Source organism: Janthinobacterium sp. GW821-FHT03C08 (assembly GCF_059420905.1).
Genome location: NZ_JBWKUP010000020.1, coordinates 56,468 through 114,138, shown reverse-complemented (window position 1 = coordinate 114,138; position 57,671 = coordinate 56,468). Strand labels below are relative to the sequence as shown.

39 protein-coding genes (2 of these 39 running past the window's edge) are annotated in these 57,671 nt (G+C 64.4%); 28 read left to right on the top strand and 11 right to left on the bottom strand.

Annotated features, from left to right (window positions below; all coding sequences use genetic code 11):
- From AC07VL_RS24420 to AC07VL_RS24410, 3 genes are all read left to right on the top strand, one after another.
- Positions 1–1,513 carry the 3' portion of a TonB-dependent receptor gene (locus AC07VL_RS24420; protein ID WP_494808129.1) on the top strand. It extends 1,241 nt beyond the left edge of the window, so 1,513 of the gene's 2,754 nt are visible here — the last part of the coding sequence; the start codon falls outside the window, past its left edge; the stop codon is at positions 1,511–1,513.
- An 88-nt stretch (positions 1,514–1,601) separates the two neighbouring features.
- The gene (locus AC07VL_RS24415) at positions 1,602–2,681 is read left to right on the top strand and encodes a S66 peptidase family protein (protein ID WP_494808128.1); all 1,080 of its coding nucleotides are present in this window, start codon (positions 1,602–1,604) and stop codon (positions 2,679–2,681) included.
- 68 nt (positions 2,682–2,749) lie between these two features.
- Complete coding sequence (locus AC07VL_RS24410) at positions 2,750–3,670, top strand: YihY/virulence factor BrkB family protein (RefSeq protein WP_494808127.1); 921 nt, start codon at positions 2,750–2,752, stop codon at positions 3,668–3,670.
- 399 nt (positions 3,671–4,069) lie between these two features.
- Here AC07VL_RS24410 and AC07VL_RS24405 read toward each other — a convergent pair whose 3' ends face one another.
- The 6 genes from AC07VL_RS24405 to AC07VL_RS24380 form a co-directional block, all read right to left on the bottom strand.
- Entirely contained in the window at positions 4,070–5,197 is a 1,128-nt protein-coding gene (locus tag AC07VL_RS24405; protein WP_494808126.1) for an acyl-CoA dehydrogenase family protein, read from the bottom strand.
- A 39-nt stretch (positions 5,198–5,236) separates the two neighbouring features.
- Complete coding sequence (locus tag AC07VL_RS24400; RefSeq protein WP_494808125.1) at positions 5,237–5,905, bottom strand: SDR family oxidoreductase; 669 nt, start codon at positions 5,903–5,905, stop codon at positions 5,237–5,239.
- Positions 5,906–5,984: 79 nt separating this feature from the next.
- Positions 5,985–7,181 (bottom strand): acetyl-CoA C-acyltransferase, encoded by a 1,197-nt coding sequence (locus AC07VL_RS24395; RefSeq protein ID WP_494808124.1) that lies wholly within the window; start codon positions 7,179–7,181, stop codon positions 5,985–5,987.
- Positions 7,174–8,997 carry a bifunctional isocitrate dehydrogenase kinase/phosphatase gene (gene aceK / locus AC07VL_RS24390; protein WP_494808123.1) on the bottom strand — a complete coding sequence of 608 codons (1,824 nt, stop codon included), beginning with the start codon at positions 8,995–8,997 and terminating at the stop codon, positions 7,174–7,176. Before aceK ends, AC07VL_RS24395 begins: the two co-directional genes overlap by 8 nt.
- Positions 8,998–9,055: 58 nt before the next feature.
- Positions 9,056–10,240 (bottom strand): isovaleryl-CoA dehydrogenase, encoded by a 1,185-nt coding sequence (locus AC07VL_RS24385; RefSeq protein WP_475416723.1) that lies wholly within the window; start codon positions 10,238–10,240, stop codon positions 9,056–9,058.
- A gap of 124 nt (positions 10,241–10,364) precedes the next feature.
- On the bottom strand, positions 10,365–10,769 hold the full coding sequence (locus AC07VL_RS24380; RefSeq protein ID WP_494808122.1) for a MerR family transcriptional regulator: 405 nt from the start codon (positions 10,767–10,769) through the stop codon (positions 10,365–10,367).
- Between the two features lie 716 nt (positions 10,770–11,485).
- On the opposite strand from AC07VL_RS24380, the gene AC07VL_RS24375 reads away from it, so the two are divergent.
- Together AC07VL_RS24375 and AC07VL_RS24370 are read left to right on the top strand one after the other, a co-directional pair.
- The gene (locus tag AC07VL_RS24375; protein ID WP_034753756.1) at positions 11,486–11,893 is read left to right on the top strand and encodes a hypothetical protein; all 408 of its coding nucleotides are present in this window, start codon (positions 11,486–11,488) and stop codon (positions 11,891–11,893) included.
- 89 nt (positions 11,894–11,982) lie between these two features.
- Complete coding sequence (locus AC07VL_RS24370) at positions 11,983–12,309, top strand: hypothetical protein (RefSeq protein ID WP_494808134.1); 327 nt, start codon at positions 11,983–11,985, stop codon at positions 12,307–12,309.
- Between the two features lie 167 nt (positions 12,310–12,476).
- Here AC07VL_RS24370 and AC07VL_RS24365 read toward each other — a convergent pair whose 3' ends face one another.
- The 5 genes from AC07VL_RS24365 to AC07VL_RS24345 form a co-directional block, all read right to left on the bottom strand.
- The gene (locus tag AC07VL_RS24365) at positions 12,477–13,088 is read right to left on the bottom strand and encodes a UbiX family flavin prenyltransferase (RefSeq protein ID WP_494808121.1); all 612 of its coding nucleotides are present in this window, start codon (positions 13,086–13,088) and stop codon (positions 12,477–12,479) included.
- Positions 13,081–13,392, bottom strand: a complete 312-nt coding sequence (grxD, locus tag AC07VL_RS24360) for a Grx4 family monothiol glutaredoxin (RefSeq protein ID WP_034753766.1) — start codon at positions 13,390–13,392, stop codon at positions 13,081–13,083. The genes AC07VL_RS24365 and grxD overlap by 8 nt, the downstream gene beginning before the upstream one ends.
- Positions 13,393–13,497: 105 nt before the next feature.
- A complete protein-coding gene (locus tag AC07VL_RS24355) occupies positions 13,498–13,971 on the bottom strand; it encodes a GNAT family N-acetyltransferase (RefSeq protein ID WP_494808120.1) in 474 nt (157 codons plus the stop codon).
- Between the two features lie 4 nt (positions 13,972–13,975).
- Positions 13,976–16,324 carry a Tex family protein gene (locus tag AC07VL_RS24350; protein WP_494808119.1) on the bottom strand — a complete coding sequence of 783 codons (2,349 nt, stop codon included), beginning with the start codon at positions 16,322–16,324 and terminating at the stop codon, positions 13,976–13,978.
- A 94-nt stretch (positions 16,325–16,418) separates the two neighbouring features.
- Positions 16,419–16,784, bottom strand: a complete 366-nt coding sequence (locus AC07VL_RS24345) for a hypothetical protein (RefSeq protein WP_494808118.1) — start codon at positions 16,782–16,784, stop codon at positions 16,419–16,421.
- Between the two features lie 192 nt (positions 16,785–16,976).
- Here AC07VL_RS24345 and AC07VL_RS24340 point away from each other — a divergent pair, with 192 nt between their 5' ends.
- From AC07VL_RS24340 to AC07VL_RS24230, 23 genes are all read left to right on the top strand, one after another.
- Positions 16,977–17,693 (top strand): secretin and TonB N-terminal domain-containing protein, encoded by a 717-nt coding sequence (locus tag AC07VL_RS24340; RefSeq protein ID WP_494808117.1) that lies wholly within the window; start codon positions 16,977–16,979, stop codon positions 17,691–17,693.
- A 2-nt stretch (positions 17,694–17,695) separates the two neighbouring features.
- Entirely contained in the window at positions 17,696–18,253 is a 558-nt protein-coding gene (locus AC07VL_RS24335) for an RNA polymerase sigma factor (RefSeq protein WP_494808116.1), read from the top strand.
- Positions 18,246–19,193, top strand: a complete 948-nt coding sequence (locus tag AC07VL_RS24330) for a FecR family protein (RefSeq protein WP_494808115.1) — start codon at positions 18,246–18,248, stop codon at positions 19,191–19,193. Before AC07VL_RS24335 ends, AC07VL_RS24330 begins: the two co-directional genes overlap by 8 nt.
- Positions 19,194–19,374: 181 nt before the next feature.
- Entirely contained in the window at positions 19,375–33,015 is a 13,641-nt protein-coding gene (locus tag AC07VL_RS24325) for a filamentous hemagglutinin family protein (protein ID WP_494808114.1), read from the top strand.
- A 142-nt stretch (positions 33,016–33,157) separates the two neighbouring features.
- Positions 33,158–34,786: a ShlB/FhaC/HecB family hemolysin secretion/activation protein gene (locus AC07VL_RS24320; protein ID WP_494808113.1), complete on the top strand. Its 1,629-nt coding sequence runs from the start codon at positions 33,158–33,160 to the stop codon at positions 34,784–34,786.
- A 56-nt stretch (positions 34,787–34,842) separates the two neighbouring features.
- The gene (locus AC07VL_RS24315; protein ID WP_494808112.1) at positions 34,843–36,612 is read left to right on the top strand and encodes a DUF2341 domain-containing protein; all 1,770 of its coding nucleotides are present in this window, start codon (positions 34,843–34,845) and stop codon (positions 36,610–36,612) included.
- 13 nt (positions 36,613–36,625) lie between these two features.
- Positions 36,626–37,036: an ExbD/TolR family protein gene (locus AC07VL_RS24310; protein ID WP_034753784.1), complete on the top strand. Its 411-nt coding sequence runs from the start codon at positions 36,626–36,628 to the stop codon at positions 37,034–37,036.
- 10 nt (positions 37,037–37,046) lie between these two features.
- On the top strand, positions 37,047–37,763 hold the full coding sequence (locus AC07VL_RS24305) for an energy transducer TonB family protein (protein WP_494808111.1): 717 nt from the start codon (positions 37,047–37,049) through the stop codon (positions 37,761–37,763).
- Between the two features lie 37 nt (positions 37,764–37,800).
- Positions 37,801–39,540, top strand: a complete 1,740-nt coding sequence (locus tag AC07VL_RS24300; RefSeq protein ID WP_494808110.1) for a putative porin — start codon at positions 37,801–37,803, stop codon at positions 39,538–39,540.
- A gap of 6 nt (positions 39,541–39,546) precedes the next feature.
- A complete protein-coding gene (locus AC07VL_RS24295; protein ID WP_494808109.1) occupies positions 39,547–40,245 on the top strand; it encodes a hypothetical protein in 699 nt (232 codons plus the stop codon).
- 25 nt (positions 40,246–40,270) lie between these two features.
- Positions 40,271–40,759: a YbjN domain-containing protein gene (locus tag AC07VL_RS24290; RefSeq protein WP_494808108.1), complete on the top strand. Its 489-nt coding sequence runs from the start codon at positions 40,271–40,273 to the stop codon at positions 40,757–40,759.
- A 209-nt stretch (positions 40,760–40,968) separates the two neighbouring features.
- Positions 40,969–44,073: a DEAD/DEAH box helicase gene (locus AC07VL_RS24285; RefSeq protein WP_494808107.1), complete on the top strand. Its 3,105-nt coding sequence runs from the start codon at positions 40,969–40,971 to the stop codon at positions 44,071–44,073.
- A 49-nt stretch (positions 44,074–44,122) separates the two neighbouring features.
- On the top strand, positions 44,123–45,259 hold the full coding sequence (locus AC07VL_RS24280; protein WP_494808106.1) for a PAS domain-containing sensor histidine kinase: 1,137 nt from the start codon (positions 44,123–44,125) through the stop codon (positions 45,257–45,259).
- 137 nt (positions 45,260–45,396) lie between these two features.
- Positions 45,397–46,077 (top strand): response regulator transcription factor, encoded by a 681-nt coding sequence (locus AC07VL_RS24275; protein ID WP_034753797.1) that lies wholly within the window; start codon positions 45,397–45,399, stop codon positions 46,075–46,077.
- Positions 46,078–46,230: 153 nt separating this feature from the next.
- Positions 46,231–46,938: a transposase gene (locus tag AC07VL_RS24270; RefSeq protein WP_494808105.1), complete on the top strand. Its 708-nt coding sequence runs from the start codon at positions 46,231–46,233 to the stop codon at positions 46,936–46,938.
- Positions 46,939–47,132: 194 nt separating this feature from the next.
- A complete protein-coding gene (locus AC07VL_RS24265; protein ID WP_494808104.1) occupies positions 47,133–51,833 on the top strand; it encodes a glutamate synthase-related protein in 4,701 nt (1,566 codons plus the stop codon).
- 67 nt (positions 51,834–51,900) lie between these two features.
- Positions 51,901–53,364 (top strand): glutamate synthase subunit beta, encoded by a 1,464-nt coding sequence (locus AC07VL_RS24260; protein ID WP_494808103.1) that lies wholly within the window; start codon positions 51,901–51,903, stop codon positions 53,362–53,364.
- 242 nt (positions 53,365–53,606) lie between these two features.
- Positions 53,607–54,416, top strand: coding sequence for an ABC transporter ATP-binding protein (locus AC07VL_RS24255; protein ID WP_290605719.1), 810 nt, complete (start codon positions 53,607–53,609; stop codon positions 54,414–54,416).
- Positions 54,413–55,195: a lipid asymmetry maintenance ABC transporter permease subunit MlaE gene (gene mlaE / locus AC07VL_RS24250; protein WP_290605717.1), complete on the top strand. Its 783-nt coding sequence runs from the start codon at positions 54,413–54,415 to the stop codon at positions 55,193–55,195. The genes AC07VL_RS24255 and mlaE overlap by 4 nt, the downstream gene beginning before the upstream one ends.
- 81 nt (positions 55,196–55,276) lie before the next feature.
- Entirely contained in the window at positions 55,277–55,747 is a 471-nt protein-coding gene (gene mlaD / locus AC07VL_RS24245) for an outer membrane lipid asymmetry maintenance protein MlaD (protein ID WP_290605715.1), read from the top strand.
- A complete protein-coding gene (locus tag AC07VL_RS24240) occupies positions 55,744–56,634 on the top strand; it encodes an MlaA family lipoprotein (RefSeq protein ID WP_494808102.1) in 891 nt (296 codons plus the stop codon). The genes mlaD and AC07VL_RS24240 overlap by 4 nt, the downstream gene beginning before the upstream one ends.
- 72 nt (positions 56,635–56,706) lie before the next feature.
- Positions 56,707–57,342 carry an MlaC/ttg2D family ABC transporter substrate-binding protein gene (locus AC07VL_RS24235; RefSeq protein ID WP_494808101.1) on the top strand — a complete coding sequence of 212 codons (636 nt, stop codon included), beginning with the start codon at positions 56,707–56,709 and terminating at the stop codon, positions 57,340–57,342.
- Between the two features lie 52 nt (positions 57,343–57,394).
- Positions 57,395–57,671, top strand: partial view of an STAS domain-containing protein gene (locus AC07VL_RS24230; RefSeq protein WP_494808100.1) — the 5' portion only. The gene runs 71 nt beyond the window's last position; the window shows 277 of its 348 coding nt (coding positions 1–277); the start codon lies at positions 57,395–57,397; its stop codon lies beyond the right edge, outside the window.

The following is a 57,671-nucleotide window of genomic DNA, read 5'->3' as shown; positions in this document are numbered from 1 at the left end:
AAATACCACCGACAATGCGCGCGTGCTGGTGGGCTTCGAAGGCAATTTCGGCAAGTGGGATTACAAGGCCGGCATTTCGCGCGCGGAAAGCAGCACCAAGACCAAGCTGACGGATGGCTATTCCTACACGGACAAGCTGTATGCGGCGCTGGCCACGGGCATCATCAATCCATGGGTGGGCGCCGGCCAGAGCCAGACGGAAGCGGCCAAGCAATTGATCGAATCGACCAAGTTCCGCGGCGCCTTCCAGCACGGCAAGACGACCCTGACGCAGATCGACGGCTCTGTCTCCGGCGAGCTGTTCCAGCTGCCGGCCGGCGCGCTGGCCATGGCGGCCGGTTTTGATTTCCGCCGCGAAGGCTATAACTTTGCGCAAGACGTCGATGCCACGCAGATTCTGCTGGCGCCAGGCAATGCCGCACTGAGCGACGCCAGCCGCACGGTCAAGGCCGTGTATGCCGAATTGCTGGTGCCGGTCATGAAAGACCTGGAAATGCAGCTGGCCATCCGCCGCGACGATTACAGCCTGGTGGGCGCGACGACGAATCCGAAAGTGGCCTTCCGCTACCAGCCTGCCGACTTCCTGCTGTTCCGCGGTTCGGCCAGCAAGGGTTTCCTCGCGCCCAGCTTCCAGCAACTGTATTCCGGTTCGCTGAGCCAGGAATTGCCGAACGGCGTGATCGACCAGGAAGGCTGTGCCCAGCATCCGGGCGTGCCCGAGTATTGCGCCATCGACCGCCTCGACTACAAGACGGGCGGCAACAAGAACCTGAAGCCGGAAACGTCGAAGCAGGGCAGCGTGGGCATCGTCATCGAACCGTTCAAGGGATACTCGGCCTCGTTCGACTACTGGGCCATCAACACCAAGGATCGCATCCTGAACCGCACGCCGCAAATCGTGCTGGCCAACTACCAGGCGCTGAACCAGTACATCATCCGCAAGCCGGACGGCACCATCGACTACGTGCAGGCGGGCTGGATCAATGCGGCAGGCAGCCGCGTGCGCGGCCTCGACGTGGGCTTGCGCGGCGAAGGCAAGATCCGGGACGCGAAATGGACGGCGACCCTGGACGGCACTTACATGGACAGCTTCAAGTTTGCGGAATATCAAGGCCAGGAATACCAGGAACTGGTCGGCAAGTTCTATACGCGCGACCTGTACCTGCGCTGGAAACACAATGCCAGCTTCGGCGTGTCGCGCGGCGACTGGAGCGGCTTGCTGATCCAGAGTTTTTCGTCCGGCTACAAGGACCAGGTGCCGAACGGTGGCAAGGGTACGCCGCCGCTGGGCTTCAATCCCGACGTCTCCAGCTACACGACGTATAACCTGTCGGGTACCTACACGGGCTTTAAAAATACCACCATCACCGTGGGTATCCAGAACCTGTTCGACCGCGATCCACCGTTCACCGCGCACAACGTGGATGAAGTGGTGGGTGCCGGCTGGGACCCGCGCGTGGCCGACCCGCGTGGCCGCTCGCTGTCGTTCCAGCTGAAGTACAAGTTCATGTAAGGCAACCATGCCGGCGGTGATCCCGTCGGCATGCTAACCTCGTGCGGCGGCGCCTGGCGCCGCCGTTTTTATTCCAGGAAAGGGCCGCATGTCCAGTCAGACCAATCTCAGCCGGCGCCGCTTCGGCGGCTTGCTGGCCGCTACCCTGGGGGCGGCGGGCACACCGGCGTGGGCAGCGGCCGCGCAAGGGAAGGGCAAACGCATGCAACAGCAACATTCTTTGATCAAACCGGCGCGCCTGCGCCAGGGCGACTTCGTCGCCATCATCGCACCGGGCGGTTTTACGGACGACGACGCCATCGCCAAGGCCGTGCGCAATGTCGAATCGCTGGGGCTGCGCGCCAGCCTGGGGGCCAACATCCGCGCCGTGCACGGCAACTATGCGGGCACGGTGCAGCAGCGCCTCGACGATCTGCACGGGGCCTTCGCCGACCCCGAGGTCAAGGCCATCTGGGCCATCCGCGGCGGCTCCGGCTGCATCTCGCTGCTGGCGCTGCTCGACTATGCCTTGATCCAGCGCAATCCGAAAGTGCTGATCGGCTATTCCGACATCACGGCCCTGCACCTGGCCATCGTCCGCCAGACGGGCCTGGTCACCTTCCACGGCCCCGTCGCTTCGTCGACGTTTTCCGAGTACACGGTGACGCAGCTGCAAAACGTGCTGATGACGCCGCAAGAAAGCTACACGATCCCGATGGCGCTGGATAACCACCGCCGCGCGCAGACGGACGCTAATTTCGCCATCCGCACCGTACACGGCGGCCAGGCCACGGGACGCTTGACGGGCGGCAACCTGTGCATGGTCAGCGCCCTGGCCGGCACGCCATACGCGGCCGATTTCCGCGACCGTATTTTGTTCCTGGAAGAAATCAATGAAGTGCCGTACCGTATCGACAGGATGCTGTGCCAGCTCGACCTGACCATCGGTTTCAAGCACGCGGCGGCAGTGATGCTGGGCATTTTCGAGCATTGCGAGGCGGCCGAGGGCGACACCTCGCTGACCTTGAACGAGACGCTGGACCAGCACCTGCAGCCCCTGGCCGTGCCGGCCGTCAGCGGCTATTCCTTCGGCCACATCCGCCACCAGTTCACGATACCGATGGGCATATTGGCCACCCTGGATGCGGAGCGGCAAACCTTGACCCTGCTGGAAGCGGCCGTTTCCTAGTCTGTTCGTTCGCGCACGGCACGGCACGCGGATTATCAGTATGCTAGGGGCTGGACATGGCATGCGCCATGCCAGTACCCGGGATGGCCTATTTCATGATCAACCGCCGCGCCAGCGCCTACATTTTGAGTCACCCGCTGGCCTTCGCGCTGCAGGTGCTGAAGGGCTTTCGCGCCAACCAGGGCTTGCTGCTGGCCGGCGCCGTCGCGTATTACTCGCTGCTGTCCATCGTACCCCTGCTGATGCTGGTGGTGGTAGCCCTGTCGCACGTGATTGCGCAGGATGAATTGCTGCAGACAATCGGCCATTACCTGGAATGGCTGGTGCCGGGCCAGTCGAAGGCCATCGTGGCGGAAGTGGCGCATTTCCTCGACAACCGGGGCGTGATCGGCTGGCTGCTGCTGCTGACCATGCTGTTTTTCAGCTCTCTGGCGTTTACCGTGCTGGAAAACGCCATGAGCGTCATTTTTGTGCACCGCGTGGCCATCCGCCGCCGCCACTTCCTCATTTCCGCCGTCTTGCCCTACTGCTACATCCTCTGCCTGGGCGTGGGCATCCTGCTCATCACCGTGGTGGCGGGCGGCCTGCAGGTGATGGGCGAGGAAAGCGTGCGCTTCCTGCGCCACGACTGGGGCCTGGAGGGCGTGTCCGGCGTGCTGCTGTACTTGCTGGGGTTGGCGGGAGAGATCCTCGTGCTCAGTTCGATTTACCTGGTCATGCCCGTGGGGCGACTGTCGCTCACGCATGCGCTGATCGGCGGCGTAACGGCGGCCCTGCTGTGGGAAATCGCCCGCCACGTGCTGGTCTGGTATTTTTCGACCTTGTCGCAGGTCAATGTCGTGTATGGCTCGATGACGACGGCCATCGTCGTCATGTTCAGCCTGGAAATCGGCGCCACCTTGCTGCTGCTGGGTGCGCAGGTGATTTCCGAATATGAAAGAGTGGCCCGCGGCGGTGAAGAAGACAAGCCGCTGGCGCTAAGGACTTGATTTAAGGTATGGCTTCAATTCATTATTGCACTGCACAAAAAGCTGTGCTATACTCCGTTCAGTGATTGAGATTTGCTTGCAAATAGTCTCACTATCCAGTTTCAGCACGGCGACCGACAGGTGTAATGTCGATGGCGTGACAGTGCGAAGAAATGGATTTTGTAATTCCGGATACGATGGTCGATTTACACCTTGGAGTCACCATGCAGATAGCATGGGAGTCCGAAAATCAGGAGGCACTTTGCAGATAGCACTGGCGTCCATGACACGATTAAAGCATTGGTAATACATTGGAACGAAGCCTACCCTGAGTAGGCTTTTTTTTCGTCCATTGAAAACCCAAGGGCGTAACCCCGGGGTCGTACCCTGCAGGGTACGACCCCAGCATCTGCGTCGGGTCTACAAGGCCCTGGCGATCAGGATTTTCTGGATATCGCTGGTCCCCTCGTAAATCTGGCACACGCGCACGTCGCGGTAGATGCGTTCGACAGGGAAGTCGGACACATAACCGTAGCCGCCGTGCACCTGGATGGCGTCCGAGCACACTTTTTCCGCCATTTCCGACGCGAACAGCTTGGCCATGGCCGCTTCTTTTAAACACGGTAAGCCCGCATCCTTCATGGCCGCCGCGTGGCGTATGAGTTGGCGCGCCGCTTCGATCTGCGTCGCCATGTCGGCCAGGCGGAATTGCACGGCCTGGTGTTCATAGATGGGCTTGCCGAAACTTTCCCGTTCGCGCGCGTAAGTCAACGCTGCCTCGTAGGCGGCGCGCGCCATGCCCACAGCTTGCGAGGCGATGCCGATGCGTCCCCCTTCCAGGCCGGACAGGGCGATCTTGTAGCCTTGTCCCTCTTCGCCGATCAGGTTTTCTGCCGGGATGCGGCAATTCTCGAACAGGATCTGCGCCGTGTCCGACGAGTGCTGGCCCATCTTCTGTTCCAGTCCCGCCACGATGTAGCCTGGCGTGTTCGTCGGCACCCAGAAGGCGCTGATGCCGCGCTTGCCGGCCGCCTTGTCGGTGACGGCCATGACGATGGCCACGTCCGCATACTTGCCGCTGGTAATGAACTGCTTCGTGCCGTTGATAACATATTCATTGCCGTCGCGCGTGGCCATCGTGCGCAGGGCGGAGGCATCGCTGCCCGTGTGCGGTTCCGTCAGGCAAAACGCGCCCAGCATGGTCCCTTGCGCCAGCGGCCGCAGCCACTGTTCCTTTTGCGCATCGTTGGCGTACATCATGGCGATGCTGCACACGGGGCAATTGTTGACGGAGATGATGGTCGACGTGCCGCCATCGCCGGCGGCGATTTCTTCCAGCACCAGGGCCAGGGACACGTAGTCGAGGCCGGCACCACCCAGTGCTTCCGGCACGGCCACGCCAAAGGCGCCCAGCGCGGCCAGCTCCTGCAATTCTTCTTTCGGGAAATGATGTTCCTTGTCCCAGCGGGCCGCGTTGGGCGCCAGGCGCTCACGCGAAAAACTGCGCAGCGCTTCCTGGATCATCGTTTGTTCTTCATTGAGTATCATGGGACGTCGTCTCGTTTGTTTTTATGATGTCTGGTGGAATTACCAGCCGATGGGCTTGCCATCGTAGTTGCGGAACACGGCCTTGTCCGTGGCCGGCAGGCTGGCCAGGGTGGCGCGGATGCCGGCAGCGCTTTCTTCCGGGGAAATATCGGCGCCGGCACCGCCCATGTCCGTGCGCACCCAGCCCGGGTGGAAGGCCACGCAGCTGACGCCTTGCGGGCCATGCATGAGGGACGTGTCGATCAGCACGGAATTCAGGGCCGCCTTGCTGGCGCGGTACAGCGAACCGCTGGGGTTGCCCCGCTCGCTCAGGGAGCCCATGTGCGAGGACAGCACGGCCAGTTTTCCCTTGGCATTGGCCACCAGCGGCGCCAATATCGGCAGCAGCCGCATGGCCGCCAGCACGTTGGTGTGCATGACGAGGTCGAAATCGGCCTGTGCGGGAAAACCGTCGTGACGGGGACCGTACACGCCTGCGTTGAGGATGGCCACGTCGAGCTTTTCATCGTCGAGCTTCCAGCCCAGGCCGGCACAGCCTTCCACGTCCGTCACGTCCAGCTGGTGCGCCTCGGCGCCCAGTTGCTTGAGGGCCTCGCACGCGTCCGGCGTGCGGGCCGTGGCGACGACGCGCCAGCCAGCGTGGCGGTATTGACGGACGAGTTCGTGGCCGATGCCGCGCGAGGCGCCGATGATCAATGCGGTAGGCATATGTGTTCTCCCTGAAAATAAAATGAAAGGCGCGCACCCGTGCACTGCATTGCGGTGCGCGCCCGTGCTCAGGGAGAGCTTATACCAGTTCGATCGCCATCGCCGTCGCTTCGCCGCCGCCGATGCACAGGGCCGCCACGCCGCGCTTGCCGCCGGTTTTCTTCAGGGCACCCAGCAGGGTGACGATGATGCGCGCGCCCGAGGCGCCGATCGGGTGGCCCAGCGCGCACGCGCCGCCATGGATGTTGATCTTGCTGTGTGGAATGTCGAGGTCGTGCATGGCGGCCATGGGCACGGCGGCAAACGCTTCATTGATCTCGAACAAGTCCACATTGCTGCTGCTCCAGCCCGTCTTGGCGTAGAGTTTTTTCACGGCGCCGATGGGGGCGGTGGTGAACTCGTTCGGCGCCTGCGCGTGGGTGGCGTGGCCGTGGATTTTCGCGAGGATGGTGCATCCCAGCTTTTTCGCCGTCGATTCGCGCATCAGCACGAGGGCTGCCGCGCCATCGTTGATGGACGAGGACGAGGCGGCCGTGATGGTGCCGTCTTTCTTGAATGCCGCCTTCAGGGTCGGGATTTTTTCCAGGCGGGCCTTTTGCGGGCCTTCGTCGATGCTGACGACGGTGTCGCCGCCGCGGCCGGAGACGGTCACGGGCACGATTTCCCATTCGAAACTGCCATCCTTGGTGGCGGCCTGCGCGCGTTTCACGGATTCGATGGCAAACGCGTCCTGCGCTTCGCGGGTGAAGGCGTACTGGCTGGCGCACTCTTCGGCAAACGTGCCCATCGAGCGGGCATTGCCCTTTTCATCGCGGCTGTAGGCGTCTTCCAGGCCATCCATCATCATGTGGTCATAGATCATGCCGTGGCCGATGCGGTAGCCGCCGCGCGCCTTCGGCACCAGGTAGGGGGCGTTGGTCATCGATTCCATGCCGCCCGCCACCACCACGTCGGCGCTGCCGGCGAGCAAGGTGTCGTGCGCGAACATGGTCGTCTGCATGGCCGAGCCGCACATTTTCGACAAGGTCACGGCGCCCGTGGAGTCCGGCAAGCCGGCCTTGCGCAAGGCCTGGCGGGCGGGTGCCTGGCCCTGGCCGGCCATCAGGCAATTGCCGAAATACACGTGCTCGACGGCATCGGGCGCGATGCCGGCGCGCTCGACGGCGGCGCGGATGGCGACGGCGCCCAGGTCGCTGGCGGTGACGTTGGCAAAATCGCCCTGGAAGGCGCCCATGGGGGTGCGCGCGGCACCGACGATTACGACTGGATCATTCATGGTGGATCTCCGGTATCAATGGCGTTTGTGGCGCCGGGGGAAGGTAGTGCGTCTGCTTACAAAAACGGATGTGCTGCGGGTAGGGAAAGACGTCCTCGATATGGCCGTCGAGGATGCGCTGCTTGCGCGCCTGCCAGTAGGCGGCCGTCAGCAGGTCGGCATGGTGCTGCATGAAGTATTTGCGGATGCGGGGATTGCCCAGCAGGAAGCTGCCGAATTGTTCGGGAAACACATCGTGCTTGCCGATGGGATACCACGGTTCGGCCGACATTTCTTCCTCCTCCGTGCGCGCTTGCGGGATGACGCGGAACTGGCAATCGGTGATGTACTCGATTTCATCGTAATCGTAAAAAACGACACGCTGATGACGCGTCACGCCAAAGTTCTTGTACAGCATGTCGCCGGGGAAGATATTGGCCGCCACCAGTTCCTTGATGGCGTTGCCGTACTCGACGATGGCGTGTTCGACGAGGTCATCGCGGCCGTCCTTGTCGGCATTGCTCAGCCACATGTTCAGCGGCACCATGCGCCGCTCGATGTACAGGTGGCGGATGATGATCTGCTCCTTGTCCTCTTCGACCAGGGACGGGGCGAAATGCTTGAGCTCGGCCAGCAGTTCCTCGGCAAAGCGGGCGCGGGGAAAGGCCACGTTGGAATACTCGAGCGTGTCGGCCATGCGGCCCACGCGGTCGTGGTATTTCACGAGCAAGTACTTTTCCTTGATCTGCGCGCGCGTGGTTTCCTTCGGCGGCGGATAGAAATCCTTGATCACCTTGAAGACGTAGGGAAACGACGGCAGGGCGAACACCAGCATCACCAGGCCGCGGATGCCGGGGGCGATTTCAAAGTGGTCCGAGGAATGTTTTAAATGCTGCAGGTAGTCGCGGTAAAACAGCGTCTTGCCCTGTTTTTGCAGGCCCAGTATCGTATAAATCTCACTGCGGGGCTTGCGCGGCAGCAAACTTCGGAGAAATTGGACGTAGGCCGACGGCACCTCCATGTCGACCAGGAAATAGGCGCGGGTAAACGAGAACAGCATGGCGATCTGCTGGTGCTCGAACAGCACCGTGTCGAGCACCAGCCTGCCCTGGCGGTTGTGCAGGATGGGCACGACGAACGGGTATTCGCGGTTGCCGTTGATGCCCTTGCCCACCAGGTAGGCGCCCTTGTTGCGGTAGAACAAACTCGTCAGGACCTGGATCTGGTGGTTCGGTTCCAGCGGCTCGCCGCCGAACAGCTGCCGCAGCCGCGTCTCGACCTGGGCCACGTCGCGCGCCAGGTCGGCAAAGCCGCAGTCCAGCTGGAAGTCCGTCACCATGCGCTGCAGGGTGATCCGCAAGCCATCCTGACCCGGGTAATACACGCGGTAGGTGGGAACGAGCTCTTCCGTTTCGATGTATTCCGTGGAAACGACGGGGCGCACGAAGATGTAATCGTTGTGGAAATACGTGCGGTGCAGGATGTTGCAGCAGACAGAATTGAAGAAAGTTTCCGCCAGTTCCGGCTGCTTGTGGCCGCTCAGCATGCCGATGTAGTGCAGCTTGAGTTCGCGCCACACTTCGTCGCTCAACTCCGACTCTTCGTACTCATCTTCGAGCATCTGCACGCATTCCTGCACGCGCTGGTCATAAAAGCCGATGCGCTCGCGGGCCGCCGTCTGCGCCGCCGCCCACGCGCCCTGCTCGAAGTAGCGCCTGGCCTGCTGGCTGGTGGCGCGGAACAGCCGGTAATGCTTGTCGAAGCCTTCGCGGATGGTGCGCGCGATATCGAATGCGATCTGGGAAGACAGCAATTTAGGGAAGGCAATTTGCGTCATACGGTTGCTCGCATAGCTAGCTCATCACCCAGTCGATATCCGCGCGCCCGGCCCGTGTTTATTTCGTTTCGGCAAACAATTCACGGCCGATCAGCATGCGGCGGATTTCGCTGGTCCCGGCGCCGATTTCGTACAGCTTGGCGTCGCGCCACAGGCGGCCGGCCGGATACTCGTTGATGTAGCCGTTGCCGCCCAGCGCCTGGATCGCCTCGCCGGCCATCCACGTCGCCTTTTCCGCACTATACAGAATGGCGCCGGCCGCGTCCTTGCGCAGCTGGCGCACGGCTTCCGGCGTGGTGGCACGGTCGCAGGCCTGGCCCACGGCATACACATACGCCTTGCACGCCATCATGGTCGAATACATGTCGGCCAGTTTGCCCTGCATCAACTGGAATTCGCCGATGGGCTGGCCGAACTGCTTGCGGTCATGCACGTAGGGCACGACGAGGTCCATGCAGGCCTGCATGATGCCCAGCGGGCCGCCGGACAGCACGGTACGCTCGAAGTCCAGGCCCGACATCAGCACGTTGACGCCCTTGCCCAGGCCGCCGAGCACGTTTTCGGCCGGTACTTCGCAATCCTGGAACACCAGTTCGCCCGTGTGCGAGCCGCGCATGCCCAGCTTATCGAGTTTTTGCGCGATGGAAAAACCCTTGAAATTCTTTTCGATCAGGAAGGCCGTCATGCCGCGCGGGCCCGCTTCCAGGTCGTTCTTCGCGTACACCACCAGCACGTCCGCGTCGGGGCCGTTGGTTATCCACATCTTGGTGCCGTTCAAGACCCAGCGGTCGCCCTTGAAGTCGGCGCGCAGCTTCATGCTGACGACGTCGGAACCGGCGTTCGGCTCCGACATGGCCAGCGCACCGATGTGTTCGCCCGTGATCAGTTTCGGCAGGTATTTTGCCTTTTGCTCGGCCGTGCCGTTGCGCTTGATCTGGTTGACGCACAGGTTCGAGTGGGCGCCGTAGGACAGGCCGACGGACGCCGAGGCGCGCGAAATTTCTTCCATGGCGACGATGTGCGCCAGGTAGCCCATGCCGGCGCCACCGTATTCTTCGCTGACGGTGATGCCGAGCAAGCCCATGTCGCCCATCTTGCGCCACAGGTCCATGGGGAACTGGTCGGTGCGGTCGATCTCGGCCGCGCGCGGCGCGATTTCGGCGGCGGCAAATTGTTGGATCGCTTCGCGCAGGGAGGCGATGTCGTCGCCGTGGTCAAAGGTCAAGCCTGGGAGATGGAGCATGTCGTCCTCGTCGTTATAAGTGTGGCGGTCATGGGTGCCGGGTCAGTGAAGCTATGATACTCAGTTGTGACGTTTACGTAAACGTAAAGTGAAGCGCGCGCGGCCGGTGCCGCCGCGCGGATCGCTAGTTTGTTTGCGCCTTGTCAATGTTCACATCCGCCAGCATGCGCGCGCACGCTTCTTCGTGCGAACTGATTTCCGCCAGGGCCATTTCGATATCGATGCGCTGCTGTTCCAGGGTCTGGCGGTGCTGCGCCAGCACGCCGAGGAAGCGGTCCATCTGCGCGCGCGTGTCCTTCGGCGATTCGTACATGTCGACGAGGCTCTTGATTTCCGACAACGCCAGGCCCAGGCGCTTGCCGCGCAGGGTCAGTTTCAGGCGGGTGCGGTCGCGCGGCGTGTAGACGCGGTTGCGTCCGCCAGCGCCTTCGCGTTTCGGGCTGAGCAAGCCCTGGTCTTCATAGAAACGGATGGCGCGCGCCGTGATGTCGAACTCCCGCGCCAGTTCGGTAATGGTATAGGTCGTCATGGATGCGGGCGGTGATGGTTGCATGGGGTGGTCGGTAGAAAGAATCGGGCGCTGCAAGGCAGGCAGGGCGGCAAAGTGCCGTTTACGTCAACGTCAACTCTATTGTAGCGTGCCTTGCCCGTACCGCAATACAGAAAAATGGGGCCGAAAAGACGGGATTTGGCGATATCGGCAACAGTTACTGAAAATAAATTGATTCATCTGGCACAAACCCGCTTAAGATCGAGAGTTGGTGGCCAAGATGACACCAAAAAGAGCTTTCTTGGCGGAATGGCGACATTTCTTTCGCTGTGATGGCAGTAAAATTTTGAGAGCCGAATTCTTGCCATTCGGCACGATCAAAAAACAACGATGCACTATGAGAACGGCGGCACGATTGTTTCCATATTGAAAACAAAATGGCCCTTCTGAAAACTTTGTCTATAAGAAATTGTATGACATGAGCATTGCGCTAATCGGTGGAGGAGGGCATTATCCGATACCGTACGTTGTAGTGCCAAACCGAGGCTTTGAATCGTGCTGCAGTGCGAAAATCAAGGCTAGCCGCGAATTTGACCCGAAGCCACGCAGGATAACAAGAGAAAATTCGGCCCAGGTTTTCACCCGAAAAGCCCCGCCGGAGTGTTAATTGTTAATTAATGCATTTTTCAAATGTAACAATCTGTATGGTCATTCAAGAAACTGACTTTCATGTTACAACATGAAATAGTACACCTATGAATTCTTCTAACGAACGCGAAAGCTTCAGCCAGCGACTTCAGTTGGCTCTCAAAAACGCCCATTATTCTCCAGACAGCCCGACCAGACTGGCGCGGGAATTCAATATCCGTTTCGACGGGCGTCCGATTACCGTGCATGCTGCTAGGAAATGGTTAGTAGGTGAAGCAATTCCCACGCAAGAGAAATTGCGCATGATTGCCCAGTGGTTGGGCGTGCCTGCGGAATGGTTGCGTTTTGGCGGTCCGGAAAGTGCCACGCCGAATGGCGAAGCGGGCAGCGCTCTGTCGCGTTTTGAGTCCGCCGATGTGAAATTGATTGCCGATTTGCAAAGATTAGATGAACATCATCGTCAAATCGCGCGTGAATTTATTCGCATGCTGGTACGCGTCAACTACCAAAAGTAGTCATTCTGGCCTCTTCAGGCCGGCGCCGCCCGCGTTTTGCTGGCGGCGCATCTTCTGATCTTTTATTTGCGCAAGGTCATACTGGAGACATGATTTTGCCGCACAATAAGACCTCGCATGTTGCGCTGCAGCGGAATTATTTGACAATAATCCCGCACGCAGCGGCGCAGCGGCCAATACCAGCGCATAATCACAGCAGAAACAGCCAGTTCATCCACTACGGAGCCGAGCATTTGAGCCGTCTTATGAAAAGTAACTACAGCAATACCGCGCAGCTGAAGGACTTGATGACCGTGCCCCCCATGACTGCCGCGCAGCATGCGGAAGTGATGCGCAAACGGATCGCCCACCGCAGGATGGTGGAAGAAGCCAGGGACTTGAAGCAGGCCAGTGCCGTTCAGTTTGAGAAGCGTTGATTGGTGGATGCCTGAGCTAAGCTGCTGCGCGTCGGCATAGGTAGTCTGCGATGCTCACCGGCTCGGCGCCCCCGTACCACAGTACGGTTGCTCTTCTCGACCACCTCTTCCTTCCGCTCGCTACGCTTTTGTCAGGCATCGTGACGCTAACTAAATCGTGACGCCAACTAGAGGATAGGGGTGTCGCCAGTGGACTTAAGACCATTCCACCGCGGCGCCAGGGCGTGCTCGATGCCGAGCAGGTCGATGACCCTCGCCACCGTATGGTCGACCATCTCCGCTATGCTGTGGGGATGGTGATAAAAGCTGGGTAAGGGCGGGAAGATGATGCCGCCCATTTCCGTCACGGCCGTCATGTTGCGCAGGTGCGCCAGGTTGAACGGCGTTTCGCGCACCATCAAAATCAGGCGGCGGCGCTCCTTGAGCACCACGTCGGCGGCCCGCGTGATCAAGTTATCCGACAAGCCGTGCGCGACGGCCGCCAGGGTCTTCATCGAGCATGGCGCCACGACCATGCCGTCGGACTGGAACGAGCCGCTGGCAATGCTCGCGCCGATGTCGCGCAGCTTGTGCACCACGTGCGCCTGCGCTTCGATGTCCTTGCGCCCCACGCCCGTTTCCTGGTGCAGGGTCAGTACGGCCGCATCGGACAGGACCAGATGCGTCTCGACGCCGGGGATGGCGCCGAGCAATTGCAGCAGCCGCAAGCCATACACGGCGCCCGTGGCGCCCGTGATGGCCACGACGATACGGCGCGGCCGCTGCTGCTGATTAGGCATCCAGCAGGGACTTCAGTTCGCCCGATTCAAACATTTCATTCATGATATCGGAACCACCGATGAACTCGCCTTTGACATACAGCTGGGGAATGGTGGGCCAGTTCGAGTAATCCTTGATACCTTGACGCACTTCCGGGTCATCCAGCACGTTGACGGTGGCGATGTTTTCCACGCCGCATGCTTTCAGGATCTGGATGGCGCGGCCGGAAAAGCCGCATTGCGGGAACTGGGCCGTGCCCTTCATGAACAGCACGACGGGCGTGTTCGTCACGGTTTCTTTGATCCAGGTTTGTACGTCGCTCATAGCTGCCTCTGATGGGTAAATAAATAGATGCCGTCATTTTATAAGAAAACGACGGCGCGGGTATGCGCCCAGGTCATAAATCGGGCAAGTGAGCCACGCTGCCGTTTATAAGGGCTTGCCCAGGCAGGCCGATTGCGCCGCGCCCACGTATTTTCCCCAGGCAATGACGGGTGCATAGCCGTGTTTGGCATAAAACGCCATGGCGCGGCCATTCGCCACGCGGGTGGACAGGTGCAGCCGCGCATAGCCGAAGAGGCGCGCCTGCGCTTCCACATGGGCCAGCAGGGCCGCGCCCACGCCGACGGAACCGGGGCGCGCATACATGCGCTTGAGTTCGCCCACGGGACTGTCCGCCACGCCGTCCAGCGGGCGCAGGGCGGCACAGCCCAGCAGTTCACCGGCACCGTCGCGGGCAATATAAAAACCGCCGCGCGGCGTGGCCGCCTCCACGTCGAACGAGGAACGGCCGCTGTCGCCATTGATGCGCAACAAGGCTGCCGATAATGCATCGAGCAGCAACTGCGCATCCGGGCCGGCGGCGTCCGCCGCCAGGATGGTGATGTCCTGCCCGGCAGCCATGGACTTAGCCGCGCAGCTTGGCGAACGCGGCGGCCATGCTGCCGGCCGGCTCGGGCGCATTGCGCGACTGCGACTGGTGCTGCGCCATGCTGCGGCGGTCGTTGCGGTCGCCACGCTGCTCGGGCTTGCTGCCCGCCTGCGGCGCGCTGTCTGTCAGGCGCATGGTCAGCGCGATGCGCTTGCGCTTTTCATCGACTTCCAGCACTTTCACGCGCACCACTTGCCCGGCTTTCACCACCGTGTGCGGATCCTTGACGAAGGTGTTCGACAGGGCCGAGATGTGCACGAGGCCATCCTGGTGCACGCCGATGTCGACGAAGGCGCCAAAGGCGGCCACGTTGGTGACCACGCCCTCGAGAATCATGTCCGGGCGCAAGTCGCGGATTTCTTCCACGCCTTCCTTGAAGGTGGCCGTCGTGAATTCAGGACGCGGGTCGCGGCCCGGCTTTTCCAGCTCCTTCAAGATGTCGGAAATGGTCGGCACGCCGAAGGTGTCATCCGCATATTTTGCCGGGCTGAGGGTTTTCAGCAGCGCCGTTTCGCCGATGACGGCCTTGATATCCTTCTTGATGTCGGCCAAAATCTTTTCCACCAGCGGGTACGATTCCGGGTGGACGGCCGAGGCGTCCAGCGGGTTCTCTCCACCCATCACGCGCAGGAAGCCCGCCGCCTGTTCGTAAGTCTTGTCGCCCAGGCGCGGCACGGCCTTCAAGGCCGCGCGCGACGTGAATGCACCCTTCATGTCGCGGTAGGTGACGATGCTTTGCGCCACGCTGGCCGACAGGCCCGACACGCGTGCCAGCAGGGGCGCCGACGCCGTGTTGACGTCCACGCCCACGGCATTCACGCAATCTTCCACCACGGCATCGAGCGAGCGTGCCAGCTGGCTTTGACTCACGTCATGCTGGTACTGGCCCACGCCGATGGATTTCGGGTCGATCTTGACCAGTTCGGCCAGCGGGTCTTGCAGGCGGCGGGCGATGGAGACGGCGCCGCGCAGGGATACGTCCATGTCCGGCAATTCCTTCGAGGCGAACTCGGACGCCGAATACACCGACGCGCCCGCTTCCGAGACGACGATCTTCGTCATCTTCGCTTCCGGATGCTGCTTGATCAAGTCCTGCGCCAGTTTATCGGTCTCGCGCGAGGCGGTGCCGTTGCCAATCGAAATCAGCGACACATTGTGCTTGGCGGCAAGACGGCCCAGTGTATGCAGCGAGCCGTCCCAGTCGTTCTTCGGCTGGTGCGGGTAGATCACGGCCGTATCGACCACTTTGCCCGTGGCATCGACCACGGCGACCTTGACGCCCGTGCGCAGGCCGGGATCCAGGCCCATGGTGGCACGCTGGCCGGCCGGCGCGGCCAGCAGCAGCGCTTTCAGATTGGTGGCGAAGACGTTGATCGCGTCCAGTTCCGAGCGTTCGCGCAGCGCGCCCATCAGTTCAGTTTCCAGGTGCATGAAGCTTTTCACGCGCCAGGTCCAGCGCGCCGTGTCCGCCAGCCATTTGTCGGCCGGGCGGCCTTGTTGCTTGATGCCGAAGCGGGCGGCGATGCGGCCTTCGCACGGGTTGTGCGGCGCATCCCATTTCGGTTTTTCCGCTTCCGTGTCCAGGCGCAGGGTGACGTCGAGGATGCCTTCGCGGCGGCCGCGCAGCAGGGCCAGCGCGCGGTGCGATGGCACGGTGGAAATGGTTTCCGAGTAATCGAAATAATCGGCGAATTTTTCGCCTTCGTCCTGCTTGCCTTCCACCACTTTCGATTCGACGATGCCGTGTTCCTGCACGTATTCGCGCAAGGTCTGCAGCAGGGTCGCGTCTTCGGCGAAGCGCTCCATCAAAATCTGGCGCGCGCCGTCGAGGGCCGCCTTGGTGTCCGCCACGCCAGGATTATTCCCGTCGGCACTCGTAAACGCGTCGCGCAGGAACTTGCCCGCTTCCATTTCCGGCGTCAGTTCCGGGTTCTCCAGCAAGCCGTCGGCCAGCGGCATCAGGCCCGCTTCGATGGCGATCTGCGCCTTCGTGCGGCGCTTCTGTTTGTACGGCAGGTACAAGTCTTCCAGGCGCGTCTTGTCTTCCGCGTGCATGACGGCGTCCAGCAGTTCGGGCGTCATCTTGTTCTGTTCCGTGATCGAGGCGACGATGGCGGCGCGCCGCTCTTCCAGTTCGCGCAGGTAGCGCAAACGCTCTTCGAGCAGGCGCAGCTGGATATCGTCGAGGCCGCCGGTCGCTTCCTTGCGGTAACGGGCGATGAAGGGCACGGTGGCGCCTTCGTCGAGCAGTTCGATGGCGGCGGCAACCTGCACCGGTTTGGCGGCAAGTTCAAGGGCAAGGCGTTGTTCGATAGTGGGCAGCATGGTTGTTTCCAGAGCGATCAAGCCTGGAATGATACGCAATCGGCGCGATTGCGCAATCTTGACAGCGCAAATGGACTGTGCGTTGACAACAGCGTCAGCGGGGCGGCAGCAGCGGGCTGGCGGGCGGCGCCGGCGGCGGGCGCTGCGGCGTGACGGATTTGCCAAACGCATTGCCCATGCGGTGTTCCAGCGCGGCGCGGTTGTACAGGCCCAGCTGGTTCGACGGCCGCTGCAGATTTGTTTCCGCCGTCGACAGGGCGGGCGGCTGCCGGGCGGCGGCATCGTGCGCCGGCAGCAATTTTTCATTCAGGCAAGACATCGATTGCACGCGCCGGCCTGCGCCATCGGTGGACATGCAATGGCCGTCCGTTTTCTCCGGCGTGACGACGACGACCTTGTCGGCCGCCTGCGCGCACAGGGAGGCACAGGCCAGCAGGACGGTCAGGAACTGGCGCGCCATGCTGGCTCCCGTAGCGGTTGGAAAAGCCGTCAGCATAGCAAGGCCATGTGTCGCCGTGATGACAGGAAGCCGTCCGGGCCTGGGCCGCATGTCATGCAGTTGTCATTTTGTGAAGCTATGATCTTGCCATTCTGCCGGCAACATTGCAGTTAAGACACTTCATATGCAGGTTCTCGTTGATTTCCCTGGAAAATGGCTCGACCCCACCGCCGCACCGCAACGGGCAATGCCCTGGCCCTGTCCGCCTGCCTGCTGATGACATGGATGGCCTTCGTGTGTCCGGCCGCGTCCGGCATGGATGCCGCGCCGGCGGCGAGCCGGTATTTCGACTTGCCCGCCCAGCCGCTGGACGCGGCCCTGGTGGCGTTTGGCGAAGCGACCGGCTATTCCGTGCTGGTCAGCAGCGAGCTGGCGGCGGGGCGCATGGCCGCACCCGTGCGCGGCGACTACACCCCGGCCGAAGCGCTGCAGCGCCTGCTGGCGGGCACGCAGCTGGGCGTGCGTTTCAGCGGCCGCAACGCGTTTACCCTGCTGGCGCTGGCCGACGATCTTGCGGCGGCACCGGCCGCGCCCGCGCCCCTTCCCGCCGCACCGGGGCTGCCGGCGTATGCGGCCGTGCTGCAGCGCTCGCTCACGCGCGCCCTGTGCCGTTTGCATCCGGACGCCTTCGGCCGCTACCGCCTGGCCTTCCAGCTGTGGCTCGATGAACGGGGCAAGGTGCGCGACGTGCACGTGCTGGAAGGGAGCGGGGTGGCGCAGCGCGACCGCGCCGTGCTGCAGCGCCTGCGCAGCCTGCTGATGGATGGCGCGCCGCCGGCGGGCTTGCCGCAGCCGCTGACGATTTTACTGACGCCGCGGCCGGACCCGGCTGCCGATTGCGCGCCCTACCTGCCGGCCGGAGCGTCCTGACGATGTCGGATCTGCTGAAAGCCACCCTGCGCAAGCTGTTCCTGGAGCGCTACGGCCAGTTTCGCCGCCACCTGCAGCGCCGCCTGGGCTCGGAAGACCTGGCCAATGACGCGCTGCATGAAACATATTTAAGAGTGGAAAAGATGAACGCGCCCGAGGCGATCAGCTACCCGTCCGCGTATCTGATGCGTATCGCCATCAACATTGCGGAAGATCAACGCCGCGACAATGCGCGCCTGCTCAGCCTGCCAGACATCGACGAGCTGTACGAGATGGCCGACGAGCTGGCCGACCCGGCCCGCACCTTCAGCGCGCGCGCCGAACTCGAAGAACTGGAGCGGGCCTTGCAGGAGTTGCCGAAACGCCGGCGCGCCATCGTCATCGCTGCCCGCGTCGACCAGCTGCCGCACCGCGACATCGCCGAGCGCTTTGGCATTTCCGCCCGCACGGTGGAGAAGGAATTGCGCGCCGGCCTGGAACATTGCTGCGAACGCATGGGACGCGATTTCATCCAGCGCTTCGGTCCCGGGGCGGGAAAAACGTCTAACCATCATGATTGAACAAGCGGAAGACGACATGGGTGTCATCCAGAAGGAAGCGCAGGCGTGGGTCGTGCGCCTGGCCTCGGGCCAGGTCAGCGAACGCGATGCGCAAGTATTTCGCCACTGGTGCGCGCGCAGCCGCAGGCATGCGACGGCGTTTGCCGAGGCGCGCGCCGTGTGGAGTGCGATGGCACCGGCCGCGCATGCCGTCAAGCGGGCGCAGGCGCCCGTGAACATGGCGCGGCGCGCCTGGCTGGGTGGCGCCGTGGCCGCCTCGCTGGGCTTGCTGGTGCTGCGCCCGCCCACTGACCTGTGGCCGGCCGTGGCCGGTCTTGCCGCCGACTATGCCACGGGCACGGGAGAGCAGCGCGAAGTGGCGCTCGATGGCGGCGTGCTGGTGCAGATGAATACGCAGACGCGCCTGGACGCGGCGCCCGTGCAGGACGGCGCCGCGTCGCTGGTGCTGCTGGCCGGCGAGGCGGAATTCCAGGCCGGCTTGCGCGGCCCGGCGCGGGTGCGCGTGCAGGCGGGCGACGGCAGCGTCTCGGCTGCCAGCGCGCGCTTCAATATCCGCCTGTTCGGCCAGGAAGTGTGCGTGACGTGCCTGGCGGGACGCCTGCGCGTGGCGCAGGCCGGCAACGATGCGGAACTGGCGGCTGGCCAGCAACTGCGCTATCGGCCCGCGCATTTCGGCATCGCCCGCGCCGTGGCAAAAAGCGACGTCAGCGCGTGGCGCCAGCGCCTGCTGGTCTTCAAGCAAAGCACCCTCGCCGAGGTGGTGGAGGAAGTGAACCGCTACCGTCCCGGCAAGCTGATCCTCAATGGCGATGCCTTGAAACACACGCGCGTGCAGGCCAGCTTTTCGCTCGACCGCCTCGACGACGTGATCGCCCTGATCCAGGATGCGTATGGCGCGCGCGTGACGCGGCTGCCGGGCGGCATCGTGCTGTTCGGTTAGCGCGGCACGCCGATGGCATGCCGCCAATTATGACATTTTCATGACCTTTTGCAGTCCCGAACCTTGTTCCCTGTCAATGCTGCTGGAAGCCGCGAATCAGTGCCTGCCGCCCGCCCCCGTGCGTGCCGCGCGCCGCCTCGCGATATCGGTCAGCAACGGAACATGAAAAGGGAATGTCGCCATGCAGCGAAGCAAGTCGGTCACGAAACACGCATCCTCCTCCGCCATGGCGGGCAGCCAGACGGGTCGCCCGGTGCGATTGAAACCGCTGGCGCTGGCCATCGCCATGCTGCTGCAGGCGGGCGGCGCGCAGGCGCAGCAGCCGTTCAGCGGTGCCTGGTTCGCGGGCAAGGGCGCCAACCAGGGCACGGCTGCGGCCACGGGACGCTTGCCGAATGGCCAGCCGGCCACAGCGCTGAACAATCCCCTGCTGCAGCAGCAAAAGGCCGAAGGCAAGCTGCAGCAATCGCTGAATAACCTGTTGCTGGCCGCGCGCGGCATCGCCGCCGAGCAGGCGGTGCAGGCGGCCGCGCGCCAGGCGGCGCTGGCGGCGGGCGGCGCCCCCGATGGCCTGGCCAAGGGCGGCTTGCAGGTCGACACGAACAGCCTGACGGCCGGCTGGCTCAATGCCCAGGGACCCGTGCAGACCCAGGCCGACGGCAAGACCGTCGTGAAGGTCGTGCAGACGGATGACAAGGCGATACTGAACTGGGAAAGTTTTAACGTCGGCAAGAACACCACCTTGCAATTCGAGCAGAAATCGAACTGGTCCGTATTGAACCGCGTCAATGATCCGCTGGCGCGCCCCAGCCAGATCCAGGGCCAGATCAAGGCCGACGGCACGGTGATGATCGTCAACCGCAACGGCATCGTGTTTACGGGCAGCAGCCAGGTCGATACGCGCAATCTGGCGGCGGCCGCCATGGGCATGAGCGACAGCCAGTTCAAGAGCGGCCTGTACGGCAAGGCGCAGGGCACGGGCGCCGTGCCGACCTTCGCGAATGACTTGCTGCTGGGCCAGAATACCTACACGCATGGCGCGGCCGAGGCGGACGTCGTCGTCGCCGCCGGCGCGCGCATCGACACGCGCAAGCCGCAAACGGTGACGGAAGGCGGCGGCTACGTGCTGCTGGCCGGCCGCAGCGTCGACAACGCGGGCGCCATCACCACGCCGAATGGCCAGACCACCCTGGCCGCCGGCGACGCCATCGTCGTGCGCCCGGGCCAGGGCACGGACAAGAACCAGTATTCGAGCACGCGCGGCAATGAAGTCGAGATGCTGCGCGTGGCGGACAGCAAGGCGGGCAGCGTCGTCAACAACGGGCTGATCCAGGCGGCCGGCGGCGACATCACGCTCAGCGGCAACACGCTGCGCCAGGATGGCGTGCTGCTGTCGAGCACCAGCGTCAACGGACGCGGCAGCATCCACCTGGCGGCGGCGGGCGAGAATGCCGGCGTCACCCTGGCGCGCGGCAGCGTCAGCGCCATCGTCATCGACGACAACGGCGCCACGGCGCTCGACGTGCAGCGCGATACCTTGCTGAAGGACACGGGCAAGGGCACGGACACGCCGCAGGACCGGCGCGACCAGTCGCTGGTGCGCATCGTTTCGGCCGGCAACGTCGAGTTCGAAGGCGATTCGCTGACCCTGGCCACGGGCGGCCAGGTGCTGGTCGATGCGGCCCGCCGCAGCCACGTGGCGCGCGACGCCGCCATCGACGTCTCGGGCGCCGTCGGTGTGAAGGTCGACATGAGCAGCAACAATGTGCTGATCAATGTGCAAGGCAACGAACAGCGTGACGCACCGGGCAGCCGCGACGCGAAATACCTGAACAACAGCGACGTGTGGGTTGACCGCCGCGACCTGGTGCTGGTGCCGGCCGGCACGAATGGCTACGCCACGGACCGCTGGTACACGGCCGGCGGCTTGCTGGAAGTGAGCGGCTACCTGAACACCAGCGGCCACGGCATCGGCGAATGGGCGGCCCAGGGCGGCACCGTCGGCTTTGGCGGCGGCGAAGTGGTGACGCAGGCCGGTTCGCGCATCAACATCGCCGGCGGCTCGCTCGACGTGCAGACGGGCATGGTCAAGCAGACGTGGCTGAAGGGCGCCGATGGCGCCATGTACAAGCTGAGCACGGCGCCGGGCGACAATCTGTACACGGGCCTGTACCGCGGCTATGAAAGCACGCATGCGCGCTGGGGCGCGAACACGACGGAAACCCATGCGAATGCCCTGATCGGCCCGCGCGAGCGCCTGGAAAACGGCTACACGGTGGGCCGCGACGCGGGCCGCCTGATCGTTTCCACGGGCGCGGCCGTGCTGGAAGGCGACATCGATACGTCCGTGTTCCAGGGCGAGCGCCAGCAGCGCAAGCGCGATGAGGGCATGGATAGCTACAAGCAGGCGCAGACGTCGGCGGCGCGCGCCGGTCAACTGATCGTGGGCAAAATGACGCCCGTCTTCGATACGCGCACGGGCCAGCTGCGCGACAGCCCGCAAGCCGTGCTGGACAAGGTGCAAATCGGCAAGGTAGCGGGCATCGCCGATGGCCAGCTGCTGGCCGACGCCTTGCCGGCCGCGCGCAGCAAGACCCTGCAGCTCGACGCCGACTGGCTCAACGGGCTGGAGCTGGGCGCCCTGAAACTGTATGCCTACGACAGCGTGAGCGTCGACGCCGACCTGCGCGTGGCCGATGGCGGCGACATCGCCCTGCACGCCACCGACGTGGCGATCAAGGCCAACGTGAGCGCGCGCGGCGGCAGCATCGCCGCCGGCGACATCGTTTCGCGCTACCTGGCGGATGCGGGCGCGGTCTGGGCCGATGGCAAGCTGGTGCCGGCCAACCGTCCCGCGGGAACGGCCGGCGTGCGCGTGGCGCCCGGCGTGCGTCTCGATGCGCGCGGCCTGTGGAACAACCTGGAACTCGATCCGGGCGCCGTCGCCGGTTTGCCGTATATCAATGGCGGCAAGGTCGTACTGAAAAGCTCGGGCGGCATCGACCTGGCCGGCGGCAGCGTCATCGACGTCTCGTCCGGCGCCACCCTGATGGGCAATGGCAGCCTGCAGGGCGGGCGCGGCGGCGACATCACCCTGGCGGTCGACCTGCCGACGGAGAAAGCGCCGACGGGCGCCATGCTCAAGCTCGACGGCGAATTGCGCGGCCATGGCGTGAAGGGCGGCGGACGCCTGGTCATCGACAGCGGCGCGGCCGTCAGCATCGGCGGCAAGCTGCTCGAAGGCGACGTGTTGCCAGCCGGCAGCAGTTCACCGCTGGCCCTGCGCCTGGCCGATGAATTCCCGATCGCCAAGGGCGAGAAGATCCCCCTGGATTTCGCGTTGACCACCAGCCTGATCAAGCCGGGCCAGGCCTTGAGCAAACCCGTGACGGTGGATGTGTCGGTGCAGAAACCGCTGGTCCTGGGTGCCGACCTGCTGTTGCCGCCAGGCGCGCACGTCGTCATCGACAACAAGACGTATGTCTGGGCTGGTTCCACCGTTCCAGCCGGCAGCGTGCTGACGGTCATCAATGGCTTGAATCCCGGTTTCGTGGTGTCGGCGGCGGTCTTTCCGAACGGCTTGCCGATCCAGCCGGTGACGACGCAGTATGCGGCCGGCAGCATCGCCACCGACGACCTGCGCGCGCCGCGCGGCCTGCTGCTGCCGGCCGGCATCGCGCTGGGACGCGATGTCGCCGTCCAGCCCATGCTGGCGCTGGACGCCAGCCTGTTCCAGAGCGGTTTTGCCGACTACGCCGTCACGGGCCGCGATGGCGTCGTGGTGGTCAAGGATGCGCATATCGACGTCGCCATGCCCGTGCTGCGTTTCAATCCCGCCACGGGCCATGCGGTGGCGGGCGGCACCGATCCTGGCGCCGCGCTGGAACTGTGGACGCCGCAGCTGTACCAGGAAGATGCGCGCAAGGCCAGCCTGACGCAGCGCGCCGGCGCGAATTTGTCGCTGACGGCCGGCAGCCCGCACGTCAGGGGCGGCATGGTGGTGCAGGAGGGCGCCGCCATCCAGGTCGATCCGGGCCGCCAGATCAGCCTGACGGGCAATGACCAGATCACCATCGACGGCAAGCTCGCAGCCTGGGGCGGCAAGATCGCCGTCCTGCCAGGCACGTTTGGCACGGGCAATGAGGTGGACGTACCGAACGGCAAGGGACAAGCCACGTCGATCTGGATCGGCGATAAGGCCGTGCTCGATGTCGCGGGCCGCGCCACGGTCGCCACCGACATGCGGGGCGGGCGCTATGGCCGCGCCGACCAGGGCGGCAGCATCGAAATCGGTGCCCGCTACAAGGCTGACGCCGCCAGCGTCGACGCGGCCGATGCCTTTGTCGTCGTGCGTCCGGGCGCGCTGCTCGACGCCAGCGGCGCGCACGCCACGCTGGACTTGCCGAACCAGGGCAGCGTCAACGTGGCCGGCAACGGCGGTTTGATCTCGCTCAGTTCGTATAACGGCATCTTTGCCGACGGCACCCTGCGCGCCGCTGCCGGTGGCGCCGGTGCGGCCGGCGGCACCCTGGCGCTGGCGCTGGACACGCCCAATTATGGCAAGGTCAACCGCTACAACTTGCAAGGCGACAACGTGGACAATGCGGTGCGCGTGCCGCGTGAAATGCAGCTGGCGCAGGTGCAGGGCGAGAGCGTCTTGCCCGACGACTTGCGCGCCGGCCAGCAGGATGCGGCGCTGCGCTACGGCAGCGCGCGCCTGGGCGCCGACCGCGTGCAGGCGGGCGGCTTCGACAACCTGGCCCTGCACGTGAATGGCATGCTCAGTTTTGACGGCGACGTCAATCTGTCGCTGGGCCAGAGCCTGCGCCTGAGCGCCAGTTCGCTGGGGCTGGCGCAGCAGCCTTTGCCCGATGGCCAGGACAAGGCGGCCAGCCTTGCCAGCCAGGTGCACCTGGCGGCGCCGTATGTGCGCCTGGGAACGGCATCGCGCGCGCAGAAGGACGACTACATCGTGCCCAATGCCGTGAAAGGCTCGAAGAACCTGGGCAAGGGACGCGGCATGCTGGGCGTGCCGCTGGTGGCCGAGGATTCCCTGCTGCAGATCGATGCGGGCATGCTCGATATCGCGGGCGAGGTCAACATGGGCACGCGCGGCACCATTGCGCAGAGCAGCGGCGCCGACCTGGTGGTCGAGCGCGATGCCTTCGAACAGCTGACCCTGAACAGCCGCGGCGACATGCGCCTGTCGAACAGCGCCGCCCTGTACCAGCCGGGCAATGCCACCCTGGTCGCCGCGCAGATCTACCCGGCCACGGGCGACAGCGGCATGGTCACGGTGGGCCAGAAGAGCGGCATCGACGAATACGGCAATATCCGCGTCTCGCTCGACCCGTTGCGCACGCTCAATATCGGGCGCAGCGGCGACGGCGCCACGCCGAACCAGCCGTTCTCCGTGTTCGGCACCCTGAGCCTGGTTGCGCCCACCATCAACCAGCATGGCGTGCTGCGCGCGCCGCTGGGCCAGATCAACCTGGGCGCCGATGGCTATGAAGCCTACACGGGCCGCGTCAACCTGTTGCCTGGCAGCCTGACGTCCGTCAGCGCAAAAGGCTTGACGATGCCGTACGGCGGCACGCTCGATGGCTTGAGCTACCTGTATGACGGCAATGATGTCGTCTTCAAGGGCGTGGGCAACGGCCCGGAGATCGCCTTGACGGGCGCCGCCATCGACGTGCAACAAGGCGCCGTGCTCGACATGTCGGGCGGCGGCACCTTGACGGGCGCGGCCTTCCTGGCCGGACGCGGCGGCTCCACCGACGCGCGCCTCAATCCGCTGGTGCAGATGAAGCCGAACGGCGGTTTTACCCTGCCCGGCCTGAACACCAACCCCGTGTACGCCATCATTCCCGGCGTGCAGCCGGACGTGGCGCCTTTGACGGCCGAGCAGGGCGCGGGCAAGCCCGCCGTGGGACGCCAGATTACCATAGCCGCGGGCGTGCCCGGCCTGGCGGCCGGCACCTACACCCTGCTGCCATCGAATTTCGCCCTGCTGCCCGGTGCTTTCCGCGTGGAACTGAATGGCCTGGCCGGCGCCGTCGAGACGGGCGGCACGATCGCCATGCGCAATGGCTCGTTTGCCACCGCGGCGCAGACGGGCATCGCCGGCACGGCGATCCGCGACGCGGTGGCGCAGCAAGCCATCCTGACGCCGGCCGACATGCTGCGTACCTACTCGCAATACAATGAAACGGGCTATGCCGCCTTCGCCGTGGCGCAGGCCACGCGCGACGGCGTGCCGCGCGCCGCGCTGGAGCGCGATGCCAAGGGCGTGCGCGTGCAGCTGATCGCCCCGTCCGTGCACAGCGTCATGGACAACCATACGCCGTTGATGATGGATGGCAGCGCCCTGTACGCGCCGGCCGAGGGCGGCTTCGGCGGCTCATTGCTGCTGGGCACGGGCAACCATGCGTCGACCCGCTACGAAGTGCTGGCCGACGGCACGGCGCCGCTGGCCGATTTCAATGGCGTCTCCGTGCATGCGTCGCAGATCAATGCCTTCGGCGCCCAGCGCGTGGGCATCGGCGGCTTGCCGCGCGTGACCTACAGCGAATTTGGCACGGGCAGCAACCAGCGCGCCAATATCGCCGCCATCAAGGAATCGGCGGGCGGCATCGTGCTGCGCGACGGCGCCGTGCTGAAGGCGGCCGAAGTGTTTCTGGTGACGGCGAGAAAAGACGACGGCATCGTCCTCGAGCAGGGTTCCGGCATCAATACGCTGGGCCGCGGCAAGGCCGCCTGGGATTCCCGCGACGGCTATGTGTACGAACCCATGGGCAGCGTGCTGGCCGTCTCGAACGGCTGGCTGGACATGTTGCCGGCCGCGCCGCCGTCGTCCGAATCGTATGGCCCCGGCATCATCGATATCGGCGCCTGCGCGAAGACGGGCGGCGCCTGCAGCGGCAGCACCTCGCTGTATTCCGAGGGCACCATCGCCGCCGTGACGGAGCGCGCGTTTACCCTGCGCGACAACGTGCGCTACGGCACGCGCAACCTGGTGCTGGCGATGGGGTCGATCAATGTGGGCAGCGAGGCGTCCCTGGCGGACGCCAGCGCCCGCGGCGCCTTGCCGGACGGCCTGGCGCTGAACCAGGGCGTGCTCGACCGCCTGCTGCGCGGCGACACCAGCACGGGCGCACCGGCGCTGGAAAACCTGGGTTTGACGGCGCGCAATTCCTTCAACTTCTATGATTCGTCGCAGCTGTCGACCATCGATGCGGCCACGGGCAAGTCGTCGCTGTCGCGCCTGGTGCTCAATACGCCGGCCATCTACGGCTATGGCGGCACGGACGCGCTGGCGCGCATCCATACGGACACCCTCGTGTGGCAGGGCGCGACGAATGCGCCCGGCGCCGTCGTCGCCAATGGCCCCGGCACGGGCAGCGGCCGTCTGCAGGTCGATGCCAAGCGCATCGAGTTCGGCTTCACGCCGGACAGCCGTCCCGACACCATCCACAAGCTGGACCGCCTGGTGCTGGGCTTCGGCCAGGTGGCGCTCAATGCCAGCGAACAGCTGACGGCCAACAACAAGGGCAGCCTGTCCGTCTACCAGTCGCAAAGCGCGTGGGATACGGCCACCAATGGCTATCACTACAGCGGCGGCGATTTGCTGATCAACACGCCGCTGTTGACGGGCGCGGCCGGTTCCGTCAACCGCCTCACGGCGGGCGGCGACCTCAAGGTGAGCGCACCGGCCGGTGCCGCCGCCGCCACGCCGACGAATGCGGCGCTGGCCGGCGCCCTGGGCGCCGAAGTGGCCCTGACCGGCAACAGCGTCAGCGTGGATACGGCGGTGGTCTTGCCGAGCGGGAAATTGACCCTGTCGGCCGAGCGCGATGTATTGCTGGGTGATAAGGCCAAGCTGGACCTGGCGGGCCGCAAGATCGATTTCTACGACACGAGCAAGTACAGCTGGGGCGGCGACGTAATCCTCGACAGCCGCGAGGGCGACGTGCGCCAGGCGGCCGCTTCCGTGATCGACGTGTCGGCCGTGAACAACCGCGCCGGCAAGCTCAGCGTGATCGCCACGGGCGAGGCGGCCGGCACGGCCGACTTGCGCGGCAGCCTGCTGGGCGGCGCCAGCGGCAGCTATGACGCGGGCGGCACCCAGGTAGCCTACGCGGCCGGCGGCGCGGAAATCCGCGCCCAGCGGATCGGCGACTTCGCTGGCCTGAACCAGCGCCTGAACACGGGCAAGGTATTCGGCAGCCGCAGCTTCCAGCTCAAACAGGGCAATCTGGCCATCGGCGACGAGCTCAAGGCGCGCGAAGTGAGCGTCTCCGTCGACGGCGGCAGCCTGACGGTGAACGGCCGCATCGACGCCAGCGGCGAACAGGTGGGCAGCATCCGCCTGGCCGGCCGCGACGGCGTCACCATCCAATCCGGCGCCGTGCTCGATGCGCACGGCACGCTGCTGCGCACGGACAGCTATGGCCAGGTGATCGAGGCGCCGAACCGCGCCGTGATCGAACTGGCGTCGCCGGGCGGCCGCCTGACCCTGGAAACCGGCGCGCGTTTCGACCTGCGCAGCGGAGACAAGGGCGGCAACTACGGCAGCATCGACCTGAACGCGCGTCGCCTGGGCGGCGCCACGGGCGACGACATCGACATCGACGCGGCCGGCGCGCTGAACATCGCCGGCGCGCGCACGATCAACGTCAATGCCTTCTGGCAATACAAGGATGCGCCCGCCGGCACGGGCAAGGATGCGGACGGCCGCAGCTACCAGAGCATCAACCAGGCTTACCTGGACGAGAAGCACGGGGACAGCCAGGTCTTCATGGCCAATGCGCTGGCGAACGGCAACTTGATGAACAACAAGCTGCGCGGCTTGCGCGGCGACGCCAATGCTTTCCATTTGCGCCCCGGCGTCGAGATCGTCAGCGCCACGCCGGGCGGCGACCTGCATATCGATGGCGACATCGACCTGTCCGGCCACCGCTACGACGGCGTCAATCCGCTGGCGCGCCTGAGCGGCGTGTACGGTTCGGGCGAGGCCGGCGCGCTGGTGCTGCGCGCCGGCGGCAAGCTCAGCGTCTTTGGCAGCATCACGGATGGATTCGATACCAGCGCCCTGCCCGTCACGATGGATGACAAGGGCTGGCAGCTGGTGAAAGGCCGGCTGCCGTGGGGCGGCGAGGTCGTCGTGCCGCAAGCGGGCCTGGTGACCCTGGCTGAAGACACGTATTTCAAATCGGGCACGAGCGTCAATTTCGCCGTGCCGATGAAAGCCATGGAGTTGCGCAGCGGCACCTTGCTGGCGGCGCGCGCCACCTTGACGGCGGAGTTGGACTTGCCTGCAGGCAGCGTTCTGGGCGGTGCCGTGCGCAATGCCGACGGCAGCGTGCTGTACGCGGCCGGCACGGTCTTGCCCAAGGCGCTGACCTTATCGAGCGGCATGCAGCTCGATGCCGGCCTGCGCCTGCCCGGCGCGGCCCGGGTGGCGGCCATGGTGTGGCCGGCCAACGTGGCCCTGCCTTTCCCGGAAGGCCGGCCGTGGGACGTGGCCGATAGCACGAATGCCGTCAATGGCGTGGTGCTGGCCTCGGCGCTGGCGCTGGACAAGGGCAGCGTGCTGCCCGCCGGCACCGTGGTCAGGCTGCCGGGCGACGTCACCATGGTGTCGCTGCGCAGCGAGGATGGCAGCGGCAACCAGGGCCGCAACTTGGCGCTGGCGCCCATGCTGGCCCAGGGTTCGCAAGCGTGGTCGCTGCGCCTGGTGGGCGGCGCCGATACGGCGGCGGCCGACACGCGCGCGTTGAAACCGCATGCGAAGGATGCGCATCTGATGCTGGCCGATGCGCATTACGGCCTGGGCGCGGTGACTTCCATCGTGCCGGGCACGGGTTCGCCAAACAAATATATCTTCAGCGAGGCGGCGATTGCCGAAGGATGGCCGGAAGGCGAGGTTGACATCAGCTGGTTTGGCGACGAGGCAAACATGCTGGAAAGCTATGGTTATCTGGTGGTCAAGGTGGCCGACGGCACGCCGCCCGACTACGTGACGACCGTGGAGCCGGCGCGCCAGCCCCTGTTCAGCGTGCTGCGCACGGGCACGGGCGACCTCGATTTGCTGGCCGCGGGCGACTTCGACATGCGGTCGCTGTATGGCGTCTACACGGCGGGCACGCAGTCGGCCTCGCCGCTGGTGGACGGCAAGGATCTGTTCAACCTGCCGCGCGGCCTGAACGCCAAGGGCCAGCTGCTGGGGGCCCTGGGCCAGGACTTTACGCCGTTCGTCGATGGCGGCAGCCAGAGCCTGTACCGCGCCTGGTATCCCGAGCATGGCGGCAACCTGCTGCTGCGCGCCCAGGGCGACGTCAAGGGCGATACGCTGGCTAGCTTCACCCAGCGCCGCGAGGATGCGATCGGCTGGCTGCGCGCGCAGCAGGATACCAGCGACATCGGCACCTGGCTGTGGCGCCAGGGCAGCGGCAACACGGGCGCGGGGGTGCCGACGGCATGGTGGATCAATTTCGGCACCTATGTCGCGCGTCCCGAAGGCGTCGACCTGTTCTCGGGCTTGCCGGGGCTGTCGGGCTTTACGGGCATCGGCACCCTGGGCGGCGGCAATCTGCTGCTGCAGGCGGGTGGCGACGCCGGCATGCTGGCCTCGCGCGCCGATCCGGGCGGCGAGTTCGCGCCGCGCAGCCAGGGCCTGAACGTGGCCGTGGGCAGCACGGGCAGGGTGACGCCGGACGGCAAGCTGCTGCTGACGGGCGGCGGCGACCTCGATATCCGCATCGGCGGCGGGCTGAACCCCGTGGCCGAGGTGCGCAGCTTCGACGGCAATAGCGACCGTCCTAACCCGAACACGCGTTTCGAACGCCAGGTGCCTGGCCTGAACAGCACGCTCACCAACCTGCGCGGCGCGCTGCGCCTGGAAGCGGGCGCCGTGGGCGGTATCGAATTGCGCTTCGACCGCGCCGATCCGACGGAATCGCGGCCGTACGAAACCTACACGGCGGGCACGGCGATCGCCAGCGGCGGACCGATCCTGGTGCCGGGCGACAGCGGCGTGCGCATCGATGCGCGCGGCGACGTGGTGCTGGGCGGCGTGGCCGATGCGGGCCGCGCGAAGCAACTGGGCTATGGTTCGCCGTTCAGCTACAAGGGCGTGGAGCGCACCGGCGAAGGCTGGAGCTGGTTCTCGCTGTGGACGCCGGCCACGGCCATCGACCTGTTCAGCGCGGGCGGCAACCTGACGCCCACCTCGTCCTGGATCAATGCGACGCCCGGCGACAACCACGCGCCGACGGACGGGCGCTTCGTCATGCCGTCCGTGCTGCGCGCCGTGGCCGCCAGCGGCAGCTTGTACTACGGCAATGCCAGCCTGGGCAGGCTGGGTGGTGATGGCGGCAAGGTGGACATGCCGCAAAACGGCGTGATCCTGGCGCCGTCGCCGGTGGCGCCGCAATTTGTCAGGACGGGCACGGGCCAGCTGGAAATGCTGGCCGCCGACTCCATCCATGCGGCCGGTTATCCGATCACGCCATCGGGCGCCGACCCGCGCATGCTGCCGAATCCGTTCAATCCGGGCTTCGTCGGCGCACTGGACAAGGTCTGGTTCGGCCTGCTGCCGCTGCATAACGTCAGCGCCGATGCGCTGGCGCCGGGGGCATTGAAATGGTTTGGTACGACGTCGAATGGCGCCAGCGATGCCAATCAGCAAGTGTATCCGCTGTTCAGCATGACGCCGCCGACGGTCTCCGACTATGTGCCGGCAAGCCAGTTGCCTGCGCACTTCTATGCCAACAGCGGCGACATCGTCGGCCTGCGCACGGGCGGTATCGTGTACCGGGGCAACCTGAAGGGCGTCAGCGGCGCCCTGGGCCTGTGGTACGAGGGCGGCGGCGCCGTGGCCGTGCGCGCCGGACGCGACATCGTCAACTCCGGCACGCCGCTCGGCAACGTCGAGAGCGTGCCAGACGGCGCGGCGGGATGGACCGGCCAGCCCTTTGCCAACAGTCCCGAGCTGCCGGAAAAGCCGGTCGTCTTCGGCAGCTCGTCGGCGCGCGGCAATCTGTTCGTGCACCGCCATGCCGATGACGTTTCCGTCGTCAGCGCCGGGCGCGACATCCGCTACAGCACCTTCTATGTGGCGGGGCCGGGCCAGCTCAATGTGAGCGCCGGGCGCGACCTGTACATGGCCGACAAGGCGGAATTGCGCAGCCTCGGCTCCATCGTCCATGTCGGCCAGGACAAGCGCGGCGATGGCGCCGGCATCAGCGTGGCCGCCGGCGTGGGCCGCAACGGTCCCGACTATGCGGCCTTCGCGGCGCGCTACCTGGACCCGGCCAAGCTGGCCGACCCAGGCAAGCCGCTGGCCGACCAGGCCGGCAGCGCCGTGTATGTCTACGGCGGCAAGCTGACCCTGGCCGACTGGCTGCGCGGCCAGTTTGGCTACAAAGGCGACGAGGCGGGCGCTGCCGCCTTCCTCGGCACGAAGCAGGCCGAACTGGAAAAGGCCGGCCAGCAAACGGGCGGCGTGCGGCGCGACCTGGCGCGCGAATACGCGCAGGTCAGCCAGCTGCACCTGGTGAACTGGCTGACGACGCGCTTTGGCGGCGACAGCGGCCTGGGCATCCGCTACGACCCGGCCACCGATGCGCGCAGCTTCTTTGCCGCCTTGCCGAAGGAACAGCAGCAGGTCTACCTGAGCAATGTCTACTTTGCCGAGCTGAAGGCGGCCGGGCGCGAGTACAACGATCCGGACGGCGTGCGCCGCGGCAGCTACCTGCGCGGCCGTGTAGCCATCGCCACCCTCTTCCCGGCGCAGGACAAGGCGGGCAAGAAGATCGAGTACCAGGGCGACCTGACGATGTTCAGCAGCGCGCTGTACACCGTCAGCGGATACGGCGGCGTGTACACCAAGCGTCCCGTCGCGGGCGTGCGCTACCTGAGTCCGCAGGAATGGGCCGAGGCGGGCCGCCCCGACTACAACGTGCCTTACGTGACCGTCAACGATGCCGGCATCCACACGGATTTCGGCGGCGACATCGGCATCACGGTGCCGGGCGGGCGCGCGCTGATCGGCGTCGACGGCGGCTATGCGCCGGGCGAAGGCTCGGGCGTGCTGACGCAGGGACAGGGCGACATCCAGATGTATGCGAAAGACAGCATCCTGCTGGGCCAGAGCCGCATCTTCACCACCTTCGGCGGCAACATCCTGGCCTGGTCGGCCACGGGCGACATCAACGCGGGCCGCGGCACCAAGTCCACCGTCGTCTACACGCCGCAGCGTCGCGCCTACGACAGCATCGGCCTCGTCAGCCTGTCGCCGAGCACGCCGACGACGGGCGCCGGCATCGCCACCCTGAATCCGATCCCGGAGGTGCCGCCCGGCGACATCGACCTGATCGCCCCGCTGGGCACCATCGATGCGGGCGAGGCGGGCATCCGCGTCTCGGGCAACGTCAACCTGGCGGCCTTGCAGGTGGTGAATGCGGAAAACATCCAGGTGCAGGGCAAGTCGACGGGCATGCCAACCATCGCCTCGGTGAACGTGGGAGCACTGAGCAATGCCAGCGCGGCCGCGACGCAGGCCGTGACGGCGGCGCAGGACGTGTTGCAGCGCGAACGGGCCGCCACGCGCCAGGCGTTGCCGTCGCTGTTCACGGTGAAGGTGTTGGGCTTTGGCAACGAGCAGGCGGACGAGGGCGGCGTGGGCAAGCACACGGGCGGCGAGCCGCAGGCGTCCAGCTACCAGCCGGCCGGCGTGGTGCAGGTGCTGGGCGCGGGACCGTTGACGGCGCCGCAGCTGCAGGCGCTCACGCCGAACGAGCGTCGCGGACTGCAACCGTGAGATTTATGACCATTTGATGACATTCGGCAGTCGCCGCGCGCGGCGGCTGTCTAGGCATCAGTAGATCAGCATTCGTAGCATGAAAACGCCGGCCCAGCGCCGCAATACTAGGGCAACCGCTTGATTTGAAGGTGAATGGAAGATGCGTGAAATGAAAAAACAGGGCAAGGGCGCGCCGCCGGCGGCGCCCGCGACGGCCCTGACGATGCTGTGCCTGGCCATGCTGGCCTTGCCCGGCATGGCGCGCGCGCAGGACGCCGCCGCCGCGCCGGCCGCGCCGGAGCGCCAGGTAAACATCGAGGAATACCTGGTGCGCGGCAATACCGTGCTCGACGCCCGCGCCATCGAAGCGGCAGTCACGCCCTTCCTGGGACCGGGCCGCACTTTGAAGGACGTGGAAGGGGCGCGCGACGCCCTCGTTGCGGCATATCAAGCCCGGGGCTACCAATCCGTCTACGTCGACCTGCCCGAGCAGCAGGTGGAGCAGGGCGTGGTGGTGCTGCAGGTGAGCGAAACCAAGGTGGGACGCTTGCGCGTGGTCGGCGCGCAGTACAACTCGCCGCTCGACGTGCGCCAGCAAGTGCCGGCCCTGACGGAAGGCACGGTGCCTGACTTTACCCAGGCGCAAGTGGAGCTGACGGCCCTGAACCGCAGTCCCAAGCGCCAGGTGATGCCGCTGGTCAAGCAGGGCAGCCTGCCCGGCACCATGGACGTGGACTTGAAAGTGGACGACAGCAGCCCGTGGCGCGCCAATGTGGGCTTGAACAACGATTACAGCGCCGATACGAAGAAATTGCGTACCAGCATGTCGGTCGGCCACGACAATCTGTGGCAGATGGGGCATAGCGCCACCATCAGCTTTTTCGGCACGCCGGGCGACCTGAACCAGACCAAGGTGTGGTCCGCCTCGTACGTGGCGCCGATTGGCACGCAGGGCTGGAGCGTGGAAGCGACGGGCTACCAGTCGAACAGCAACGTGGCCAGCACGGGCGGCACCAGCGTGCTGGGCAAGGGCCATGCGCTGGGCATGAAGCTCAACTACACGGTGCCCAACAGCGGCATCTGGTGGCACAGCTTTAGCGCCGGCATCGATTTCAAGGATAACCAGGAAGCGCTCAAGCTCAATGGCACGGGCAGCAATATTCCGCTCAAGTACGTGCCCCTGAGCGTGTCGTATAACGGCTTTGCGCAGACGGACACGGCGACGTATGGCCTGGGCCTGTCCCTGGTGGCCGGCACGCGCGCCTCGTTCGGTTACGGCAGCGACAGCGCCGCCTACGACAACAAGCGCTACAAGGCCTCGCCCAGCTTCCTCGTGCTCAAGGGCGACGGCAACGCCACCTATACCCTGGGCAGCGGCGCGCAGCTGCATGGGCGCATGTCGGGCCAGCTGGCCGATGCGGCGCTCGTGTCGGGCGAACAGATGGCCGCCGGCGGCGCCAATTCCGTGCGCGGCTACCTGTCGGCCGAAGCGACGGGCGACTACGGCGTCTCCGGCACCGCCGAATGGCGCACGCCCCAGCTGACGTATTTCAGCCGCCTGGAAAACTGGCGCTTGTACGCCTTTGCCGATGGCGCGCGCCTGCGCTTGCGCGACCCGATGATCGAGCAGAAAGACCTGTTCGGCCTGGCCTCCGTGGGCGTGGGCAGCAGCTTCCAGTTCCTGCGCTACCTGAATGGCCGCATCGACTTTTCGTATCCGCTGCGCGATGGCCCGCGCACGCACAAGCACGTGCGCCGCATCAATTTCAACCTGTCGGCCAGCTACTGACGGCTCAGCGCAACAGCACTGCACTTTTCTAGACTTTTCTTCGGAGAATCACTGTCATGCAACGTTTATTATTCCTGCTCACGATCCTGGGCACGCTCGTTCCCGGCCTGGCGCATGCCTGGTGGCAGCCCGACTGGGCTTACCGCAAACCCGTCACCGTCGATGCGGGCCCGAAGGCGGGCGCCGTGGGCGGCGATCCTGGCCGCATCCCCGTCCTGCTGCGCTTGCATTCGGGTAACTTCAACTTCGAAGGCGTCAGCGACAACGGCGCCGACCTGCGCTTCGTGGCTGGCGACGACAAGACCGTGCTGAATCACCAGATCGAGCAATTCAACCCGCTCTTGGGCATCGCCCTGATCTGGGTCGACGTGCCGGCCCTGACGGCAGGCACGCAGCAGCAGCTGTGGATGTACTACGGCAACCCGAAGGCGCCCGCTTCCGGCAACGGCCAGCGCACGTTTGACCCCGACTACAGCCTCGTGTACCACTTCGCCGAACCGGGCGTGCCCTCGCGCGACAGCACCGCCTACGGCAACCATGCCCAGACGGCCGTGCCGGCGGTGGACGGCTCCGTCATCGGCACCGGCGCCCGCCTGGGCACGACTCCGCTGATGCTGCCCGCCTCGCCGTCGCTGGCGCTGGCTGCCGGCGCGCCATTCACCTTTTCCGCCTGGGTACGCCCGGACAGCCTGGGCGCGCAGCAGATCCTGTATGCGCGCCGCGACGGCGCCAGTGAGTTGCTGATCGGTGTGGACCAGGGCGTGCCTTTCGTGCAGGTCAACGGCCAGCGCAGCAAGCCCGGCCAGCCTATCCAGGCGAATCAATGGTCGCACCTGGCCGTCAAGGCCGATAAGAACAATGTAGCCCTGTACGTGGGCGGCCGTCCGGCCGTCTCGCTGGCCACCGCGCTGCCGGCGTTCAGCACTGTCGCCGCCGTGGGCGCCGATGTCAACACCACGGCCGGCCTGGCCAACTTCACGGGCGCCATCGACGAGCTGCGCCTGTCGCGCACGGCTCGTCCCGACGCCTTGCTGCTGGCCGACGCCGTCTCGCAAGGTTCCGAATCGCGCCTGGCCGTGTTTGGCGCCGATGAACAGCAGGCCGGCAAGAGCCATTTCGGCTTCATCATCGCCGCCATGCCGCTCGACGCATGGATCGTCGTTGGCGTGCTGGGCCTGATGATGGTCTTGTCGTGGATCATCATGATCGGCAAGGGCCGCAGCTATGGCGCCATCGCGCGCGCCAATGCGCAATTCATGCAATCGTTCCACGAAGCGGCCGGCGCGCCGCTCGACCACTTGGCGCGCAACGGCAAGCTGAGCACTTCCGTGAAGACGGATTCCTCGTTGTGGCGCCTGTATGACGTGGCCATCGACGAGATGCGCCGCCGCCACGACCGCGGCTACGACTTGAACGCCGTCTCCAACGCGACGATCGGCGCCATCCGCGCCGCCATGGATGGCGTGATGGTGCGCGAGAGCGAGCGCATGTCGAAACGCATGATCTGGCTCTCCACCACCATCGAAGGCGCGCCATATGTCGGCCTGTTCGGCACCGTGATCGGCATCATGCTGGTGTTCGTCGTGGCGGCCATGGCCGGCGCCGTGGACATCAACTCGGTGGCGCCAGGCATGGCCGCCGCGCTGCTGTGTACGGCTGCTGGCCTGGGCGTGGCGATTCCCGCCCTGTTCGGCTACAACTGGCTGTCGTCGCGTTCTGACGCCATCGTCGCCGATATGGCCGTCTTCGTCGATGAATTTGCCACGCGCCTGGCTGAAGAGCAGGGCGACGGACGCCAGATGCGTCCCGTGCTGCAGCAGGCGTGAGGGGCGCATAACCATGGCCACCTCCGCCAAGTTTACCCCCCGCAAGCGTAGCGGCGGCATCAACATCACGCCCTTCGTCGACGTGCTGCTGGTGGTGCTGGTGATTTTCATTCTGACCAGCAACGCCAGCATTCCCGGCATCAAGGTCGACCTGCCCAAGGCCAGCTCGGCCATGGCGCTGGAAAAACCGAAGACCAAGGCCATCACCATCGACAACGCAGGCCAGGTCTTCCTCGACGCCTATCCCGTCACCCTGCCCGAGCTGGAAGAGCGCCTGCGCACGGAAAAGGCCCTGACGCCCGACTTTCCCGTGATCGTGCGTGGCGATGCCGCCGTGCAATACGCGAAGGTGGTGGAAGTGCTGGACTTGCTGCGCCGCATAGACCTGAACCAGGTGGGCCTGGTGACCGGCAAGCCGGCATGAGGAGCGCAAGGTGAAGCGTGACGATATGACAAGGATGGCGGCTGCGGAACTGTCGGGCGCCGCGCAGTGGTGGCGCCGTTGGGGCGGCGTGGCCGGCGGCCTGCTGCTGGCCGGCGTGCTGGCCGCGCTGGTCTGGTATTTGCTGTCCGACACGGCCGCCGCCAAGCGCGAAGTGGCGGCCCCGCCGATGCTGATGCTGCCCCCGCCGCCACCGCCGCCGCCGGAACCGGAAAAACTGCCGGAACCGACGCCGGACAAGGTCGTGCCGGAAGTGTCCGAGCCGGAACCGACGCCGGCCGACAAGCCCATGGATGACGCGCCGGAAAGCCCGTCGCCGGACAAGGGCGACCCCGTCACCATCGACGGCGCCGCGCAGGCCGGCAGCGACGCCTTCGGCATCCAGGCCGGGCGCGGCGGCGGCATGAGCGGTAGCGGCGGTGGCGGCGGCCTGGGCGCGGGATCGTACGGCCGCTATGTGGCCAACGCGCTGCAGCTGGCCTTCGCCCGCGATCCGCGCACGCGCCAACTGGCCTTTGCCGATATCCGCGTCGACCTGTGGCTCGATGCGGAAGGCCGGACGACGAAGGTGCAGCTGGTGCAGGGTACGGGCAATGCGCAGACGGACGAGCAGGTGCTGGCCATGGTGCGCGACTTCCGCGCCGACGAGCGGCCGCCGGCCTCGCTGCGTTTCCCGGCCCGCGTCTCCATCAAGGGCCGCCGGCCGTAAGCGCATGAATTTAATTCCTCATTTACCGAAAGAACCGATGAATTCCTTATTTTCTTCCCCACGGCGCACGCTCCGCCTGCCGCTGGCGCTGGCGGCCTTTGCCCTGAGCGTGGCGGCGGGCGCCGTGCAAGCCCAGGCCGCCGCACCGGCCGAGAGCACCATGGTCAAACTGATCCGTGGACTGATGCAGAGCGGTGCCCTCAACAAGGATGCCGGCGAAGCCTTGCTGGCGCAGGCGCAGAGCGAGGCGCTGGCCGCTGCGCAAGCCCGTCCGGCCGCCGCGCCCGTGGCCCTGGCGCAGGTGCAGCCGGGCGATGTGCGCGTGCCGTATATTTCGCAAACCGTGCGCGAGCAGATCCGCGACGAGATCAAGGGACAGGTCATGGCCGAAGCGCAGGCAGGCGGCTGGGCGGCGCCGAACGAAGTGCCGGCCTGGACCAAGCGCATCCGCGTGGAAGGCGACGTGCGCGCGCGCTACGAATCGCGCTACTACGACATGGCCAACAGCAATATCGAGATCGACTGGCGCTCGCTCAACAGCGGCAGCGGCTACGACGTCAATGCGAATACCAACCTGGCCCTGCCGGCGCTGCTGAACACGCGCCAGGACCGCAAGCACTTGCTGCGCGCCCGCGCCCGCCTGGGCATCCTGGCCGACATTGCCGACAGCACGCAGGCAGGCATCCGCCTGGCCAGCGGCAACGACGACAGCCCCGTGTCCACCACGCAAACCCTCGGCGGCGGCCTGGGCAAGAAAAACATCTGGCTGGACCAGGCCTGGCTGTCGTATCAGCCCGCTTCCTGGCTGACGCTGACGGCGGGCCGCTTCGACAATCCATTTGTTTCCGCAGATGAACTGTTTTCCAGCGAACTCAATTTCGACGGCATCGCCGCCAAGGTGCAGCAGCCGGTGGGCGCCAGCAAGGACGTCACCGTGTTCGGCACCCTGGGCCTGATTCCGCTCGAGTATTCGTCCGACAATGCGCCCAGCCGCAGCCAGGCCAAAATGTCGAGCGAGAACAAGTGGCTGCTGGGCGCGCAAGTGGGCGCCTCGTGGAAAGTCAACGGCGACCATCAATTGCGCGGCGCCTTGGCCTACTACAACTTCCGCAACATCAGCGGCGAATACTCGCAGCCGTGCGCCCTGTACGCGGGCGCCGATGGCTGCAGCACGGACTGGTCGCGTCCGTCGAGCATGCAGAAGGGCAATAGCTTGATGCTGCTGCGCAATATCGCCCTGAACCCGCTCGATCCGGCGAACACGCCGCAGCCGCAATACGTGGGTCTGGCGTCGAAATTCCGCCTGGCCAACCTGAACGCGCGCTGGGACAGCAAGGTGGCGGGCGGCACGGACTTGCGCATCGAAGGCGATTATGTGCGCAACATGGCCTACGACAAGAATGCCATGTGGGCGCGCGCCAAGGGCGGCATCATGAACAATTTCGGCGGCACGGGCGGCATTTCGCAAGCCGATTTCAGGAGCGGCGGCAATGCCTACATGCTGCAGGGAACCCTGGGCAAGGCGAATACCGTGGCGCGCGGCGATTGGAACGTGCTGCTCGGCTACAAGCGCATCGAACCGGACGCCTTGCCTGACGCCTACAACGATTCCACCTTCCACCTGGGCGGCACGAATGCGCGCGGCTACTACCTGGGCGGAGCTTATGCGATCGACCGGAATACCTGGTTCAGCGGCCGCTGGACGTCGAGCCGTGAAGTGTTCGGCTCGGCACTGTCGATCGACACCCTGCAAATCGAATTGAACGCGCGTTTTTAAGGAGCCATGATGTTGATTTTCAACAAAACGCGCTTGCCGGCTTTGCTGCTGATGCTGCTGGCCGGCGGCACCGCCCAGGCGCAGGCGCAAAAGGGGCAAAGCATGGAAGAGCGATTGCGCGCCGAGTTGCGCAATGTCACGGCGCAATTGCAGCAGACGCGCGGCGAGCTGGAAGTGCTCAAGGCCAAGGGGGCGCCGGCGGCCAAGGCGGCGCCCGTGGCCACATCGGCCAGCGACGCCTTGAAGAAAGACCTGGCGCGCAGCCAGTCGCAGCTGGCGCAGGAGCGCGCGCAGCGGGAAAAACTGGCCGAGGAGCAGCAGCGCGGTGCGGCCGCCGCGCAAGAGATGGCCGCCCGCCTGGCGCAGTATCGCCAGGCCAGCGACAGCCTGGCGGCCAGCGGCAGGCAGCTGGAAGCGGAACGCCTGCGCCTCGATGGCGAAGTGGCGGCGCAGCGCAGCGCCCTGGCCCGTTGCGAAGGCAAGAATGCCCAGCTGTACGCCACCGGCCAGGAGATTTTGCAAGCGTATGAAGGACTCGACGTGCTCGGTGTCATGCAGGCGCGCCAGCCGTTTGCCGCGCAAAGCCGGGTCAGGCTGGAACAGATCGCCCAGCAGTACGGCGACCAGCTGTACCAGGGCCGCTTTGACGCGCGTCAAACCGAAGCAGCAGCAACGCCGGCCGCTCCCGCGCCGGCGCCCCACTGATTTTATTATTTGAAATGGAATAACGATGGAAAACACCAACAACTTGCTGATCAGCCTGAACGCCGAGCAAATGGCCGACGCCATCAAGGCGGCCGGCTGCGCCGTCACCAGCATCGAACACGATGGCGTCGTGCGCCTGCACAGTGCCAGCCACGGCATCGGCTTTCAGGTGCTGTGGGGTAACGAAGCGGCGCCTGGCCAGTATGCGGACCTGACCCTGAGCTGCCCGCTGCGCGTGCAGGGCGGCGAGTTGCCGGCCGGCTTGCTGGCCGAATGGCACCGCAGCAAGCGCTTTGCCCGCGTGGCCCAGCATGGCGATTTCGTCGTGCTGGAAATGGACGTGCTGGTTGCCGGTGGCATCAGCGAAACGCACCTGAATATCAATCTGCAATTGTGGACGCAGATGATGGGCCAGTTTTTCTTGTTTTTACGCAACTTTACGCCCGCCCATGACGCTGCCGCGCCGGCCGTGAGCGCCCCCGCCGTGACGGAAGAGGAAAGCGTGCCAGCCTGACAAGGCGTCCCGCAAGCGGCAAAACTGGCCGATTCCGGGCCATTTTTGCCGCCGGCATGGCGCAAGTGTCGTATTAAATACTTATTTTTTAGGCATCGCGCATTAAAACTGCTTAAAGAGCGTGTGTGAATCAAGCCAGCAAGGCCTGTATGGCGGATAATATTGCCTGTTGCCGATTTGGATACGACCTTTACACAAAAATGCGCCCCATGGATTTTACCCGCGACGAAACCAGTGAAACCCCAGTTGCCCCGGCCAGCGCGCCGGGAGCGCCTTTGCCGTATGCCGTCGCCACCTGGCTGCAGCGGGTGGAGGCTGCCGCCCATCCGAAGGCCGTGCTGACGATAGCCGAGCCCGATCCCAAACTCAACGCGCATCGATTGATCTACGTGCTGGCGCCCACCAGCGGCGGCCGCCACGTGGCCCTGTGCCTGTACAAGGCGCGGTTGCGGCCGAATGGCGACGTGGCGGCGGCGTCCCCCATCAGCGAAATCTTTTCGCTGCTGTCGGCGCCGCCCACGTTTTTGACGCCGGCCGACGAAGACCTCGTGCGTTTCTTCGTGGCCATGCGCAGCGGACAGAATTCGCAGACGGGCAGCGCCACGGAGCCGAAGGGCAAGGTGGGCGCGGCCCTGCTGAAAATGCTGGCCGAGCAGGATAAATTGTTGTGGGCTAATTCCTGGGCCGATGTCGGCAACGGCCTCGTGTACCCGTTGAAGGAAGGTCCCGTGCGCCCGGCGCGCCTGTTCTGGCGCGACGAAGGCAAGACCATGCGCCTGGGCTGGCAAGTGGACCCGCCGGAAGGCGCGAAGCACCATGGCGCCGACCAGATCGACTACATGCTGCCCACGGATCCGCCGTGGTACATCGACAACCTGTCGTGCGGCGTGCTGGAACTGAACCAGGGCGGCTCGGACATTTCCCTGGCCGACCTGCAGGCGCTGGTGGCACAGGCGCCGCCCCTGAACGCGAACGACAAGGTGCGCGTGTCGCAGCTGCTGCTGGCGCAGGGCTTGCAGCATTTGATGCCGCTGCCGCAACCGTTGCCGCAGCGTTTGCGCAAGGATGTGCCGGCGCAACCGGTGTTGCTGCTCGACAGCGCCATGCTGGCCGATGGCAGCCTGCAGCGCTGGCACGATTTCGCCGTGCTGTCCTACGATTACGATGGCGAGCGCGTCTCGTTCGACCCATCGCAGCGCGTGGTGCGGCAAGTGGGCGAGGTGACGGAAATTATCCAGAGAAATACGGTCGACGAGGCGCGCGCCCTGGCCACCCTGGCCGAGCTGCAATTCAAGAAGCCCGGTTCTGCCCCCTTGAGCGGCTTGAAGGGCGCCTTGCTGCTGCCATCCCAGGCGGAATGGCTGCGCTTTGCCGAGTCCGGCATTGATGCCTTGCTGGAGCAGGGCTGGATCGTGGAAAAGACGGCCAAGTACCGCTACGATGTGAGCGACGTGGGCGACTGGTATGCGGAAATCGACGACCAGGACCCGGACAGCGGCAACGCCTGGTTCGAGCTGGAACTGGGCATCGTCGTCAACCACGAGCGCGTGCCGCTGCTGCCCGTGCTGGTGCAGCTGATCCGCAACGCGCCCAACGATTTCAACCCGAAAGTCATCGAAGCGCATGCGGACGATGACCAGATGCTGGCGACCTTGCCGGACGGCACGCGCGTGGCGTTGCCGTGGGGCCGCGTGCGCCCGATTTTGAACACCCTGGGCGAACTGTATTTCGGCGACAAGATCAGGCATGCCGTGCGCATGTCGACCCTGGATGCGGCGCGCCTGGAAGAGCTGGCGCGCGGCCTGGACATGCAGTGGACGGGCGGCGAGCAGCTGCGCGCCATGGGCCGCAAGCTGAGCCAGTTCGGTTCCGTGCAAAAAGTGGCGGCACCTGCCGGCCTGCAGGCGACCTTGCGCGACTACCAGGCCGATGGCCTGGCGTGGATGCAGTTCCTGCGCGACCACGACCTGGCGGGCATCCTGGCCGATGACATGGGCCTGGGCAAGACCGTGCAAACCTTGGCGCATATCCTGGTGGAAAAGGAAGCGGGCCGCCTCACGCATCCGGCCCTCGTCATCGCGCCGACGAGTTTGATGGGCAACTGGCAGGACGAGGCGGCCAAGTTCGCGCCCGGCCTGAAGGTATTGCTGTTGCAAGGCAAGGACCGCGCCCAGCAGTTCGACCAGATCGACCAGTGCGACCTGGTGCTGACGACGTACGCGCTGTTGCCGCGCGACGAGGAAACCTTGCGCGAGCACGATTTCCACCTCGTCATCCTCGACGAATCGCATTACATCAAGAATACGCGCAGCAAGGCGGCGCAAAGCGCGGGCCTGCTGCGCGCGCGCCACCGCCTGTGCCTGTCCGGCACGCCGCTGGAAAACCACCTGGGCGAGCTGTGGTCGCAATTCCACTTCCTGCTGCCGGGCTTGCTGGGCGACGAGAAGACGTTCAATACCCAGTTCCGCCATCCGATCGAGCGCCAGGACGACCCGCTGCGCCGCATGCTGCTGAACCGCCGCATCAAGCCTTTCCTGCTGCGCCGCACGAAGGACAATGTGGCCAAGGAATTGCCGCCGAAGACGGAAATGGTGCGCAAGGTGGAATTGACGGGCCCGCAGCGCGACCTGTATGAAACCGTGCGTCTTGCGATGGATCAAAAGGTACGCGAAGAAATCGACAAGAAGGGCGTGGCACGCAGCCAGATCGTCATCCTCGAAGCGCTGCTGAAACTGCGCCAGGTGTGCTGCGACCCGCGCCTCGTGAAATCCCTGCCGGCCAAGAAGCAGTCGGCCGGTTCGGCCAAGCTGCTCGACTTGATGCAGATGGTGGAAGACTTGCTCGACGAAGGGCGCAAGATCCTCGTCTTCTCGCAATTTACCAGCATGCTGGAATTGATCGAGGAAGAACTCGAGTCGCGCGACATCCCCTACGCCCTGCTGACGGGCGAGACGAAGGACCGGGGCGCCCAGGTGGCGGCCTTCCAGCAGGGTGCCGTGCCCATCTTCCTGATCAGCCTGAAAGCGGGCGGCGTGGGCCTGAACCTGACGGCGGCCGACACGGTGATCCACTACGATCCGTGGTGGAATCCGGCGGCGGAAAACCAGGCCACGGACCGCGCCTGGCGCATCGGCCAGGACAAGCCCGTGTTCGTCTACAAATTGATTGCGAAGGGCACCCTGGAAGAAAAAATCCAGCTGCTGCAGCAAAAGAAATCGGAACTGGCGCAATCGATCCTGGCCGAAGGCGAATCGCAAAAGATGGCCCTCACGCAGGAAGACTTGCAGCAGATTTTCGCCCCGCTGGAAGATTAAGGGCGCGGCACGCTTATACTTGGCGATTCTTTCTCGCCAGGTATACCGCATGCTGCCCTTCCTGCCGTTCCTCGTATTGCTGCTGGCCGGCGCCATCCTCATGGCGCTGCGCTTCGTCCAGCTGCGCCGCGCCCTGCTGCGCGCGCGGGCCGGCGAGCAACAGTTCCGCCTGCTGGCCGAACACGGCCGCGACGCGGCCTTCCTGCTCGACGCCACCACCCTCGACTTGATCTACATCAGCCCTGCCGCGCAGCGCCTGACGGGCTATGACCCGGCCGCCCTGCGCGCGCATGCGGCGCGCCTGGCGTCCGACGTGCCGGCCCGGCTGCAGCGCTGGCGCGACGGCGATACCAGCCGCGTGACCCTGCTGCGCGAAGTGGAGTTGCCGCATGCCGACGGGCATCCTCTGGCGCTGGAAATCCATTCCACCCTCGTGCCGGCGGCGGCAGGTTGGGGCGTGACCGTGGCGGGCACGGTGCGCGACGTCAGCGCGGTCCAGGCGCAGGAAGCGGAACGGGAAAAGGAGCAGAAGCGCTTCGCCTCCATGCTGTCGCATGAGTTCCGCACGCCGCTGGCCACCATCGACGGCGCCATCCAGCGCCTCGTCTCGACGTCGCAAAACGTCGACGAGGCCACGCGCAAGCGCTACGTGAAAATCCAGACGGCCGTCGACCGCCTGCTGGGCATGATAGCCGACTATCTGTCGCCCGAACGCATGGCGGCCATCGGCCGCGAGCGGGCCGCCGACGGCATCGCGCCGCTGGCCCTGCTGCAACAGGCGGCGGCCACCGTGCCCGCCAGCCACACGGTGCGGCTGGAACTGGACGAGGATCTGCCGGGCAAACTGCGCTGCGACGTGCCCGGCATGGCCCTGTGCCTGAAGATCCTGCTGGATAACGCCGTCAAGTTCAGCCCGCCCGGCAGCGCCATCACCTTGTCGGGCAACCTGGCACCCGAGGGCGGCGTGGCGCTGTGCGTGCGCGATGCGGGACCCGGCCTGCGGGAAGAAGAACTGCCCCACCTGTTCGGAAAAGGTTTCCGTGGAATCCATGCGACGCATCCCGGCGCGGGCCTGGGGCTGTACATGGCGCGTGCCGTGATCGAGGTGCATGGGGGGAGTTTGCACGGGCATAATCTGCCCGAAGGCGGGGCGCTTTTCCGCATTTGGCTGCCGCTTCCTGTCTAGACAAGGAAAAGCCTTGCTTCCGCTGAAGGCAACCGTGATAATTCCTTGACGTAAACCTATTGTGCCGTCCATCATGGTGCAGAAGTCACTGGCACGGTTTGCCCACGGCAGCTCATTAACGGAAGAATGGCGTAGCAATGACGAAAATACTGATCGTCGAAGACAATCTCGACTACGCCGAAGACATGGCGGAGTTCCTCGTTGAGCTCGAGCACGAAGTCCATATCACCAGCTCGGCTGGCGGCATGTGGACTGCGCTCAGCCATGGCAATGTGGGCGTGGTGGTGCTGGACCTGGGCTTGCCCGATGAAGACGGTTTCAATGTCATCCCCCGCATGCGCCAGCTGTATCCGCAGATCGGCGTGCTGGTGCTGACGGGCCGCGTGGCCTTCGACAGCCGCATCCTGGGCCTGCGCCTGGGCGCCGACCACTATCTGACCAAGCCGATCAAGTTTCCCGAACTGGCCGCCCACATCGAGGCGCTCGACCGCCGCGTCGGTCCGCAAGACCCCGTGCCCGAGCCGGGCAAGTGGACCTTGAAAGTAAGCGCTCGCCAACTTGAATTGATGGGCGCCGTCATCGCCCTGACGGAAAAAGAATTCAACTTCCTGCACCTGCTGACCATCAATACCCGCCCCGTGCCGCGCGACGTCATCGTGGCCGGCATGGGCGGCGAAGACCCCGATGCGGGCCGCCGGGTCGACATGCTCGTGTACCGCCTGCGCAAGAAAGCCAAGACGGGCCTGGGCCAGGACTTGCCGCTGCGCAGCGCGTATGGCGAAGGCTACAGCCTGTCGGCCAGTTTCAACTTGTCTTGATCCCTGATGCCAGCCACCCACGGAGGGTGGCTGCATAAAAGGGACAGAGTCAATCGCTTTTTTCAAGATTTCAAATAAAACAGGGTCAGAGTCGCGTCCTGCGCTCGCAAGTGTGTAAAATCAAGGCCTTAGCCTTCATTTTTCGATTTTGCCATGGCCCGTTTGCCCCGCCTCATCATTCCAGCACTGCCCCATTACGTGATCCAGCGCGGCAGCAACCGCCAGGCCGTGTTCCAGGACGCGGCTGACTACGCGCAATTTCTGTCCTGGCTGAAAACGGGCGCGAAAATGTTCAAGGTGGCCATCCATGCCTATGTTTTATTGCCTGATCAGCTACATTTATTGGCCACGCCCAGCGATGCGACGGGCCTGGGACAGCTGATGCAGTGGCTGGGACGCTATTACGTGCCGTATTTCAACCAAAAATACGGCCGCGAAGGCGCCTTGTGGCAGGGACGCTACAAAACTTCCGTCATCGATCCCGATAATTTCTTCCTCACTTGCTGCCGCTACCTGGAGTCCGTGCCCGTGCAGTCGGACCTGGCGGGCCAGGCGCTGGACCACGCGTGGTCCAGCTATGCCCACCATGCAGGCGTGCGCCCCGATCCCCTGATCACCGACCATGCGCTGTACTGGGCGCTGGGCAACACGCCATTCGACCGCGAAGCGGCCTATCTGCGCCTGTTCGAGCAGGGCCTGGGCAGCAGCCAGGTCAAGGTCGTGGAGCAGGCCGTGCTGAAGGGCTGGCCCCTGGGTGCCGACGCCTTCAAGCAGGCGCTGGAACTGAAAATGAAACGGCAAGTGCTGCCCGCCAAGCGGGGACGCCCCCGCAAAACCGTGGCCGAAGCGGACGCCAACTGAAACCCATTCGCATTTAAAACAAAAAATGCTTCCTTTCCGCACTTTTATTGAAATCCGTTTGACTATGTCCCTATTAAATTTTTAGAGCGACGGAATCGAATTTAATTCGACTCCGACCCTAATTATTCTGGTTGAGTTTTTTGTTGCGTTGCACTACTCTAGTTTTTCGATATCCATACGCAGCGGAGAAGCCCATGAAAGCGCAAGGCCTGTACGACCCAGCCAATGAACACGATGCCTGCGGCGTCGGTTTCGTCGCCCATATCAAGGGCAACAAGACCCATTCGATCGTTGAACAGGGCTTGCTGATTCTGAAAAACCTCGATCACCGGGGTGCCGTGGGCGCCGATGCGCTGATGGGCGATGGCGCCGGCATCCTGATCCAGATTCCCGACCAGTACTACCGCGAAGAGATGGCCAAGCAGGGCGTGGAATTGCCGCCGCCTGGCGAATACGGCGTGGGCATGGTTTTCCTGCCGAAGGAACACGCGTCGCGCATCGCGTGCGAACAGGAAATCGAACGGGCCGTGCGCATCGAGGGACAAGTCATTCTGGGCTGGCGCAACGTGCCCATCGATACCGACATGCCGATGTCGCCCACCGTGCGCGCCAAGGAACCCGTCATTCGCCAGATCTTCATCGGCCGCGGCCCGGACATCATGGTCACCGATGCGCTCGAGCGCAAACTGTATGTGATCCGCAAATCGTCGGGCCACGCCATCCAGGCCTTGAAACTGCTGCACGGCAAGGAATTCTTCGTGCCGTCGATGTCGGCCCGTACCATCGTCTATAAAGGCTTGCTGCTGGCCGACCAGGTGGGCGTGTACTACAAGGACTTGCAGGATGCGCGCTGCATCTCGGCCCTGGCCCTCGTGCACCAGCGTTTCTCGACGAATACCTTCCCGGAATGGCCGCTGGCCCACCCCTACCGCCTGATCGCCCACAATGGCGAGATCAACACGGTGAAAGGCAACTTCAACTGGATGCGCGCGCGCGAAGGCGTCATGAAGTCGGCCGTGCTGGGCGAGGACCTGCAAAAGCTGTTCCCCCTGATCTATGAAGGGCAGTCCGACACGGCTTGCTTCGACAATGCGCTGGAACTGCTGCTGATGGCGGGCTACCCCATCGCCCAGGCGATGATGATGATGATTCCGGAAGCGTGGGAAAACCACACGACGATGGATGACAACCGCCGCGCCTTCTATGAATACCACGCGGCCATGATGGAACCGTGGGACGGCCCCGCCGCCATGGCGTTCACGGATGGCCGCCACATCGGCGGCACCCTGGACCGCAACGGCTTGCGCCCGGCCCGCTACATCGTCACGGACGACGACCTGGTGGTGATGGCGTCGGAATCGGGCGTGCTGCCGATCCCGGAATCGAAGATCATCCAGAAATGGCGCTTGCAGCCTGGCAAGATGTTCCTGATCGACCTGGAAGCGGGCCGCATCATCGATGACCAGGAACTGAAAAACACCTACGCCAACGCCAAGCCGTATAAAGCGTGGATCAACTCGGTGCGCATCAAGCTCGACGAGATCAAGATGCTGGAAGGGCAAGTCAAGCAGGACCGCGCCCAGGGCGAAAAAGCCCAGCCATCGTTGCTGGACCGCCAGCAGGCCTTCGGCTACACGCAGGAAGACTTGAAATTCCTCATGGCGCCGATGGCCGTGGCGGGCGAAGAGGCGACGGGCTCGATGGGCAATGACTCGCCGCTGGCCGTCATGTCGAACAAATTGAAGCCGCTGTATAACTACTTCAAGCAACTGTTCGCGCAAGTGACGAATCCGCCGATCGACCCGATCCGCGAAGCGATGGTGATGTCGCTCGTGTCCTTCATCGGCCCGAAACCGAACTTGCTCGATACCAACAACGTCAACCCGCCGATGCGCCTGGAAGTGGCGCAGCCCGTGCTGGGCTTTGACGACATGGCGCGCTTGCGCAACATCAGCGCCCACACGGGCGGCAAGTTCAAGTCGTATGAACTGGATATCTGCTACCCGCTGGCCTGGGGCAAGGAAGGCGTGGAGGCCTGCCTGGCCTCGCTGTGCGCGGAAGCCGTCGACGCCGTGAAATCCGGCCACAACATCCTGATCGTCTCGGACCGCGCCATTTGCGCCGACCAGGTGGCGATTCCCGCCCTGCTGGCCACGTCCACCGTGCACCAGCACCTGGTGAGCAAGGGTTTACGGGCCTCCACGGGCCTCGTCGTGGAAACGGGCTCGGCCCGTGAAACCCACCACTTCGCCCTGCTGGCAGGCTATGGCGCGGAAGCCGTCCACCCCTACCTGGCCATGGAAACCCTGGTCGAGCTGGCGCACGGCTTGCCTGGTGACTTGTCGGCGGACAAAGCCATCTACAATTACACCAAGGCGGTGGGCAAGGGCTTGATGAAGGTCATGTCGAAGATGGGCATTTCCACGTATATGTCCTACTGCGGCGCGCAAATTTTCGAAGCCATCGGCTTGAACAAGTCGCTGGTGGACAAATACTTCAAGGGCACGGCCTCGAACGTGGAAGGCATCGGCGTGTTTGAAGTGGCGGAAGAAGCGATGCGCCTGCACGCGCTGGCCTTCGGCAACGATCCCGTGCTGGCGGACAAGCTCGATGCGGGCGGCGAATACGCCTTCCGCGTGCGCGGCGAAGACCATATGTGGACGCCGGATGCGATCGCGAAACTGCAGCACTCCACGCGCAGCAACAATTTCTCCAGCTACAAGGAGTATGCGCAGATCATCAATGACCAGAGCCGTCGCCACCTGACCTTGCGCGGCCTGTTCGAGTTCAAGCTGGACCCGACCAAGGCCATCCCGCTCGACGAAGTGGAACCGGCCAAGGAAATCGTCAAGCGCTTCGCCACGGGCGCCATGTCGCTCGGTTCCATCAGCACGGAAGCGCACGCGACCCTGGCTGTGGCCATGAACCGCATCGGCGGCAAGTCGAACACGGGCGAGGGCGGCGAAGATCCGAACCGCTACACGCAGGAATTGAAGGGCATCCCCATCCGCCAGGGCGACACCATGGCGTCCGTCGTGGGCAGCAAGCAGATCGTCGTCGACATTCCCCTGCAGGAAGGCGATTCCATGCGCTCGCGCATCAAGCAGGTGGCGTCGGGACGTTTCGGCGTCACGGCCGCCTACCTGAATTCGGCCGACCAGATCCAGATCAAGATGGCGCAGGGTGCAAAACCGGGCGAAGGCGGCCAGCTGCCGGGCCATAAGGTGTCCGAATACATCGCCAGCCTGCGCTTTTCCGTGCCGGGCGTGGGCCTGATTTCGCCGCCGCCGCACCACGACATCTATTCCATCGAGGACCTGGCGCAGCTGATCCATGACTTGAAGAATGCCAATCCGCGCGCCTCGATTTCCGTGAAACTGGTGTCGGAAGTGGGCATCGGCACGGTCGCCGCCGGCGTCACCAAGGCCAAGGCCGACCACGTGGTCGTCGCCGGCCACGACGGCGGCACGGGCGCCTCGCCTTTGTCGTCCGTGAAACATGCGGGCACGCCGTGGGAGCTGGGTCTGGCTGAAACGCAACAAACGCTGGTACTCAATGGCTTGCGCAGCCGCATCCGCGTGCAGGCCGATGGCCAGATGAAGACGGGTCGCGACGTCGTCATCGCCGCCCTGCTGGGCGCCGACGAGATCGGTTTCGCCACGGCGCCGCTGGTGGTCGAAGGCTGCATCATGATGCGCAAATGCCACTTGAATACGTGCCCGGTGGGCGTGGCCACGCAAGACCCGGTGCTGCGCGCCAAGTTCTCCGGCAAGCCCGAGTACGTCGTCAATTACTTCTTCTTCGTCGCCGAGGAAGCCCGTCAACTGATGGCGCAGCTGGGCATCCGCACCTACGATGAACTGATCGGCCGGGTCGACCTGCTCGACAAGTCCAAGGCGATCACGCACTGGAAGGCGCAGGGCCTGGATTTTTCGGCCATCTTCCACAAGCCGGAAACGACGGGCGAGCAAGCCTGCCGCCACGTGGAGAACCAGGACCATGCGCTGGAAAAGGCGCTGGACCACAAGCTGATCGCGCAGGCGCGCGCGGCGCTGGAAAAGGGCGAGCGTGTCTCCTTCATCTCGCCCGTGCGCAACGTCAACCGCACGGTGGGCACCATGCTGTCCGGCGAAGTGGCGAAGAAATACGGCCATGCCGGCTTGCCGGACGACACCATCCACATCCAGCTGCAAGGCACGGCGGGCCAGTCGGCCTGCGCCTTCCTGGCGCACGGTATCACCATCGACCTGGTGGGCGAGGGCAACGATTACGTGGGTAAAGGTCTGTCCGGCGGGCGCATCATCGTGCGGCCGAATACGGAATTCCGTGGCTGGGCAGTGGACAACATCATCATCGGCAACACGGTGCTGTACGGCGCCATCGCCGGCGAAGCCTTCTTCAACGGCGTGGCGGGCGAACGCTTCGCCGTGCGCAACTCGGGCGCCACCACGGTGGTCGAGGGCCTGGGCGACCATGGCTGCGAATACATGACGGGCGGCACGGTCGTGGTCCTGGGCAACACGGGACGCAACTTCGCGGCCGGCATGTCGGGCGGCATCGCCTACGTGTATGACCCGGCGGGCGACTTTGCCAGCCGCTGCAACACGGCCATGGTCAGCCTGGACAAGGTCGTGTCCGCAGCGGAACAGCACGTCGACCGCGACGCCTGGCATACGCAGCACCGCGACGGCGTGCCGGAAGCGGACGAAGTGATCCTCAAGCGCCTGATCGAGCGTCACTTCAAGCACACGGGCAGCACCCGCGCCCGCGTCCTGCTCGACGACTGGGCCGCGGCGCGCGGCAAGTTCGTGAAGGTCTTCCCGAACGAATACAAGCGCGCGCTGATCGAAATGGCAGCCGATGCCGCCATGGAAGTGCAAGCCGTCGCCGCCTGAGCCAGCTAGAACAATGATACGGGAGCGGCCAGGCCGCTCCCCGCCAGCCAAATACAAAGGAAACATCGTGGGTAAAATTACCGGCTTCATGGAATTCAAGCGCCAGGACGAACACTATCTGGAGCCTGCCGCGCGTCTGAAGAACTACAAGGAATTCGTGCTGCACCTGTCGGACGCGCAAGCGACCGTGCAGGGCGCGCGCTGCATGGACTGCGGCATCCCCTTCTGCACCACGGGTTGCCCGGTGAATAACATCATTCCCGACTGGAATGACCTCGTGTACCGCGGCGCCTACCGCGAAGCGCTTGACATCCTGCATTCGACGAACAACTTCCCGGAATTTACGGGCCGCATCTGCCCGGCGCCGTGCGAATCGGCTTGCACCCTGGGCATCCATGAAGATCCGGTCGGCATCAAGTCCATCGAGCATAAGATCATCGACATGGGCTGGGAGCACGGCTGGGTCACGCCGCAGCCGGCGGGATTTAGCACCGGCAAGAAAGTGGCCATCGTCGGCTCCGGTCCCGCCGGCCTGGCGGCGGCGCAGCAGCTGGCGCGCGCCGGCCATGCCGTCACCGTGTTCGAGAAGAGCGACCGGGTCGGTGGCTTGTTGCGTTACGGCATCCCCGACTTCAAGATGGAAAAATCGCACATCGACCTGCGCGTGAAACAGATGGAAGCCGAAGGCGTGGTCTTCCGCACCAGCGTGCTGGTCGGCAAGGATTTCCCTGCCAACGTGAATAACTGGGCCAAGGAAACCATTTTCCCGGAAGACCTGGAAAAAGAATTCGACGCCGTCATCATGGCCGGCGGCGCCGAGCAGCCGCGCGACTTGCCCGTGCCGGGCCGCGACTTGAAAGGCGTGCACTTCGCCATGGATTTCCTGCCCCTGCAAAACAAGGTCAACGCGGGCGACAAGCTCAAGGACCAGATCAAGGCCACGGGCAAGCACGTGGTGGTGATCGGCGGCGGCGACACGGGTTCCGACTGCGTGGGCACGTCGAACCGCCACGGCGCCGCCTCGGTGGCCCAGTTCGAACTGATGCCGCAGCCGCCGGAACAGGAAAACAAGCCGCTCGTCTGGCCGTACTGGCCGACCAAGCTGCGCACCTCGTCCTCGCACGAGGAAGGCTGCGAGCGCGACTGGGCCGTGGCCACCAAGCGTTTCGAAGGCAAGGGCGGCAAGGTGGAAAAGCTGATCGCCTGCCGCGTGGAATGGAAAGATGGCAAGATGAGCGAAGTGCCGAACTCGGAATTCGAGATGAAGGCCGACCTGGTCTTCCTGGCCATGGGTTTTGTTTCCCCTGTGCAACAGGTGCTGGAAGCATTCGGCGTCGATACGGATGCGCGCGGCAACGTCAAGGCCACGACGGATGGTGAGGGTTGCTACCAGACGTCGGTGCCGAAAGTGTTTGCCGCCGGCGACATGCGCCGCGGCCAGTCGCTGGTCGTGTGGGCCATCCGCGAAGGGCGCCAGTGTGCGCGCGCCGTCGATGCCTTCCTGATGGGTAACTCCTTGTTGCCACGTTAAACTTTTCAGTGTGGCAAGCAAGGGGCCACGGCGCGCGATGCGTCGTGGCCCCTTGTTATTTTGTTCACGCCGCCCCTGGCGGGGACCGCTGGCGTGCAGCCTCGCGTTTTTTACAATAAAATATCTGACTTTTGATTCATTAGTGTTGTATTCTCCCCCAGTAGCGGGCGGTCCAAGGGGGTGTCTCAGCAGAGATTGGCGTTTCTGCACTACAATACGCCATTAAAATAGCGAGCCTCGTCGTGCCAAATCTTGTTGAAATCCGTGATTTACACTTTGCCTATGGAGAACGTTCGATTTTATCGGGCCTTCAAATGGATTTCCCACGTGGAAAAGTTGTGGCCGTCATGGGTGGTTCCGGGAGCGGCAAGACGACCGTACTGCGCCTGATCGGCGGACAATTGCGCCCCAGTTCGGGTTCCGTGAATATCGATGGCCAGATCGTGCATACGCTCAAGACCGACCAGTTATATCAGTTGCGTCGCAAGATGGGCATGCTGTTCCAGCACGGCGCCCTGTTTACGGACTTGACGGCGTTCGAGAACGTGGCCTTTCCCCTGCGCGAACACACGGACTTGAATGAAGAGCTGATCCGCACCCTGGTGCTGATGAAGCTGCACGCCGTGGGTTTACGCAACGCGGCGCAATTGAAGCCGGCCGAGATTTCCGGCGGCATGGGCCGCCGCGTCGCGCTGGCGCGCGCCATCGCCCTCGACCCCGAATTGATCATGTATGACGAGCCGTTCGCCGGCCTGGACCCGATTTCCATGGGCGTGACGGCCAATTTGATCCGCAATTTGAACGATGCGCTGGGCTCCACGTCTATCCTGGTATCGCACGACGTGAAGGAGTGTTTCGCCATCGCTGATTATGTCTATTTTCTGTCATCGGGCAAGATCGTGGCGCACGGCACGCCGGCCGAGATGGCCGTGTCGACGCATCCGTACGTGAAGCAGTTCGTCAATGCCGAGGCCGACGGTCCCGTGCCGTTCCACTATCCGGGCAAGTCGCTGGCCGACGACCTGGGTCTGCATGCGGGAGCGGGCCGATGATCGCGCGTTTCCTGGCGGCTATCGGAGCATGGTTGCGCAATTCGGTACAAGATCTCGGCTTTGCCGTGCGCTCGTTCTTTCTCATCATCGCCTCCTCGGGCGGCCTGTGGCGCCGTCCGCGCCTGGTGATCGAGCAACTGTTTTTTATTGGTAACCGCTCGCTGGTGATTACCGCCGTGTCCGGCCTGTTCGTCGGCATGGTGCTGGGCCTGCAGGGCTATTACACCCTGACGACGTATGGCGCCGAGCAGTCGCTGGGCTTGCTGGTGGCGTTGTCGCTGACGCGCGAGCTGGGTCCCGTCGTCACGGCGCTGCTGTTCGCGGGCCGCGCCGGCACGTCGCTGACGGCGGAAATCGGCCTGATGAAGGCGGGCGAGCAATTGTCCGCCATGGAAATGATGGCCGTGAACCCCATCCAGCGCGTGCTGGCCCCCCGTTTCTGGGCCGGCGTGATCGCCATGCCGATCCTGGGTGCCATCTTTACGGCCGTCGGCATCATCGGTAGCTATCTGGTGGGCGTGATCCTCATCGGCGTCGATGAAGGGTCGTTCTGGTCGCAGATGCAAAGCGGCGTGGATGTCTGGAAGGAAGTGGGCAATGGCACCATCAAGAGCCTGGTCTTCGGCATTGCGGTGACGTTCATCGCCCTGTTCCAGGGTTACCAGGCGCAGCCGACGCCGGAAGACGTGTCCGGCGCCACCACGCGCACGGTGGTGATTTCATCGCTGATGGTGTGGTGGCTCGATTTCATGATGACGGCTTTGATGTTTAGCAAGTAATTGCCGATCGGCGACAAAAATTAGCGGCCTGGGCAGTGTTCTGCGCAGGTGGCGGCAAGTAAAAATTATTTAGGATTGTTTATGCAACGTAAATCTTTGGATGTCTGGGTCGGCTTGTTCGTCTTGCTGGGAGTGGCGGCATTGATGTTTCTGGCGCTCAAGGCCGGCAATATGAGCTCGCTGTCCTTCAGCAAGACGTATACCATTACTGCCAAGTTCGACAATATTGGCGGCCTCAAGCCGCAGGCACCCGTCAAGGGCGCCGGCGTGGTGGTGGGGCGCGTGGCGCAGATCTCGTTTGACGACAAGACCTACCAGGCGCTGGTCAAGCTCGACATCGAAGATGGCTACAAATTTCCGAAAGACAGCTCGGCCAAGATTCTGACGGCCGGTCTGCTCGGTGAGCAATACATAGGCCTGGAAGCGGGCGGTGATTTGGCCAACCTGGCAGAGGGCGACAAGATTGCCCGTACTCAATCGGCCACAGTGCTGGAAGACCTGATCAATCAGTTCATCTACAGCAAGGCAGCAGACGGAAAGGACAGCAAATGAGCGAGTCGACCATGCAATCCCACGGCAGCCTGGCGCGTATCGGCCTGGCGATCGCCATCGCTGCCACGCTGAGCGCCTGTGCCACCGGCACCAATCCGCGCGACCCGCTGGAAGGGTACAACCGCGCCATGTTCAAATTCAACGATACCGTCGACCAGGTGGCCCTGAAACCGGTCGCCACGGCCTACAAGACGGTGACGCCATCGTTCGTGCAGACGGGCGTGGGCAACTTCTTCGGCAACCTGGCCGATGTCTGGAGCGCCGTGAACAACTTGCTGCAAGGCAAGGGTGAGGCGGGCTTGCAGGACGTCGTGCGCGTCGGCATGAACTCGACCTTCGGCATCTTCGGCCTGATCGACATCGCTTCGCAGGCGGGCATTCCCAAGCACAGCGAGGACTTTGGCCAGACCCTGGGCTGGTACGGCGTGCAGCCTGGTCCCTACGTGATGCTGCCGCTGCTGGGGCCGTCGACCGTGCGCGACACGGTGGCCCTGCCGCTGGACATCACGGGCGACCCGTGGCGCTACAAGGATCCGGTCAATGTACGCAATATCGGTACGGTAACGCGCGTGGTCGACAAGCGCGCCGCGCTGCTCGACGCGACCAACCTGATGGAAGCGGCGGCGCTGGACCGCTATGAATTCATCCGCGACGGCTTCCTGCAGGCGCGCGAAAACAAGGTATTCGATGGCGATACGAACCGCCGCGACCGCCTGTCGCCGAAAAAGAACGACAGCAGCGATTATGAGCCGGAAGAGGACGTGAAACAGGCGCCACAACAGCCGAAAGTGGCTGCACAAGCGGCCCCGGCTGCCGAAGTGGCACCTGCCGACCTCGTAACATCTGGTAGCAATACCGTTGCTTCCGAGGCCAAGCCGCAGGAGTAGACTACGGTACAAGAACACCACGGCTGCGATGAACGCCAGCCGGTGCATAGCAACACCATGAAAGGTAAAACCATGAAATTGATGAAACAACTGCTCGCGATGGCGACGATCGCCTTTGCCACCGCCGCCCAGGCTGCCCCGGCCCTGGAAGCACCCGATGTGTTGGTAAAACGCATCAGCCAGGACGTGATCGACACGGCCAAGACGGACAAGGCCATCCAGGCCGGCGACATCAAGCGCGTCACCGAATTGGTCGAAAGCAAGATCCTGCCCTACGTGGATTTCCAGCGCATGACTTCGCTGGCCGCCGGCCGCTACTGGCGCGATGCCACGCCGGACCAGCAAAAGCAGCTGTCCAGCGAATTCCGCACCCTGCTGATCTACACGTATTCGGGCGCCTTGTCGCAGATCAAGAACGAAACCGTGGAATTCAAGCCGCTGCGCGCCGATCCGAGCGATACGGAAGTGGAAGTGCGCTCGCAGGTGAACATGGCGCGCGGCGAACCCGTGCCCCTGAACTACCGCGTGGCGAAAACCCCGACGGGCTGGAAGATCTATGACATCAACGTGCTGGGCGCGTGGCTGGTGGAAACCTACAAAAGCAGCTTTGCCAGCGAGATCAGCAAGGGCGGCATCGATGGCTTGATCAAGACCTTGCAGGCGAAAAACAAGGCCCTGGCCAGCCGTCCTGCCGTCAAAGCCAAATAATCGGCTATCATATAGCTCCTGACCCAGCTCCAGACCAGCGCAGCCCGACGCCATGCCCGACTCTCTCGACACCTTGCAGTCCCTGACTTCCCTGACCGTGCACAATGCCACCTCGGCATTGGAGCAGGGTCTGGACGCCATCCGCTCGGGCCAGACGAAGTTTGACCTGCGCAACGTCAAGGCCGTCGATTCGGCCGCCGTCTCCGTCATGCTGACGTGGCAACGCGCCGCGCAGGACGCCGGCGGCGTGCTGGAGCTGAAGAACCTGCCGACGAACCTGAAAAACCTCACCAAGCTGTATGGCGTCTGCTCGCTCGTCTCGAGCACCC

Bases quoted from the DNA above. Each gene is read 5' to 3' on its own strand.
- AC07VL_RS24415 (WP_494808128.1), top strand. From the start codon at position 1,602: ATGTCCAGTCAGACCAATCTCAGCCGGCGCCGCTTCGGCGGCTTGCTG.
- AC07VL_RS24410 (WP_494808127.1), top strand. From the start codon at position 2,750: ATGCCAGTACCCGGGATGGCCTATTTCATGATCAACCGCCGCGCCAGC.
- AC07VL_RS24405 (WP_494808126.1), bottom strand. From the start codon at position 5,197: ATGATACTCAATGAAGAACAAACGATGATCCAGGAAGCGCTGCGCAGT.
- AC07VL_RS24400 (WP_494808125.1), bottom strand. From the start codon at position 5,905: ATGCCTACCGCATTGATCATCGGCGCCTCGCGCGGCATCGGCCACGAA.
- AC07VL_RS24395 (WP_494808124.1), bottom strand. From the start codon at position 7,181: ATGAATGATCCAGTCGTAATCGTCGGTGCCGCGCGCACCCCCATGGGC.
- aceK (WP_494808123.1), bottom strand. From the start codon at position 8,997: ATGACGCAAATTGCCTTCCCTAAATTGCTGTCTTCCCAGATCGCATTC.
- AC07VL_RS24385 (WP_475416723.1), bottom strand. From the start codon at position 10,240: ATGCTCCATCTCCCAGGCTTGACCTTTGACCACGGCGACGACATCGCC.
- AC07VL_RS24380 (WP_494808122.1), bottom strand. From the start codon at position 10,769: ATGACGACCTATACCATTACCGAACTGGCGCGGGAGTTCGACATCACG.
- AC07VL_RS24375 (WP_034753756.1), top strand. From the start codon at position 11,486: ATGAATTCTTCTAACGAACGCGAAAGCTTCAGCCAGCGACTTCAGTTG.
- AC07VL_RS24370 (WP_494808134.1), top strand. From the start codon at position 11,983: ATGATTTTGCCGCACAATAAGACCTCGCATGTTGCGCTGCAGCGGAAT.
- AC07VL_RS24365 (WP_494808121.1), bottom strand. From the start codon at position 13,088: ATGCCTAATCAGCAGCAGCGGCCGCGCCGTATCGTCGTGGCCATCACG.
- grxD (WP_034753766.1), bottom strand. From the start codon at position 13,392: ATGAGCGACGTACAAACCTGGATCAAAGAAACCGTGACGAACACGCCC.
- AC07VL_RS24355 (WP_494808120.1), bottom strand. From the start codon at position 13,971: ATGGCTGCCGGGCAGGACATCACCATCCTGGCGGCGGACGCCGCCGGC.
- AC07VL_RS24350 (WP_494808119.1), bottom strand. From the start codon at position 16,324: ATGCTGCCCACTATCGAACAACGCCTTGCCCTTGAACTTGCCGCCAAA.
- AC07VL_RS24345 (WP_494808118.1), bottom strand. From the start codon at position 16,784: ATGGCGCGCCAGTTCCTGACCGTCCTGCTGGCCTGTGCCTCCCTGTGC.
- AC07VL_RS24340 (WP_494808117.1), top strand. From the start codon at position 16,977: ATGGCTCGACCCCACCGCCGCACCGCAACGGGCAATGCCCTGGCCCTG.
- AC07VL_RS24335 (WP_494808116.1), top strand. From the start codon at position 17,696: ATGTCGGATCTGCTGAAAGCCACCCTGCGCAAGCTGTTCCTGGAGCGC.
- AC07VL_RS24330 (WP_494808115.1), top strand. From the start codon at position 18,246: ATGATTGAACAAGCGGAAGACGACATGGGTGTCATCCAGAAGGAAGCG.
- AC07VL_RS24325 (WP_494808114.1), top strand. From the start codon at position 19,375: ATGCAGCGAAGCAAGTCGGTCACGAAACACGCATCCTCCTCCGCCATG.
- AC07VL_RS24320 (WP_494808113.1), top strand. From the start codon at position 33,158: ATGCGTGAAATGAAAAAACAGGGCAAGGGCGCGCCGCCGGCGGCGCCC.
- AC07VL_RS24315 (WP_494808112.1), top strand. From the start codon at position 34,843: ATGCAACGTTTATTATTCCTGCTCACGATCCTGGGCACGCTCGTTCCC.
- AC07VL_RS24310 (WP_034753784.1), top strand. From the start codon at position 36,626: ATGGCCACCTCCGCCAAGTTTACCCCCCGCAAGCGTAGCGGCGGCATC.
- AC07VL_RS24300 (WP_494808110.1), top strand. From the start codon at position 37,801: ATGAATTCCTTATTTTCTTCCCCACGGCGCACGCTCCGCCTGCCGCTG.
- AC07VL_RS24295 (WP_494808109.1), top strand. From the start codon at position 39,547: ATGATGTTGATTTTCAACAAAACGCGCTTGCCGGCTTTGCTGCTGATG.
- AC07VL_RS24290 (WP_494808108.1), top strand. From the start codon at position 40,271: ATGGAAAACACCAACAACTTGCTGATCAGCCTGAACGCCGAGCAAATG.
- AC07VL_RS24285 (WP_494808107.1), top strand. From the start codon at position 40,969: ATGGATTTTACCCGCGACGAAACCAGTGAAACCCCAGTTGCCCCGGCC.
- AC07VL_RS24280 (WP_494808106.1), top strand. From the start codon at position 44,123: ATGCTGCCCTTCCTGCCGTTCCTCGTATTGCTGCTGGCCGGCGCCATC.
- AC07VL_RS24275 (WP_034753797.1), top strand. From the start codon at position 45,397: ATGACGAAAATACTGATCGTCGAAGACAATCTCGACTACGCCGAAGAC.
- AC07VL_RS24270 (WP_494808105.1), top strand. From the start codon at position 46,231: ATGGCCCGTTTGCCCCGCCTCATCATTCCAGCACTGCCCCATTACGTG.
- AC07VL_RS24265 (WP_494808104.1), top strand. From the start codon at position 47,133: ATGAAAGCGCAAGGCCTGTACGACCCAGCCAATGAACACGATGCCTGC.
- mlaE (WP_290605717.1), top strand. From the start codon at position 54,413: ATGATCGCGCGTTTCCTGGCGGCTATCGGAGCATGGTTGCGCAATTCG.
- mlaD (WP_290605715.1), top strand. From the start codon at position 55,277: ATGCAACGTAAATCTTTGGATGTCTGGGTCGGCTTGTTCGTCTTGCTG.
- AC07VL_RS24240 (WP_494808102.1), top strand. From the start codon at position 55,744: ATGAGCGAGTCGACCATGCAATCCCACGGCAGCCTGGCGCGTATCGGC.
- AC07VL_RS24235 (WP_494808101.1), top strand. From the start codon at position 56,707: ATGAAATTGATGAAACAACTGCTCGCGATGGCGACGATCGCCTTTGCC.